Below are 43545 nucleotides of genomic sequence, written 5' to 3'. Positions count from 1 at the left end.
TATACTACTAACTATTTAGACTCTTCGGTCCGAGCACACTGGCAATTCAAAAATCGAATCAAAAACGCTTATTTTCCTAACCCTTTATGGCCGCCATAGCACGCTACAAACTCTGCTTTTAAAATGCTTGAAGAGGCGTGGATAAAGAGCGGAGTTGTCGGCGACGAATTCAATGGGTTGTGTGTGCCTTACCATTTTTACCAGATATGGTCAGGAATCCTGTCATGGTCAACATTTCAACCGAGCCAGCGTCTCCAAATTTCCATTGACCAGATTACCATGATGAAAAACAGCCTTCCCCCGCCGAAAAAAAGTGATGGTCATGATGGTCAGCTGGTCAGAGCACGAAAAGAGGGAATTTTCTCATGGTCAGGGTATGGTAACCATGGTCACTTCGAAAATCGAACACAGAAGTCATGGGAGGGGTGTGCCACTTGTGCCTGAGGTTTCCTTTTTTTATTTTAATCCTGCAGTGCCCGTGGCGGTTGTTATCGTCTGCGACAAAAAAATACACGACGGAAAAATAGTCTGGCACACAGTCATATCACTATCTTACGCAGCTGATGTCGACATCGAAGGACAGTTCTTCCAGGAGTTCACCGGCGGTTTTCTGGATGAGGGAGACTGGACGACGAACCGGCCTAGTATGTTTGCGGCAGAATTTGTAACCGCTTTGAAGGCACACGGTATCGAATACGACGACAGTGTAAAATCATGGTGTAGCGCCTTAAATTCGAAATTGGCCGAAGCGGTATCGAAAGGTAAGAAGGGTGGAATCCCGCCGTCACGACTGATGCTGCGTACGACCTCAGTCGAGAGCTTCAGCCCAGAAAGGCTTGATATTCACATGTCTCTTGATTCGCCCTTTAGAATTGCCGGAAAGGCATTCAGAACACCTAATAGTCTGAACCTGTTTTTAAGGCAGCGTCTCGGCGATTATGAAACGGTGACTGAGACCACGTACGATATGTTGCTGAATTTCTGGAAGCAGATCGCAATTGAACGGCCGATTCAAGAAGATCCCCTTGCAGCCCTGTTGGTTGAAGCTCTGGTCCAGCGCCTCCTGCGCTTTAGCATATTAAGAAATTTTTCTTCTGATGCTTACGACGCAATCACCAATACAAATCAGGCGGCGGTTCTCCACGGAGATGCACTCTTCATCACATCATCTCTATTCGCTGAGGTTTTGGAGGACTTGAGTCTCAAACGTGACGCCGCCATGGTGACGCTGGCACCGTATCTTGCATCCGCTAAGTATGAGTCCAGACATCTGAGGAAAGAGGGTCGGAAGGATATTTCAAAAACCTTTCTCAAGATATCGTGGCCCGCGATAGTTCGCACGTTCCCACAGCTCGAGGGAGCAGTCAGAAGTCCCGGAACCGATGAAGACCATGCGGCAAAAAGCGTTCTAAGCGATTTGATCCCTGGGAAGATCGTCGGCTCAATCGATGAAACCGGTATGTGCTCCGTGAACGAGATGCCCGCTTTCCTCTGTTCAGACAACGGGGTTTCTCATTTTCATGTTGCTGCAATCCCAAAGCCGGATGATTGTCATGGGGCTTTCTTTCAGATTGAAACAACAACTTTCCTTCTCGTGAGAGCAGGTACTGTGGATTCATCACTGCCTTTCAATGAAATCGTTCAAAGGGATATCGTCGGTGGGATCTTCCTCGAACAGCCTGCGATAAGAGATGCTGAAAATGAAAAACGGTCATGATGATTTTCATGCGCAAGCGTACGAACTCAGGCTGCTAATGTCGGCTTCATCCAGTCAGCGTATGCTCATAATTCACAAATTCCCGGAACATCATGATCGGCTCGCAACATCCGAATGGCACGAACCCTATAGTTGTCCGGCCTTTCCCCTAGAATGGCATCCGCCGCTTTCGGGAGCGTTCTGGGTTCATCCCAAGACCGTGGCCGGCAGGACAGTCCTGTCAAACGAGCTTGTCCTCGAATCCGATAGTGATGACTACGAATTTATGGCACATGCGACACAGAAAGTATTGTGCTGGTTAAGGGACAACGGTGCTTGTCCTTGGCTTTCATGGTCGGGGAATAAGAGCTACCATGTTCACGTGCTTTTCACGGCGCCGATTGATGTCCCCGAGGAGATGGCGGCAGAATTCGAGTCAAATCCTGAGTTCGATGTGGCCGAATGTGTCCGCGACTATCTCAGAATTCTGGTTGAGAATGACACCGGCCTTCAGAATGCTTTTGATCCGGCATTGACGCACTGGTCGTCGTCGTCCCGCGGCAGGATGATCCGGATGCCAGGCTCGATACACCCCAAGTCCGGCGGATTTTGCACCATTGTCGATTCTGTGTCAAATACAAAGCCGATCGATCTTCCCGTGAGGAATCTCACGCAGAAGCCGCCGAGGTGGGACATCAGCATGTTTTCAGAGGGGCTTTTCAAGTATCTTGGAGCCAGACTGGAGGAAGAGCAGTGTAACAGCGAAACTGTCAAGATTGATCCCGCCGCACTGACGGGTTCGGTGGCATGCCTTCCTCCGAAACTAAGAATGGTTGTGAACTACCTCATTGCAGTGAAACCCCTGCCGCCTCACAGTGATGCTGCCCACAGGCTGAGGGTCTATGTTACTTACAGGTGTAAGTGTGCAGGAGATACATCGGGTCGAGCGATTGTATAATCCTGTTTATGATCGGCGGACAGTGGATCGGTCTCTCAGGTGGTTGATGAGCAGCAGTACCATGCATGTTCGCTATTCTAAGCTGAACGAGCTGCTCGCGTCGCTTGAAATTCCGATAGAACTCAAAACCAATTCTATTGTCGGTGAAGGGAAGGGTGATAGTTGATGGTTCCATGGAACGTAAAAAAAGTCGGACCCACGGACAGAATAATGCTCGAAAACTTACACGAACGAAACTTCATATTAGGCCCCCCGGGCTCTGGCAAAACAACCGCCATCGTCTCATTCGCCAATCAGGCGCGACACTTCGGTCAGAAATTCGAGGTTATCACTTATTCCCGCTCACTTGCGCAGGAGCTGAAGGCCAAGGTCGGGTGCGTCAGGGACGACGACGGGAAAGAGGTTTCTCCCGTACGCACGTTACATTCCTACGCGCATCACGCCCTGGGGCTGCTGATAACTGATTATCTGGGCGAGCCTGAATTGAAGAATTTCTGCAAGAAATTCAACATCGGATACGATGAGGGACATCGATTTGGGCATCTTTTCGACTGGGAGATGCTCAACACAAACGACGAGTTCGGACGCTTTTTCGGCGGTTACGATCGGTGGGTCGGCGGACTGAAGTCTGATTCCATATGCGCCCTCATGAACGATTATTCCAGGGACTACAACGAGATCGCAAAATGCTATGAGGAATTCAAGCATGGTCTCGGACTCCTCGACTATTCGGACATGATCGAACAGCTTGCGGAAGCGTCATGCAGCGAGGGGCCGGACATGCTGCTGGTCGACGAAACGCAGGATTTTTCGCCGGCGATGTGGCGTGCGGTGGAAAACATAGCGGAAGGCGTACAGGCGGTCGTGTATTTCACCGATCCCTGCCAGTCGATATACGGTTACAGGGGAGCGGATCCGGGTCTTGTGCTGTCCCGCATGAAGGAAGGCACAATCTTCCAGCTCGGCGCAACGCATCGATTCGGCAACCGGATTTACGGCCTCGCGTCCAAAATACTCACGGATTCGCATATCGATGATTTCGTTCCGTTCAGTCCGAATCAAAACAACGATCATGTGTACCACACCATGGTGCCGGCCCGTTTCCTGAGGGAAGAAGGAACAAAGGCGGTTCTCTGTCGGACACAATACTTTGCGTGGCGTTTGAGCAAGGCACTTTCGGAGTTGGGTTACATACCACTGTCGATAAACGAACAGCATGAAAATCTATCTCCATGGACACGACCTTTCGTTCGTTTCGTCAACGCATTGCACCATTTTCCGAGCGTGAGCAAAGACGATGCGTCAGCGATTAATTTTTTTCTACCGAAAAATATGTTGGTCGAACAGTGGTGGGAGGTGCTCGAAAGAAAAGGCGTATCTGTTGAAACGTTCCCGGCTCTCAATTATCCAAAGGAAGAGGTTTTCTCGGCGGCCCGTCTGCCGTGCAAATTCAAGCCGATTGCATGGGGGTGGGTCGGAACCGGCATAAATGAGGCGGACCTCTTGTTTATCGATACAGTCCACAGTGCGAAGGGTTTCGAATTTGAGCACGTCGCAGTCGCCGTCGACATCCCAAAAATGATCTACGACAACTGGACTGAAAACTTCGAAGCACGGATCCTGTACACCGGTCTCACACGGGGGCGTTCATCTTCCTGGATACTCGACCTCGGTTCGAAGTACACGCTGCCCATAGGGCGATCGGCAATCGAAGATCTGTGTGAGTGGATTTAATGAATAAACACAATGACATTAACATGGATAGTTGGTTTTCCATTGCCGAAAGATGGGACGCCAGGGGAGCACATGTGCATCAGAAATTTACATGCGGCAGATGCAATGAGAGACTCACCATCATCGAGCCTAATATTTTTTATATAGAGGGAAGCTGCAGCGACTGCGGTTTTGTCACTGGCGTAAAACTGGCAGGCATCGACATCGAATACTCCTCGGACGGCACCTGCCGTTACGGTCGGCCGGTGCTTCCACTGCGAGTCTGCAGGCCGAAGGAGCAACTCAGATGATGCATCATCTCAAAGTCCACTTCACGTCGTGGCGTCTCGACTGGCGCAGCCTGCTACAGCGGTGGTTTGAAAAGAAACATCTGAAGGGTTATCGAATACGCAGGAAGTCTATCTACACATGCGGTGCATCGCCTTTACCGTAAAGGTCTGTTTGGGGGTCTTGCCCTCGCATGGATCCGACTTGACAAGAGCGACATTGAGGATTACGAGCCCTACTGGCTTGGCGGCGGAAGTCGCAGGAAGGAAGGCGCACCATACAATACCATCGACCTAGAACCGCGTCTTAAGATGTTGTATTTAACACGGAAGGGCTGGTCCGTTGTTCTGAGACAAAACCGAGCCTCGCTCCTTCGGAAGACGATTAAAGAATGAAGGCACCTGCAGCGGCGTATCTCAAGAAGAAGCAGCAGGAGCTGGAAACTGTCCGGAGTCGCCCCGGCAGGCCGCCCGTATTTAAATCTTCCCAAATTGAGGAAAAAATTCCTCAATTTCGTCAGACTAAAAGTCGGACAGGGAAAAGAGGCGCTCCCAGTGATGGTAGGGCGCCATGCAACCCCCTCACAGCCACACCGATATGTGGTCATGGCACAACACTTTCAGGCGCATCGATTTCGAACAGCATTGACATATCCCGCTCACCATAACTTACCAACATCGATAAACAGCGCGTTAGCGGCCGGCAGCCCCGGCTCTTTCCTTGTATGTTGTGCCTATGAGATTGAATCTCACATTGGGGTACCTCTTCTTGATGCTGTCAAAACGCTTCCTGTATTCCGGTTTTTCTGATACAAATTCGTACAGCAACTCATGAACAAGGACAATCCATCCCTGACCGGTGATTTCGCACTCTATCGCACTTTGCAGGTATATGGCCTTGATTTCCAATTTCTCGAATGCCCTTCTCAACGCTCCTTCCGGTGCAGAACTGGCGCGGAAAGGTGTCTTTCGCATCTCCGGCACAAACATGAATTCCATCAGTGCGTAAGATTCTGATTCTCCATGTTCCTCAGAGGGAAATATGCCCAAATCCGGCTTCCACAATTTCACTCTATCCTTTTCACGTTTTCCTTCATTGATCATCCTGTAAAGCTTTTTGACTTTATTCTTGTTGAATATGGTACTTTCGTTGATAGGCACCTCAGTGTGAATTTCAACCCCGTCCTTTCTCAGGGTCTTTGAAAATTCAGTCGCCATCCAGTACTTCATATCTGATTCACACCAGAATGTATCTGGATACCATTCGTTAGGGTTGTCTTCTTGTGCCTCTTCCCTGATACTGTCAAGTCTTTCCTGACGGAATTTCTCCTCAAAATTCTTAATGCTGTTGGTAATAGCTTCTTCTACTTCGGTCATGACGACTACAACTCAAATGGCAGTTAAGACGGCATCGAAATATTTTTAACCACACTGATTTACGCAAAACAAGGAGGATCGAACAGGGGAAAGAGGCGCTCCCAGTGATGGCAGGACGTCGTACCTTCACACATCTTCAAGCAGCAGCGCCTGGGTGAACGTAACCGTCCCGCTCTGCCCCGGCAGAGGGAAGAACATGAGCACTAGGGACACGGAACTGACGGAAACCGCCGTGCCGAACGACATGTCGATTCTGCTGCTCATGGACGGCTTTTCGATCGACAGCTGCTTGCCGAGGACCGAGACGTTGTGCATGTATTGCAGAGGCACAACGATGGCCGCCACCTGGGACGTGGATGACCATGAACCCACAATCGCCGTGCCGTTGCTTATGTTGAACTCTATGCCGCCGTACACCATGCCGTAGGTAATGTGCACAATCTCGCTGACCGTGCTGACCGTGCCGTTGGGCGCATAGGCGAATGTGGCGTTCTCGGGCATGATTGTGGCGATGACTGCCCCCGGCTGCGTGCCCTGCGGAGCAACATCATGGGCTACTTCCATCTGCATGATGCCTATTGCGAAGATGATTATTACGGCAGCGACAACGACTGCAATTGTCATCTTCAGCGCCTTCATGTGTGCCCTGCCCGAAACGGCAGGAATCACGGCGCCGACAAATGCGGCGACAATGCCGGCCACTACCAGCGTCATTGAAGGCGACACAATTCCGTAGTAGAGGCATGCCGCAGCTATCGGTATGCTGATGAGCAGGCTCTTCCTCAGTTCGTTCATGCGGATTTCACTCCCTTCTGTCCTGATGCTGCATTGCGTTCTGCCGTATGCTCAGCCTCCCGCTGGAACAGGTACTGCATGGTATTCGACGGAATCGCCGGCAGGCACATGAAGAACAATCGGGGACACGACGGTGAACGTTTCTGTGACGTTAACCTCAGGCGTGATCATGACTTCCCATGTTGCGCCGCCGGGAGGGACTGAAAAGTTAAGCGCCCCGGATAGCGCATACCCTGTCTGCCAGACTGTTTTCACCAAGCTTGTGCTGTTGGGATAGAAGTATATGAGCGAGAGGGAGCATCCGCCCGTCGAGTTCCATGCGCCTTTCACAGTGACAGGGGCGGCACCCTTTACCCTCAGCGAAAAGAGCATGATCGAGCCTGAACTGTTGACCGAGCCGCCGGAATAGAGTGGCATCTTCCATCCGGCCGGTAACACCGTCAGAGTACGGGCATGACTGTCTGGCGCTGCCATGGTCAGATAGGCCGTCACGCCTGCAGTTGCCGCGATTAGCAGTACCGCAACCATGATTGCAATGTACTTTGCGGTCATTCACCTCTGCCTCGTTTCATCGGCCAGGTGCCTTCCCTGGCCGCCGTCTTCTTCACCTCCGCCTCATCCATCCACCTGTAGTTGCTTCCCTTCCTCACCCTGACCTTGCGGTGCATGGTCATCACATGCTCCTCCAGCTGTGTAGACCCTGACGCCTTTCTTGCCTGCGGTTCCTTGAAGAGGGCATCGCAGAACGGGCACTGGATATATTCGACCACACAATAAGATATGATAAAGGAAGGATATATGATATTCGGCATGGACGGCAACATAAGGCCGGGTCAGACACTTGGGTCAACATTGGCGGGAGTGTTATCTTTCGATCCGCGGCGGTATCGCAATGCACCTTCTCCTTCCTCCGCGTCAGATCCTGCTTGAGAAGGATAAGACGCATGTCCGCCGACAATTCGGACACTAACAGTCGGAGATGAAATTAATCAAAAGGTTTCATTGTCCGAAAGATGCATTCTCGTGCTTAACTGCACACTAAATGGTTCCTTTCGATGATCCGATCCTGATTGTTCAATTGCCAAGGTCGATGTAATCGATAATCGCATCATGTGATTGTATGCCAAGCCGATCCAAAAACGAGATAATCGATTTCCTTACATAATCCGCTGTTTTGCTCACAAATTCCGCCGAATCACGTGAGTTCCCGCGGTGCACTAATGAACTGCGCTCGCCATAAATTCTCTTCGCCTCCTTAAAAATGCGCTTTCTGTTTTCAAAGTCACTGCTTAGAAGTTTGGCCATTCTTGTAGAAATCTTATGCGTGTTCTCGCCACTCTCGTCTGACTTTTGAAACAAAATTTCGATCGCCACACACAAGTCAAGAAAGGCGTCTTCAGGCTTCTCTCTATCATAGGATTCATTGAATCTGCGAATTGCTCTTTCAATGAATTCATGCTTCTTAATAAGGGGTTCATAGTCTTGATAAAACCCCGTGAATCCGGCAATTTCAACAGGATTGAGTTGAGTGAGACCGAACACCCGCCTTATGCTGGTAAGACCGAACATGAACTGATCGGAAAAACAGGGAAGAGGTGTATTATGATGAATCCAGTATGTCCGAATCCCAAAGTGGGAAGGCTCATAAAGTCTCAGTAATGCCGCGAATATTTCGATTTTTTCAGAAATGGCGCGTAGAAAAGTTTCGATTTTGAGGATCTCGGTTTCATCAATTTGTGTGGGCATGGGTTTTAAGATTTTTTCAGTCTCGGCCGGAAATTCCAAAACATACCTGATTGCATACCTCTCGAATGCTGGTATCTGCACAGTGTCGTTTTGATATATTTTATCGAATTCCGTGTCTGTTATTCTTCTGATACGAACTCCATTGTGTAACACGATAGGTGAGTTATCCGCCCTGAATTGACTTATGGGAGCGATCACGCTCAATTGAACTGAATCCGTATAGAAAAAATTCTCCCAATCTGCATAGGTATTTGAAAAAATCTTCTCATTAAACACAGGTCTGCTTTCCCCATTGAGTTGCCGAAGGAGGATATCCGAAATAAAATCCCATGAAGAAACTGACCGCATCCCTGAGAAGTCCCCAACAACAGCCTGAGTATCGAGATGCCTTGATAGAACAACATCATTTGCAATAATATTTTTCAATTCTCCAAATTCAGGCAGGTTCTGTATTCTGCCCATGCTCGCAAAAAGTAACGCATGAAAATCGAAAACAGCGGTTTCAATCGGCTCTACAGTGTAACTTGCTGGCGGGTCGCCAACTGGACGGTACACGACAGAATTGGTCTTGTATTGCTCCGATACGAAATTTTCAACCAGGACTGCAAGCGCCTCCGAATTCAGTTTCCTTGTTATTTCAAAGAGCCTGATGTTTTTAACCATGATAACCGTACCATCCGCAGGATTGAAAACAGAACATTAAAACACTCATAACTACGTCTCTCCTTCTCTATCCAAAATCGGACGATCCGTAAAATCTTCAAGTATTGAACCTTCTCCCTTCTGCATCCTGAAGGATAAGTCAAATTTCGCCAAGAATTCGGACTGCTCTTCGTTAAGCCCTATGATGTTGAATAGTGCAGAGTCGATTTTCCTGATGATGTCGTATGAATCGATCGTGTTAATTGTCTTTATTTTTATAACATAGCTTTCCTTCGTCCCTTTTTTCCTGACGTTGATTACTTCGGCCGAATGGCGTTCGAAACTGTCCGTCAGTTCATCGACTAGTCTGGTGAGCTCCGTTCCATCCTGCTTGCTCAATTTATCCAGATTCAGAGGGAACTGTTTTATGTGAGAATCGAGAAGGTCCCTGCCGTCCGACCATATCGTGAACCACCAGTAAAATATTGATGAGCACAGCAGTGCGATCACTGCATCCGCCTTGTTTTCGGGGAATGCCAATTTTTTGTAATGATCCGAAATGGACACGTCCTCCAGATTCAGGGGCGTTATCACACCGTCGTTCTCCCTGTATTCGGAATAGTATTCCACCTTCGGCACTGCGCCGTCCCTGTGCGCATGTATCCAGTACTGTGGTGCGTTGTGGTACCATATGGGCACGCCGTCCGTTGCGCAGAAATCGCCGAGTCTTTTCCCCTCGCTGGATTCCATGAGCCGTTTCAATATCTCCAGTTCCAAGGGACTGCCGAGTTTCGGAATAAGCGCTCCGGGCTCATCCGCCTGCCACGGAACGGTCCGAATCCTGTTGAAAAGCTTATATCTGTCGGCGGTTCGCCATCTGTTGTATCCTGAAACCTCGAGTCTTTTCAACCGGCCGCCCTTCTCTGCAACGAGGATGGTGGATCTGCAGTGCTCCAGACCTGAGAAGATTTTCCCAGGCCTGTCGTCGAAGTTGTAATACCATGCCGACGATGAATTTTCGTGAACGAACCTCCTGATACTGCCCATCCTGTCCGTCGAAACAAGGGATACCGGGACTATCAATGACATCCTGCCTTCCGGTCTGGCGAGATCGAGCGCCCGCTCGATGAAATAGGCGTAAGTGTTTCCGCAGTCCTTCGATGCGTAGAGCAGAGGCACGGACGGCTTGCCGCCGTTCTTCGGGCCTCTTTTCATGCATCGGATTATCGCGATCTCGATCGCGCTGTAGTTCCTGTCCTCTATGTAAGGCGGATTGCCGAGAACGACGTCAAAACCGCTCCGATCAATTGCCTTGTTGAAGTCGACAAACCAGTGAAACGGATTCAAGCGCCCAAACTCTTTCGATATCTCCCTGAATTTCTCTTTGCCCGTGTTGCCCTCCCTGGACAGCATCGACAGATAATACGTGTTGAGCACTTCGTACAGTCTGTCCCTGATTTGCCGCATGATTCGTCTGAGTTCTATCGCGTTCTTTCCGTGTTCCCCGGCGTAGATGTCTATGAGGCTCCTGTACCCGCCAATCACGGATGCCATCTGCCCGCCAGAATGCTGTTCCTGATGCTTGCCGCCTTTAGCGGATGTACCGAAGACAAACCCATGAAAAGTTCGCCGACCGCATCTTTGTTCCACAGGGTCAGGGTCAGCCTCTCCGTGGAAGGCATCCTGAGGCCTATGAGGCTGTTTCCCGCGATGATATTGAAATCTATGTTCGGCAGCGCTTCAACATGCCGTTCGCCTTTTACTTCGTCTATGAGGGACAGCCACAGGCGCAGCCTGGCTATCTCAACAGCATTCGGATCTATGTCCACGCCGAAGATGTTCTGCGAGATGATGTCTCTCTTTATCCTGTATCTGTCGGCCCTGCCGCCGGCGGCTTTTATCAGATATTCCTTTATGCGGACAAACTCCGAAAGGATTGCCGTCAGGAAGTGGCCGGAACCGCAAGCAGGATCCAGCACAGTGATCCTTTCCACTTCGTCTATCATTTTCCTCAACAGGTTCCTGTCCGTCGGCAGATTCGCGGGATCCAGGATATCGCTCAATGTAGCGCACCGGGAGAGAACGGACTCGTCGAAGCCCGCCTCTCTCAACGTCCGGGTCAGCCGCTCATGAACAACCGGCACCAGCGTACTGGACACGATGAACTCGACAACATCATTCGGTGTGTAATATGCACCCTTCATTTTCTGACCCATGTTTCCCGTGCCCGAAATGAAGTTTATAGTCTTCTCGAAAATATAGCCCAGGATGTCGGGATTTATGCCTTCGCCGGTCTTGAGCTGGAAGCGGTACCTTTCAAGCAGATCCCTGACGACAAGTTCTATGCCGTCGTTGCCGACATCGTATTCAGATTCGAAGCGTATCACCTCCCTGAACAGTCCGCCGTTGAGATACGGCAGACTGGCAAAGACAGGGTTGCCCGCAACGTGCTCCGGCCTTTCATTCACGGGAGTGTTGAAAACATTGTAGAACAGCGGCTTAAGCAAAGATGCGTAGAAGGTGGACGGCAGCCTTGATGATCTGTACTGGTCGAAAATGCTGTTCAGCAGATTCCTGTCCACTATCCCTTTTTCCTCCAGGAATTTTATGAAAATCAATCTGTTCATCAGAATGACGGCGAACAGGTTTTTCTCATTCTCGCCGTTTGCATGCGCCGGAGCGTTTATCTGATCTAGAAGACAGCCGCCTTCGATTTTTCCCCCATTTACGTCTCTTCCGAATACGGCTCTGACGTAATGATCGTAGAACGACTCTGAAATCTCCTCCTTCTTCTGCTCGACCCTTAATTCATTTGCAGAAAGGAAGTCGAGAATATTTTCCGCATGCAGGCGAAGAAAACCTTGCCGTTCCCCTGCCAGTTCCTTGTCATCGAGGAGAGACGCGGCGTTCATCGCCTTCAGAAATGACTTCCTGAGGTCAAAGCGCCGGACTTCCCGCACATCCAGCAGGGATTTGTCGAATTTCACGAGGATCCATTCGATGCCGTTCGTTGCCATTCCGTAGTCCGTCTTTGAGGCGCGTGAAAAAAGCCATTCCCTGATTTGTGAAATGCCCTCTCCCTCCCTTCGGAGGTCTGCGTTCATTGGTTCCACCTCAACGTAGAGTCTAGGATCGTCGGCACTCACCGGGCTGACAAAATAATCAGGTGCCCTGATGCCGTGCGGCGTGGGCATCGTTGTTTCCCTGATAGACGAAAAGCGCAGGAACTCGAGAAGGGGATCGACCACAAATTGCCGGACGAGTGATTCAGGCTTCTGTCCCTCTATGAGATCGTCAGCCCTGTACTTTCTTGAATTGGCTATGATATCCTGAAAACGATCCACGCTTTTGAAGTGCGTTTTCAGGTTTCTCACAATCTCATTCAGCTTCCTTTCGAATGCAACCTCGAGTTCAGCATCGTTCTCTCTTCCATGCAGATTCGATTGCATTGTATCTCCTTTCACTGTTCCGCTATTGTACTTCTTAACGCCCCTTCTGCATTTCTCATTCCATTCGCCCCGTTGCCAATGGACGGCGGATTCTTTATGCGCCCATGAATAATCCGTTCAGCCGTCATCGCCGCCGCAATGGTAAGACGATATGATAAGACTTGCTTCGCAGGAAGGACATTGCCCTTCCCCCGGTCACCGCTAAATATCCTTTAACGGATGACACGTCCATGCAGCGCTCAATCTGCAGGTTCTGTTCTCACGCCATCACCGACCTGTACGGCGACTGGTTCCACTATTCTGATGCGGCCGGCAGCAGGACGGCATGCGCGGTGTGCGGCTGTGTCAGGGCGATGCCGACGAGGAAGTCGGGTAGAAAGGCGCAGTGGACCGATGAGCAGCCCGTCCCCCAGGCAAAGAAGCAGTTCACGGCTGTGCGGCAGAACGGCGCACCGCATGAGTTCAGGCCGGAGATAAACTATATCGCGAGGGCATACACGAAGTACGTCCGCAGGGTGCTGGCCGGCAGCATGCCGTCCGATGAGCGTTTCAGGATGCTCGACGCCGCAGACTGGCCGAGGAGGATGAAGGTCAGGGCAAAGAGGAAAGACGCCCGGCGGATATTCGTCTCGAGGCGCCGCCGGACGCAATGACTTGCCTCGGCATGTGAAGGGACGGCCGCTATATCACTCTTGACACGATGCTGAAGGCAGACGGGCTTTGCTCCTAAAATGCCAGAGTGGCAGAATTCAGGATCAGATTTCTGATTTCAGGAGCGAAGCCGGGCAAACGGGCTTTGCTCCTAGAATCCATTCTGCTCCCAAATTCCTCTATTTTTGGTATTACAGATGCAAAGGTGCTTGAATCGGTTCGTCAAAGTGCTTGTCCAAGCTGAAGACACACAGACCCGTTCAAGGGAACTTATCAGGCACCAGAATGCCATTTGCTATGTAATCTCCTTGAACGCCAGTATCGTTGTGGAAAACTGATGGTGGCGATGCCGAGATATCATACACAGTGAAATTCCCGTTGAGAACCGTAATGTTGTAGACTTGTATCCATGTGCTGTTAAGCGGATCGAAAATTTCCATTGTATTGTTGAGTTCTCCAAGGGGCAACAGCTCCTCTGTTCCGTTTTGCAGTTGAACGTACAATGGCTGGTCCTTGACCCCGGAGATGCCTATTATGCCATCAATCTCCCAGACATGGGAGACATTAGACACGGTTATGCCGTTGACAATGCCTTGAATCAGAGACTCATTGCTGAAATCATACGACAGTATCTGTTTTCCTATTGTCAAATCCTGCACGGGTATCGTCTTGCCGTTGAACAGTGTTATGCTCGTACCAAACAGAACGCAGCCTGGTGGAGGGGTAGCGTGATATTCAAGAGTCTTGTTCCACCACGCATCGCTGCTCAGCGACACCGTCACGCTGCCTGTTCCGGTGTAATAGTCATAATGGCTTGCGCTCATGTCATACGTGCCCGCAAAGTTAGTGAGTATCTGGTAGTATCCGTTGCTGTTTGTGGTGGCAGAATCCGACTTGCCTGAAATCGTCGCAGTAACGCTGGCACCTGACAGCCTGCCGTTGCTGCCGTATACGTATCCTTTGATGTATGTTGCAGGAATCGTAAGGTCCAGTGCCAGTGTGTAGCCTCCAACATCCCCGTTTCCATTTGCAGTTACCTCATAGTAGGTGCTGTTTGCACTGCCGAACGGCGTTACGTAGTTTCCCCAGACCCAGTATGATGCACCGGGAACACCGAAGAATCTGTACTGCCCATACTGGTTCGTCTGTTCCTCGTATGCAATCCCGGTTGTTGTCTCAATGTAAATATTTGCGTTCGCAGCAGGAACACCGGTGGACGTGTAGGCTGTTCCATACAATTCGTTTGCAGGCAGGGCGGAGAAATTGAAATAACGCGCAAGACCCTGCCAGTTTCCGCCGCCGGGTGTATATGTGGAATCGTATGCCTTGACTTCGAAAGTGTGAGAAGAATCATAAGGAGCAGAAATTTCTATCATGAATTCCGCTCCAGTGGAATAGATGTTTTGCCATGCCACGGCCTGCCCATTGGAGTTGAAACTGTAATTGCCCCCTCCCGTGGCGTCTTGCTCATACATTGTTGCATTTCCGCTCAGTATACTGGCGGAGGCCGAACTCATGCCAACTCCTTCCAGGTCGGCTGCAAGTGAAACAGTGTTCTCCACATATCCGACAATAGGCAGATAACCGAGTATATCGAGCGCTATTCTGAACAGTGTCTGATTGAGTACCCCCTGATCTAGTTTGTTGGATGAAATATTTGCCCCTGTGTTATTGTTTGTTATAAGGTAGGTTGTTACCTCGTTTGTCGTTGCATTCCCGATGATGAGACTTATCTCCGGCGCTGCCGTCATTATTTCGGCCCAGACACTTGTCTTTGCTCCTATACCAGCGTCCACCGTCACGGGGAGGTCAACTATAAAATGACCATAATTCGGATCGTAGTAGTATGTCACTTTCAAATCACCTGGAGAAAGTGTAATTGCGTTCTTGATGCCAGAGTCTGCGCTATTCGCTCCTTCGCTCATGTTGGATGTGTAATTCGGCATATACCCCACGGATCTGGATTGGGTTAGATGAGGTTGAATTGATTGCTGTAGACATATACACTTCGAAGTTACCCTCATAACCAATCCACCCAACATGGAGTTCGCCGATCGCTGGACGGGATGATGCGGGACTTGCATTTGCTCTTCCTGTTGCAATTATTGATGCTCCTGCTGCGATGAGCAATACTATGAGGACGATGCTCACAATCCTCTTTCCAGCACTCACTGCATTTGAAACACGCTCGGTGCGAATCGGCCAAACCCTGCATTTATCTCCTTTTTCCATAGCGCACTCATCCCCCATATTCAAAGACAACAAACGCGTTGGCGCTCACAGGCCTGCTCAGTCCCTGCAGCGTCACCACGATCTGGAAGACATGGGAGAAGGGCGGGGATAGCGGAACGAATGCAGCTATATTCGCACTGTACGAGGTGCCGAAGTTGTAGAAACTGTTCTTTGCCTGACCGTCGAGTGAAAATATGGAGTACTGGTTCCTAAGTGTGGCGTGGGACGATGCACTCCCCGTTCCGGCAATCTGGTTTCCAGGAACCGGAAAGGATGCATTGAATGTGCGATTCATCCAGTATGAGTACGCGCCAAGCGGAATGAGCTGTATCATGCTATTGGTAGGGTTGCCGTAGTCATTCAGGGATATCGTGAGACCGCTGAGATGGAGATTCGATGCGAAGTGCCCCTGTATCCACAGCACAACTCCTATCAGGAAGGCATTAATGCCAGCATCGTAGTATCCACCGACCCAAAAGGTGACGTTCAGGTATGAGGCGTAATAGCCGCTCTCGTTAACGTAGGTTGTTGTGTTAGCGTATGATGGTGGTGTGCCGACAGTGGAAGTAGCCACGCTTGAATTCAAGATATGTACATTCAAAGACTTAGAAGAACTGACTTTAACCGTTATGGGCGGATACATGCTTCCATATGCGGCAACAGAAACAAATGACAGGACTACTGCTACAGCCACGAAACCATATACTGTTTGCCGCCTTTTCATTGGAATCAACAGTCAGATCCCTTGATATATTACCATTAAGCCTAATGAAGCAGAATGAGTTGAGGTGTATAATATTGTTTTGACTTCGGTGTCTCTGACTCCAAAAGCCATTCTGCTCCTAAAATATCGAAAATCGGAAAATTTAGGAGCAAAGCCGGGCAAACGCAAAAGCTTTTAGGCAATGATAAGGATCGAGTGGGGAGAAGTGTTTCATACGGGATATCTTCAAAGAGCGGCGGCATCGGGCCAGATCGAACCGACCAACATAAACATCAGCCGTGGCGATTGGCAGTATATCGCACAGATTGAATATGATGCAATGCAGGAAGCAATGAAGAACGAAGCCGAGGCGGCCAGTGCGCGCTTCGATGCGGAACTGCAGCGCCAGAAGATGTTCGACAGCGCCGCGAGGACTTTTGAAGGCTTCCAGAATGCCGGCATATTAACGAATTTGACCGGCGCAATCGCGAACCGCCTGCGCATACGCCAGTCAGGACGGATGCCGATAGAGGGGACAGCCCCTTCGGCCGCTGCGCCCATGGCGATGGCGGCGGAAGTGCCGCATGTGTTTCAGGGAATCAACCAGAAGGGTTACTTTCTTGAGGCGCCCGAAGGCATAAAGTTCGCGTAAACCCTGCCATCATGGCATTGCACATTCGACGTCCTACCGTTTTCTCTGCCCGGTTTGCGAATTCTGGCTCACCACCCACTCTATACCCCGGACGGCCGCCGCGTTTACGGTGGTGTCGTTGTCTACAGTCCAGTATTTCAGCTTTTTAGACGGCATAGTGAATATATCCGGCATAACAACGCAGCCAGTCTATGTGCAGTTGCAGAACGGAACAGAGCAGTGGGTGTATCTCGGTCAGCTCAACAGCACCATGAAGATATTCGATCCGCTGAACGGCACATGGATACCCGTATACAGCGTAGTCATACGCATAGGCAACTGGACAGTGTATGAACCGGACAATGCGCCTTTCTCCCAGACTGGCCAGATACTGAGGGGAACATACATCGCAAACGGCATACTGCTTGACATGATGAAGACGACATAGGAGACCTGGGAGGCTCAATAGAAAATATGAAAAACATGACAATCAGGGCCCGACACCTTCCCATTGACCCCGGGACCGCAAAATATAAGGTATTCGCAGAACGATCAGAAGGTGTGTCACCATGAACAGAACCGCGGGCAATAGACTGAAACTCGCATCGACAATTACAGCGATTGCTGTAGTTCTGATCACTATCAATTTCACCGTATTCCCGCAGTCATCACATCCGGAAAAGTTAACAGTCCATAACGAGACAGAGAATGCAATATTCAGGTGGTATCAGAACAATAGCAGTGCGGAGGGCATTAGCGGTGCTAAAGCACCTCTGCCGGTTGTTGTATCTCATTTTTCCATCGCCGGTCACACTTTGAATTCCGCATTAATATTGACCAGTTCGTTCGGAGCCACAAACTGGGGATCGAGCACTGGCGATTACACAAACAGTTTCATGTGGTATACTATCTGGGGGTATGTCAATGGATCAATATTGCAGAACGTACGGCCAACTTCAGTAACTCTGCGAATCAACTACAGCAGAAATGCAACGAACTCTTCGACCGACCCCATCTACGCCGCACAGGATATAATATATTCATATCCTTTTCTAACGCCAACAACGTACGTCAACGTTACACCGATCAATGGAACTAATTATCTCAGCAGTAAAGTAATAAATGGTGGCCCGAACTGGTATTCAATCACGGGTGGTTTGACAAACCAAACCTCCCGCAAGAATTACTCATTCACCTTTCCATTTGTCATCCAACTCTGGCCCGCTGCAATCAGCCGTACAACCTACAGCGTCATGGAGATAACCGCATCGCTCAATGGTCTTGACAGCAGTGTTACCTGCCACTTGATCCTCACAGTGATGACAGTGTGGACCTGACTCTGTGTCTCTTTCCCCGGTCCGGGCATATACTTAGGGAGACTAGCCTCAGACAGCCGAAGCCGTCCCCAGCGCGGCAACGAGGAATTTCACGTCGTCGATGCTCCTGCTCATGCTGGCGATGCGCACCGCGTCCCTTATGTCCCTGCTCTTCGCCGAGACGCCCGCGGCAATCGCCTCCGCCAGCTCGCCGTCCACGCCCATCATGCGCGTCAGGTGCAGGAACGCCACCTTCCTGAACTCCTCTGCGCTGTATTCCCTGAGTTCTATCTTCAGGAACCTGCTGAGCAGCTCCCTCCTCATCCTGCGCGTGTCGTTCGCTGCGCCGAAGACCGTCAGCGATATGTCCTCAGAGCGGCGGATGCCGAAGTGCATGACGCTCACGGTCTGATGCTCCATCAGCTCGAGGAGTATGGTGTCGTCCTCCGGCGACATCTTGTCTATCTCGTCTATGATGAGGTACTGCGGATGCTCGTCCATCACGAACCTGCGCAGCCCTGCCTTGCTGACGGCGTCGCCGAATGTCAGTTTTGCACCGGGCAGCTTCACCAGTCCTTCGAGGAAGAGCGACTTTGCCGTCGATGGCGGGCCCGTCAGCAGCACATGGACCGCCGGCCGTGCGCCCAGAGCCATGAATATCTGCCTTTTGGCGCCTGCATAGCCTGTGATGCCGTCGAACATGCCTTCGTCCGCACCGGGCGGAAGGACTGAACAGCCGTTCCCATTGCCGATCCTCGCAAGCGCCGATTCTATCATGTCCAGGTTGTAGCAGTCCCTCGCGCTGACTGCGGCGCCATGATCCCTGAGGCGGTATCCCCTGTTCCCTTCCTTTGCGAGTATGCCGTCTATGACCAGCCTGTTGAGCTCTGCTGTCGTCGCCCTGACGTCGTACCACCTGAACGGCGCACCGTGCCTCCGCTCCCATGCGATCGCCTCTGAAATGACGGGTATCGAGCGCCTGTGCGCGTACATGTAGCGCAGAACATCCTGCGCTGCGGCCGTCAGCGATGACTGCAGCGCGTTCACCGTCTTCCGTGCGTTCTCCGTCTCTCCCTGCCCATCATGTTCACTTCCGTTCTTTCCGCTTTCCTTTCCGATTTCGTTCAATGTACCACCAAAAAATGGGTGAATCACTTCACCCTGACCCAGAAGACACCCGAATGCCCTGTGAGCTGCATGTGCAGCTTTTGAAGCTCGTCCGCCTCTTCCTCGTTCGCGCACTCGAATTCATTCCCGCACTCCATGCATTTCCATTTCTGCATGTTCACCAAAAAGAGAGGGTCATGCACCCATGCCGTGTTCCGTCAGCGAAAGGCAGATGAGCGCAGCGATCTCTTCGTCCGTCAGGCGCAGTTCTTCCAGCCTTGCGGGGAAGAGGCCGAAGCAGAGGCCTATGCGCTCGTCGTCGTCCATGCTTTCATATAACGCCTTCAGTTTGCTCATATGCACCAAAAAAAGAGGATGGCGGTGCGGCCACCGTCATTTCAGCGAACCGTTCCTCTCGACGCCCGCCCTCAGCGCCTTCGTCATCAGCGCAAAGCAGTTGTCCGCCGCCGACGCATAATGCTCGAAGTTGGCCGGTGATGGATCCCTCACATATGCACGGGTGTAGCTCCGCATGAACCTGCGCCATTCTGAGAGATCCTTCATTGCTTTGATGTAATTCGTCGTGTCCGTTGCATCACCCAAAAAGGAAGAGGTTTGGGGCTGCTGTGGTGTGGATTACGCTTTCTTGTCGAGCAGGTCCAGATCGCTGTCCTGCGTCCTTATGCAGGTCAGGCTCACGCCTTTGCCCAGGACAGTTGTAAACATCGCGCCGAATGCGGGAGTCGATTTCGGCCACAGCTCGACCGACCGTATTTCCTGGTGTTCCTCAAGGAACCTCGTCGCTATGCCGGCCAGTTCGCGGAACATCGGCTCAACCGTCCCGTTGATGCACTTTATGTCCACGTCCAGCGGTTCTTCGTATTCCCATTCGCACACGTCTCCCCTGTATCTGTAATCGCGCCTCACGAGATTGTCCCCAAGGAAGACATACTCCCCCGTTTCTTCGTCGAATTCTACAGGCATTGTATCACCCAAAAAGATGGAAGAGGTTTACTTCCTGTGCCGGAATGCGTATTCCCGTATCTCACCGCCGTCTTTCAGTTCCCTGTACTCATCCGCAGAAATGAGCACGTAGTCGTCCCATATTTCGTTGTTGAGACAGGAGACCATCCAGAGGTGGAAATTATACGAGGGATCCCTGTCGAAGCCGAATTTCCATGCGCCGGTCTGCACCTCGACGAAATCCGTGGGATGGGGCAGCGCACCGAGTGCCTTGATCCCCCATACGTAGTACTCGAAGATGATCGGCATGGAGCTTTTGAGCAGTTCCGCCTCGTCAGATTCGAGCGGCTCGTATTCGTATATCGTGTCCCCGCTGTCGTCGCCGGCGGCAATCCGTTTCACAAAGAGCCTGTTGTCTATTCCAACATCGTGTTGTTCTGATATTGTATCACCCAAAAAAAGGGAAGAGGTTTATTGCTCCTCATCTCCCCCGGCGAAGTCCTCGTCGTCGAAGGTGTCGGAGGGTTCATGCACGTCGAGGTTCCACCAGCGGACCTGCACATGCGCTTCGGGGTCGGCCTTCAGCGCCGCCTTCACGATGCGTTCGCTGATTGCCTCTGTGTCGGCGCCGTATGGCATGTTCATGTGCCCGTCATAGCCGACGAATTTTGTGTCTTCCGTCTCGCAGGTCACTTCTATGTCCTTTTCCGGGTCCATGTCCCTGATGTCGAGGACATATTGCGGCAGGCAGTCCGGATCGAGACTGCGCAGCGCCTTCAGCACGGTTTCGGACCGCATGGTCTCAACCTCAACCTGCAGTTGGTATGTTACAGACATTGTATCACCAAAAAAAAGGGCCGTAGCCCTCAACGCGTTCAGCCCTCGACCCTCGGCGCGACCATGAACAGCATGCCGTAGTAACCTATATTCAGCGTGGTCCTCAACGGATAGTTCTTACCCACTTCGACGGTAACAGGATCCCTGCCGAATGTCGCAAATGTGTGGCTCAGGTAGTCCGCCGGGATGAGGCTGTCCGCCTCGCCGTTCCAGCGTATGTCCACGTCCGGGGAGGTGAATGTCGCCTTCTGCACCTCCGTGTCGTTCCCCGCCATGACGGTGAACTCTTCGGGCGTGATCCTCAGCCTGACATGGTCCGATATCTTCTCCATCGCCCTGACTGCCCTGTAGAGCCTGTCGCCCGCTATTGAAACGGACGAGGGCAGCTCGATATGCGGCATCCTGGGAGCGGACATGTCAGAAGCGTCCGCCGGCTCGAACGTCTTTTCAAGGTTGCCCGAGCTGACGACGAACTTACCCCTTCCGCTGTCGTATCCGAACGCAACGCCGTCCTTCACGCCGAGCAGCGAGAGGAAGCCGTCGAGGCGTTCCAGGTCGATGGCGTATGCGGGTTCGGTGAGGCGCTTCCCTTCCGCAGCCTCCCAGCCGTTAAGGCTGAGGCTGTCCGGCGTGAACGTGCATTCGATCATCGCCACATGCGCCGGGTCGATGCAGGGTATCACTATCCTGCCTTCCCCGTCGAAGCACACCATCGCCTCGTCCGCAATGCTGAAGAGCGTTTTGACAACCCTCTTCAGCACCTGCGCCTCCTCGCGGACGGTGAAGTCCGGTCTTATCCGCGTATCCCCCGTCTTCACCGCTTCCGCTCCGTCGCACGACTCGCCGGCAGCATTCTGCACCTGCGCACTGCCCGCCGGATCGGTCCCGTCCTCTGGCACACTGTTCATTTCTGCTGTTGTGTCTCTGTCCATTGTATCACCAAAAAACGGGTGCCTACCGCACCCTGATGCCGATGTCACGGAGACTGACCCTGCCGCTCTGCAGCTTCGCGATCAGCAGCAGATCTGTCTGTGCCTTTCACTTTATGTTTTACACAGAGATCATATGCTCTACCACAGCGAATCAGCGAAGTGGTTTAACGTAGAAGAGAAAAATGTGAAGAACCTCTCTTGTTTGTAATATGCGTCTTCATGAAAGCAGAAATCCAACTTCTTCTTAAACAATCGATGTTGCATTCAGATAGTCTTCAGGTGCATAGAAGAAGTAGCTGTTGCCGTTTGGCAGAGTGAGCATGACACCGCTGGATGATTCATAAAAAGGCATAGTGTAATTGGAACCTAGTGAGACTAAAGGGTAATTGCTGAACCACCAGCTAGCCGTTATTGCGGTGCTGCCGGAAACGGAGCTTATGGTCGAGAACTGCCCAAGTATCGTGGCTGCAAGCGACGTTGCCTTGACTATAGTGTTGCCTGCAGCGGCAATAATTGCAGCCTCGCCTCCATCAAAATCCAGCGGGTTGGCGGCTGCAATGGCGGCTATTACGGCAAGTCCTAGGGAAAGTGCCGAAGAGAAGATTGCCAGTGCCTGCTCTGCCTGCTTGTATGCATCTGCCGCATTCAGCCAGCCGTAGGTCATTGCCCATATCGTTGAGGACTGGTATTCGGTGCCACTGCCGCTCGCATTGAGCTGCACGCTTCCGTTGGAATCATGCAGCAGGTAGTGTTGTACGACCCATGCGACCGCAATGGAAACAGGGGAGCCTGTGACTTTCAGCCCCGCCGTTGAGTTGACATGAATAATTTCGCCGATTGTGAAGTTGCCGTCATAGACCTTCGAAACAAGTGTCTGGGAAAGGAGATGGGGCGGATACCTGTATGGAGGGCAGATGAATTGTTCCCAGTAATACCTGTAATTGCAGGTGTACCTGTTGTAGTGCTGGAATTCATACTCGACACCCTGGATGCCTGCAAATCCCGTTGTCAGATTCTGTGCTTGGCTGTGGTTGTCTCCCAGTTTTTCCGAAATGCCTTCAGGGGTGGCAACTGTTCCACCTCCTGAGTTGCCAACAGTTACGTTTGCCAGGTGAGAGAAGGAAGGCTGCGTGCTCATTGTCGTTGTTATCGATCCAGAAGGATTGGAGTAGACCTGGTTTGAGGTAAGTTTGATGGTGTCATTCTGGATATTGACATTTGCCCCAAGAACTATCTGTGAATTGCCCTGGTCTGCATTCCTGCCTATGTGCACGCCCAGCAACGGAAGTATTCCGTTCGCATAGGTCGTCTTTTCCAGCGTGTTGCTCGTCGTGCTCGGATAGGTGTAGTAGTAGAGCCAATAGCAGCTATCAGGTGAGACAACGACAGGAACGAGGGATCCTGCATGCAAATATGACAGGTCTCCGTTTGCAGAAGCATTGGCAGATATGACCTGTATGGGTACAGAGGGAAAGACAAGCGTCAGGTTGAAACCGATGTTCGTCAGTGATATCTGAGAATAGTTCGAAAGATTGACACTGCTGCCGCCAAACCAGCTCTCCAGTCCCGTTGATGCGAGAAGCGTGCTGTTTGAGAGCACTGTGCTGTTTGCGCTGACAACGGACAGGCTGAAAGGATTGAAAGGAATGTTGTTGTAGTACTGGTAGAACAGCAAGCTTCCGTTCAGCACGACTGTCTTGACCGCCTCGACTGTGAGTGAAGGGTAGTTCGTTCCCGTGTCCAGTGAGAGAAGGGACATCCATTCCTTTGCAATTGAATTGAACTGTGTCGACAGGAAGAACTTGCCTGTCGATGCGTTTCCAGGCAGCATCGTTGCATTCAGCAGCTCATCGTTGACACTGTTGTTCCACTGATTGTCCTGGGCAATGCTGTAGAAGCTAAGTCCTGCCTTTGCAAATGCAGAAGGCACAGCGGAGAATATCTGCACGTTGATGGTTGTGTTGTTGGCAATGCTGCCCGTCTGGCTGCCTGAATTCACAACCACTCGTGGACCGAAATAGCCAAACGGCTTGGGTTTGGGCCGTGAAACACTTCTCCGGCTGTACACATGAAGGGCATATCCTGCTCCTGCAGCTATGATGACAACCGAGGCGATAACGGCAAAAAGCTTCATGAGTCTTGTATGCGCCATCTCAATGCATCAGCACTCTACCCTATCGGCATCGTGAATGTTAAGTCTTTCCTGTCAAAAAAAAACGTGACAACAACTGTTGCTTTCCAGCAATCGAACACTTGTTCCCTGTGTTCCCTGCAGAGGTCTATTATGCCCTGCACGATAGGGGCATAGGGTCTGAAGTCGTCCTCCTGCCACCTCGGCGTCCGTATCTCTTCCTGCAGGTTCCTCCCGTATTCGTTCCGGACGAGGAACAGGTTGATAAAGTCCCGCAGGTCGCCGTAGGCATGGCGCCAGCCGTCGATGTCGTAGTGCGCTATCGTTCCGCAGTGCAGGCTGATGAACCGGTATGTTTCCTCATTCATCAGTCCGATGTCCCTGTGTTCGAGTATCTGTTCCACGTTGCGCAGGATCCTTTCCTTGTTGTATTGCGTCCTTTCACCAAAAAAATGGGGCATGCGCCCCTCAGTCCATTCCGGACCTAGTGCCGCCGCCGGTGTACTCGCGCACGCGGGACACCTGGTAGGTGCCCGCCGGTATCTCCATCACGCCGTGCTCCTCATGCTTCAGGAGTGCCGTCGCATCCAGGACGATTACCTGTTCGTCCTTGCGGTGCGGATTCTCGAACAGATGCCCCTGTATCTCATGCACCTTTCCGGTCTCTCCGCCTATGCGCAGCGTGGCCATCCCCTTGTCCTCATAGCCCCACCGTGGCACTTCGTCTATCTTGCCGTCTATCTCACGCAGCAGCACGTCGCCCTGCCTGTATACTTTTGCCGTTATATCACCCAAAAAATCGAGGCCGTCAGGCCTCAGCCACGAGCTCGTCGCCCGGTTGCATGTCGAACAGCCATCTCTCGCATTTCTGTATGGACGCCAGCGCATACCCGAACGGCGGAAGCGAATGGCACCAGAGCTGCCCCGTCTGGTCCCTGCCCATCAGGTAGACGCCGGCGGTGCGATCGTCATTCTCCAGCGCGATCACCTTGAATATCTTCACGTCCTTCGTGATGAACGCTTCCCTGACAGCGATGCTGCGTGTGTTGGCAGGAAGGCGTATCTGCGGTCTCTGGATATGGCCGTTGGCGGGATATGCATCCCTCATGATGCTGTACGGCGGCTCGTTCCAGCGCCAGTCCGTCAATGAGAAGGATATGTCCGCCCCGAGTTCGTGTTCGACCTCCTGTATGTCCATGACGGACTTCCTGGCGTTGCGCCAGTATGCGTCCCTGAGCCGTTCGCGCTTTTCCATCCATTTCCTGAACGGTTCAGGCGATGCGTTCAGCGCATTGCCCTCGTAGTCGAACTCCATGCCGTCGTCGAACAGATATTCGTGCCCGTTGCAGTTTATGACATACTTGCCGCTTTCATGCCACAGGTTGACCCTGAAGCCGGCGGCCCGGAATATGCCCTCACGCAGCCTGTCTTTCGTCGTGACCGAGCGCCAGCCGTCGAGGTCTATGACAAAGCTCCGCGGCTTGAAAAGCACTATCTTTGTGTTCCAGAACCGCATAGCGATGCCTTCTGTCTCCTTGTACAGATAGGTCGCACGCTTGACCTTCCTGCGGCCGTTCCTGCCACGCATGAAGTATTCCAGCACTCTCTGGTAGGCCGGATGGCTGTCAGCTGTCCCAGATGTTGTTTGCAGCAATATATCACCCAAAAAATGGGCCTACTGGCCCGGAAAGTATTTCTCAAGCGTCTCCGTCAGCGCGTCCTCAAGCTCGTAGTACTCCGTGCCGTAGATGACGTCCTCGTTAGGCGCGCCTGTCCTGTCTGCACTCGGTATCTTTATGCCGTAGCCCTCGAGCATGTCCGAGAACTCGTCTATCGCTGCGGCTGCCGCCTGCCTGAGCTTGCACGTGTCTATCGAAGTGTGGTCGCATTCTGTCAATTGTTCACCCAAAAAAAACCGCTTATATGCGGGGCAGGATAAAAAACACAATGAAATAGAAAAGCAGCATTCCTGCCGTCGTCAAGATCACGAACAGCGCCGCCAGATAGAGCAGCTCCCATACCGCATCCCAGATGTCCGCCGTCATATCACCCAAAAAGGTTTAGAGCAGCCTGCCGAAGTTGCCCTCGATCGCCCTGCCCACGGGTATGGACAGGGAGAGCTTCCTGTCGTCCCTCTCTATGACGACGTTCGGCCCGTCCCTGCCCACTATGTGCCAGTGGAGCGATGCAAGGTACGCCCCATGCCTCTGCTCTATGATCTCAAGCTTTGAAATCCTGACGTGCATGTTCACCCAAAAATAGGGTCATCGCAGACCCTCAAGGAAATCGTTTTTGCCGCTTTTCTTTCCTGCCTGCGTTCTGTGCGGACCGTCAGGCAGACCGTCAGGCATCATGAGCATGGCTACTATCCCCATCAGCCTGTTCAGCGTGTCCTGTTCGCCCTTCAGCCAGCCCGACCAGAACGCTATTTCGAGCAGCGTGTTTGCGGTGTCGCCTGTTTTTGCGGCATCGTCCGACGGCCCATCAGCCGCCGTTATGTTGCGCACCAGTTTCTTTGCCCACCAAACATCGCTCATTTCTGCGGAATTGAGTATGCCGATGGCCTCTTCCACTTCAGCGTTCACTTCGTGTGCCCACGATGCCGTCTCTACGGCAAATTTTGCCAGTTTGCTGTCCGTTATATCACCCAAAAAATGCGGTCACTGCGACCGCCTGTGCATATGCCGTATGCCGCATATGTCCGATCAAGTCCGGTGGTAACAACATGTTACCGCCGAAACTGAAAGAGTGCATATGCTGTGCGCCGCATATGTCCGATCAAGTCTGTGTGCATGCAGGTGCCGGGAGTTTCCTCCAGACCTTTCGGCCCGGCGTATGGCTGATAATAACCCCGGTTTCGACCTGCCGGTTGCCCGGCAGATACGCTGGGTACGCCAGCTCAGTCTGGCTGCCGAAGCAGCATTGCCATACATCTAATCTGAGCGTCAATGTCGCGCTTGGCATGCGAGTAACGGACGGCTACATCGTGTCCGGCATCAGGACACTGTCCCGGTGATGTCCTGCTTCACCGCCTTTTCAGCTCCGCAGGTCTCTGCCGTGCTGCCGCACGGCTTCTCCGCCGTTCACCTCTTACCTCACGGAGAACACTCGCATACCCCATTTCTGACTTGCACCCATGCACGGTGGCGCGTGGTGATTTTGGGCCGCCGCGGAGCCCGCCGTCCGCAGCGACTCGTGAACCGTATTCCACGGTTCCCTGTTGTTGCAGTCATGACTGTAATGTCTGATCGTCCATGCAGCCAACCGCATACGCATAACGCCGTATGCTTAACGACTGTGCGGACTGTGTGGTTGTTGACGATTCATAGCCCCGGCTAATCCATCTATGCTATGAACCGTTGGAAGATTGGCGCTACCCGTCCCCGCCGCTCGGAGGCTCTCCCAAATGGGGACATTACAAAAAATAAGGTGTTTGGGCGCTTTTGACGCCCTTAAGCTGTTTGCGCCTTCGACTGGGCAGCCTGCTTCTCTATGTGCCTGAGTATGCCGTCCATGACCGCCTTGTTGATGAGAAGGTCTTTCTCCTTCGCAAAGCGGATGTTCTCCGACTCGAGCAGGAACTTCCTGACTTCCTCTTCAGACCTGAAGAAGTTCGGCGTGGCGGTCTTGAACCTCGTGGCACCCATGTAGATGCCCACGTAGCTCTTGCCCGCCCTCACCGTGAAGCCCTTGCTTGCAAGCATGTCGGCGAGGTTCTCGGACAGACCGCTGTACCCGTCGTAAAGCTGATCCTTGAGCTCCGGTGCTTTGCTCCACTGCTCAGCTCTCAGCTCCACGCCGTGAACAACGCTTACTGTCGCAAGAGCCTTGCTCTGCTCTACCGGCTGGCTGCGTTCAGTCGCTGGCTCACTTTGTGCAGCGTCCTGCACTACGGTTTGTTTTGCCAATTTACCACTTCCTACTGGCTAGACGAGCCGGTATTGCATCCGGCTTGCCTAAACTGTTCAAGTCCGGTCAAACCCGAATAGACCCTTTTGAAAAATTTTTCGCAGGATCATATTTGAGCCTGAGTAACTCAAACACAATTGATCTTCTGTAAAATGAGAGGATTTTTATATATTTTCAATTTAATGTCAATTAAAACAAATTTGAAGCGAAACAGCGTACAAAAATGTGCATTCACGAAGGAAAATTCAATGAGAAATATAATTGAAATTCTATGGAAATCGAATTGATAAACAAAAAAATTTAGAAAAAAATTTCGAATCCGGCTGCACATGCGCAGGATCCTGTGAGCATGCCGTTCCCGTTCCGATTGAATGCAGTGCATGGCGCTCAGGGAACGTCAGCGGCCGCCGGCATCCAGTTCCTGCTGCATGCGCGTCAGTTCCTCCACGGTCGGCGCCCTTATTTCCGCCGCCCTGTCCTCGGTTTTAGTTATGGCGTCCTTGAGCGCGTCAAGGCCCGCCCGGACGACGCCGCTTTTCAGTATCTCGTCCTTGAGCCTGCCTGTGTGCCGGGCCTTGTCCGCCACGGCGTCGAGGCCGGCGTTTATCGCCCGATCTTTCATGTATATCGACTGCAGCCTGTCCGCATTCCTGATGCCTTCAATGCCCGGCCCGGGAACCTCGGCCGTGGGAATGTATCCCATCTGCCTTGCCTGGCTGTCAAACCTGTGCCGTTCCGATGCGACGAACTCCGGGGAACTGAGCTTGTCGAACTCGCCGCGGTAACGTGCCAATTCCTTCCTCGTTTCCATGAGTTCGCCCTTGACTGTGTTGATTTCGTTCTGGCGCAATGTGTCAAGCAGTTCCTTATTCTGCTTCTCCAGGGCGTCGAGGCGCCGCTGAAGGACGGTTTCAGGGGCGGCGGCATATTCGGTTTCCTGCCGAATACGTGCCTCAAGACGCCTTATCTGTTCCTCGAGAGGGCCTACTATGGCATCTATCTTCCTCTTTTCCTCATCTTCCTGGCGCATGCGGCGCAATTCGGCGAGTTCTTCCTTCATTGCCTGCATTTCCGGAGTGAGTGTCTGGCCGTTTTCATCTGGCTTTATCATGAAAGGCGCATAGAGAGGGAGGTCTTTCTGCGGAATGCGGAGCCTCTGCGGAATGCCGTTTGCGCTGATTACTATGTCGGTCATTTCCACCTGCTCGGCGGGCGGTGCGGGAGGCGCTTCCTCCGGCGGATTGAGCCCACGCTCTTTCTCCTCAAGGGTTTTTTCGAGCAGTTTGAGTTCGACCTCTGCCTTCCTGCGCGCTATCCGCTCGGCAGACTCTTCCGCCGTCAGTGGTTCGGTGTCAACGCCCAGTTCCTTCTTCAGGCGGCGGATCTTCTCATCCCTCTCGGCAGCGGACAGTGCCTTGCGTGAGAGGACGGCCGTGCTTCCGTTTTCCTCTTTCCATGCGGCCAGGATTGATGTGCGTGCATGTTCACCCGTTCCTGTTTCAGTCAATATCTGTTTCAGGGTCTCGTAGTCGTCCGCACGGTAATGGCTGAAACGCCGTATGATGCCTCTCGCATAGATGTCGCGCAACCCGAACTCTATCATGATGTGGTAGAGCGTCTCGAGCGCCGTCGGCACGGCGTACGTGCCCGCAAGGGGCGTCTGCATTGCCGGCTCGCCCGGTACCGACTTCGCTCCGACAAGACCCATGGGCGGGGGAAGGTTCTCGAGCGGCGGATATGCGTATGACATGGGGTCTATGAGCACATCCGTGCCGCCGTGCGATTCCACGGCTGATGGCACCGTTGCATTTGCAACGGAATTTGCGACGGGTTTTACAACGGGAACTGCTACGGGGGATGCGCCATGACGCTCTGCAGCGTTTCTGCCTCCGGTTGTTTCGCTCAAACCATCGATCACGCACTTGACCGCCAGGACGGGCAGACGATGCTTTTTGCCTATCCAGCTCACTGACTTGCCCTGGCGGTACAGTCTTGAGAGTTCTCTGGCCTGTTTCGAAGCACGGTCATATTCCTGCTGCGTCGGCTGCTTCGGTGTAAATTTCGACATATATGTATTCAGGTATGGAACCGACATGAATAATTCTTTACCCTTTCTCAAAGGCCGGCAGAATGGAAGCAGAGGGATATTGGGAGGCCGTGGGACTGACGCAGCAGGCCGTGGCACAGCATTTACAAGAAATACCGAAAACGGTAAAACTTGTAAAATCTGCATTTCACGAGGGAAAGGACATTGAAACGATTGCCGACGACATGAAGCTCGACCTTCTCGTGACATATGCGCTCCTGCTGCAGGACGAAGAAGACTTTCACAGGTTTCCATGCCTGGGTTGATTGCTGTAGACAGGCGGTTCGAAGTCCGACAGGTGTTTTGCCTCGGTTTGACCGGATTCGGAAAGTTTTCCTATTTCGGTCAAACTGCTCAAAATCTGCCTTTTCCGTTCAGAATGAGAAAGGATGTGCCCGAGCCAGATAAAAAGGATCGGTCACATGATGCAACCGATCTCCCGGCCAGACTCAAGGACATTACCATAGACAAGAAGAGAGCAAGGCGGGTAGTTCCTGAAGGTGATGGAGAAACGAAAAGGTAGCTTTGCCCATCGGTTGCATCATGCAACCGATGTCCCACCCAGGCTCAAGGACCTCGGCATAGACAAGTATGAATCGCACCGCTGGCAGATGATCGCTTCCCCCCCCTGAGAACAAATTCGAGGAATGCCTCGCTGACGCGGTGGGGAGGACGCAACCGGCAATGCCGCAGAGAACAAACAATTGCAGGATGCCATGAAAGCGTTGATAAGGGGGTTCAGGGATTACAGCATACGACCTGCAGATGAGGGAAGTGCCGTCGGAACGAGTGCCGAGCATTACTCGAAATGCAGGATAAATTCTGTTCGAAAACCGTAAAATACATATGGGTTCAAACCAATTATCGTTCAAATCTGGGCGGACCCATTATATAATAATTTTTGTATTTAGATCCTGTTAACTGCCAATTTTTCCCACCTGCTTTGCAGATTGCCTCATTGCCAGGCTCAAGGCGCCTTCGGTGAATAGATTCAAGAGATGTTTGACAAGAGTTATCCGGTGCTTACACAGGATTCGTGACATTACTAAGGTGCCCTCTTTGGGCAAACGATCACTCGCATGAATCGCGCTCTTCATTCTAATTACATTGGAACAGTCACGAAGGTTAGTAGAGAGAAGGATAGACTCATAGACTGTTTCTCGTAAGTCTAGCCAAGATCCGGTGCATTAATTATTTACAGGGTTCGGGATTAAAGCTGATTTAGGGATTCATGGGGTAGCGGGTAGCAACGTTTCTCACATCAGCCATATACTTTTTTTCTGTGCCCTATTCTGAGAACCAGCACAATGAGTTTCTCATTGTCCAGTTCCACTATCACTCTGTAATCTCCCACCCTTAGTCTGAAGCCTTCATCCCCTACCAGTTTCTTCAAATATGTTTCCGGTCTGACCCTGATCCTTTCAAGCGATGCAATTATACGCTCTCTCGTTGCCGCTTCGAGTTTCTTCAACTGCCGGAATGCAAGGTCTGAAAAGAGTATCTGGTAGGTCAAATTCCCAATTCCTTCTTGACCTCTTCTAGTGTATGTACCCTGCCCTCCTTGATTTCCCTGCGGGCCTGGGCCAAATCCCTTTTAGTCTCTTCATCCAGTTCAAGAGAGTCTTCCATTAGATCCCAGATGACATCTTCATATGTTTCCTTGTCGTGCAGCTTGCGCTTTGCCAGTTCCTTTTGCAGTTTTTCGCTTACCTGTATGGTCGTGGGCACTTAAATCACTATAATGTGCTATAATGGGCTATAGTATATATGTCTTATCCTCCGTAGAGTCATGAAGCTGCAAATTCTGCTTGTTGGATCTAATGGCTCCACGATGTACTCGGAGAGTGCAATTCAAAATTGAGGGTTTGTGGGTATTCGAAGAAATATTGCAGTAGGTCTGCGGACCCATTAAATTTTAGATGTTTATATTAAAATTTACAAAGCATTCTAAACAGCAATACAACTTGCAAACGGGCCATCGAGCCGAAAGCCGGAAGAAATGCATTCAGAGCCTATTCGGACTTCGATGATGTCAGTCCCCATAATAATCGGTGTGGAGTGGTTCCCGGTTGGAATAAAACGTTCCCTCGACGTTGGTTGAGATGGAGCAAGTGCTGTGAAGGTTACACATCTTTCGTCCAAAGCTGCACGTTGTCGCGGGAGGACTGAACGGAGGAATTATATTCAAATCGTTTGATCCGCCACATCGCTCTCAAGGAGCCAGGACCAGCAAGGTTTGACATCTATTTTAACGCCATCTTGGATTATTTCCTCCTCCTGATCAAGCGTCAAGATAATCGCCTTATCCATTTTCAAATCTCTTGCTGCCTCCACAAGTCCTTTCACTTCACGCTTCTCATTCTTTTCATTTAGCTCATAGCAAACCTGTATTGCCTCCCCAGTTGCAGGCTTGATGAAATCAACCTCACATCCGTCTCTTCCTTTGTAATAGAAGAACTCATGACCAAGCCTCATCAGCTGGACAGCAACGATGTTCTCGAGGAGTGCTCCATCACTTTCGCCGAAGGCTGGAGAGTTTCTTATGATGATTCCGTTGTCGATGCAGTAAACCTTCTTTGGATTCTTGTCAAATTTCTTCAATTTTCGTTCAAATTTCCTGACCTCAAACACCAGATATGTTTCTTCCGCATAAGAGATGTATTTCTCCACCGTATTGGCACTTTTCATACCGAGGTTCAACATGATTGAACGGTGAGTTACGGGGTTCCCCGCATTCGAAATAAGAAACCTGAGGAGTACCCTCAGTTCTTGAGACTTCCTCAAGGCGTACCTTCCAACTATATCTTTCTGGACAATGTCAGCTATCAGTTGGGAAAGAATGGATTTGTTCGACCCAAGCACTACCTCCGGCATACCCCCAGTGTGGAGATATGCCATAAACTCCCTTTGCAAAATTGCTCGACTGGATGTAGAATGTTTTCCGATTCGCCTGTATCTGACATTTCTTGCTTTCAGGAATTCAACGAAGGAAAAAGGGTAGAGCTCCACGTCAATGTGTCTTCCGGTAAGGCGTGTTCCCAGTTCCTTGCTGAGCAGATTCGCGTTTGATCCTGTTATGAAAACTCTGTAACCTTGTCTAAGTATCCTGTTTACAAAAAGTTCCCAGCCGTTTACGTTCTGGATTTCGTCCATGAACAGGTTTCTCCTGTCTCCATAGAGTTCTATGAATGTTTCCAGCAGGGTCTGGAAGTCGGTGCTTTCGAATCCAGCTAAACGCTCGTCATCAAAGTTGAGGTAGAAATACGAATCGCTGAAGTTAGTTTCCATCAGCTGCTTCATCATTGTGCTCTTTCCACATCTTCTCACACCCTTGATTACGAATGCAGACTTCCCTTCGTAGCTGGCCAGAGCATGAAATTGGCTCCTTTCCACTATGCGATCCACTAGCTTCGGTTCCAGCATCTGATCTGTTATGATGGTCCTCAGGATCGATTTTTGGAACATGAGTCTGTATGGGTATGATGATGTATAAATATTGTGCATTATGATGTATAAAAATGGAGCTTTTGTGCAATACAAGACACTATTCTTGGTAGTTAATCGAATTGTTGCTACGTCAGGCAAGTGAATAGTGGTTCTTGGAAAGAATTCTGTGGGTCTGGGCAGACCCATCATTTATTAACACAATTACATATAGACACATAATTGCTTACTCAACAGACCGGTTGACTCTGATGTGACAATCATACAAATTCCATTCCAGTCAATAATGGAAAACAGTCTTTGGTTGTGGATGTGGCTGATGCCCGAACGTTCGTGGCTAACTGAGTGCATGGGGATTGGATATCGTAGAGGGACAGGAATCTGTAACCACATGTTAGCCGTGTTCAGAAAGTTTCGAGCCGAGTTGACGACCGAGTTGATCTACACGATGACGTAAGAATTCTTGGGAGTTTAATGATCGCACCTCAAAGATCACAATCGATTGATGGCGTATGAACAGACTTGCAGAAAAAGTAATTAATGAGAGCGAAGAATGGCCGGTGCTGTATTCGACTCCCGGGGGTATATGGGTTGTTGAAACAGTAAACAAAATGTAGCTTAAACCGATATATGAAAGATATAGTTTTTTATATCTTAAATTGATTCTAGACTCTATGCAATTGCCTATCATCAAAATGCTCAAGAAGAGGAGCCAGATTGAAGTTGCCAGGTTGCAAGATGAAATTGCCCAGATAGTTTACAGTCTCGACAACAGAGCAGTTTTGCACGGAGGTACGGCAATCTGGAGGTGCTATTCAGGGAATAGGTTTTCTGAAGATCTTGATTTCTATTCAACTTCGCTTTTTTCACTAAAAACTGATTTTGAGAAGACGAGCAGATCCCATGGACTCAATGTTACTAAATTCAAGAGCACGGGCAACCTTCTGTTCTCTTCAATCAGTGATGGACGTACGAGCCTGAATCTGGAAGTCAATCTCAGGAAGAAGGTGGAATCAATCGTGCGCCCTTATCACAACGCCGATGGAACTTCACTTCAAATCAGGACACTGTCTGCGGAGAACATGATCCTGGAAAAGATTCATGCATACAGTGACCGTAGATTCATAAGAGACCTCTATGACATCTACCATCTTCTTCAATTTGTGGAGGACAAGGGTTCCGTCAAGATGGATATCTCTTTGTTTCTCACCCATCTTGATTCGCCGGTAGACGAGGGTGTTTTGAAGACCATAATCTACTCGGGGGTCTCTCCCTCTTTTGAAAGAATGAAGGTTGAGATGGCCAGGTGGGCAAAATGACCAAAGTAGGCAATGTGATTGAGGCGTTTTCTGGAGTTCCCTCTTTCAATTCGATTGAACTTGATTTGTTTCTTTCAAGCTTAGATACTTCGACGAATTATCGAAAGCTGCTGGTTCACAATCTGATCGGCACTGGCAGGCTGAAGAGGATCTCGAAAGGCAATTACACCTTCCTGGATGACGTAGAAGTCGTCTGTTTTGCATACAAACCCTCATACTATGGCTTACAGGAAGCACTTTCACTCATGGATCTCTGGGAACAGGAAACGAATCCGGTAGTTATCACACCACTGCGTGTGGTGCCCGGTATTAGGACCTTTGCTGGCAGGAACTACCTTGTAAGGAGAATTGACAGAAGGATGTTCTTTGGTATGGACCTTGTAAGATATCCTGACTTCTGGGTGCCCGTTTCTGACACAGAGAAGACACTCATCGACTTTGTCTATTTTCGTGAATTCCTCTCAGAAGAAACGCTGACGATGATTAGAAGAAAAATCAATCGGAAAAAGCTTGACAAATACCTCTCTATGAGTCCCACATATGTAATGAGGGGAGTGAAAAGACTGTTGGCACACTCCTCTTGAGGATAATTTTCCGGAGCGCATATAGCTGGAATGGGCGGAGATCTTTTGAATCACTCCCGTGAAAACCCTCTGAGCCCTGTGATTTATTCTTCCTGTTTGTCTTCGACCTGATCCTGGCCAATTCCTACATCCTCCTTCGATCTGTTCAATATCTCCGTCTTTGTGCAAAGCAACTCGGTGATATCCACTAACTCCTGCTCTGAGAAGGCTGCGGCATTCATCACATGTTGGTCCATCGGTACTGTCTTGCGTGCAGTGAGATCCTTGTCCTCTTCCACATATGGTTCGCCAATTATGAGCATTGCCCCGGACAACACATGCCAGTTTTCCGGCCGCTGCAACCTGAGCCTTTGCGGCACCTATCGATTTCTCCTTCCTCCAGTAAGACCTTGCAGCGGCTGTCTCTTTTGCAGATTTGAGCATCCCCTGCACTGCAGTGCATAGCAGCGACTTGAGTATGATGTCTCCGTTCCTGACGTGATTGCGCCTGCTTACCCTGTCGCCCGAGTTGTCAATCCTTGGCACAAGGGCTGCACGGGAGCATAGATGGTGTTTTGTGGTAAATCTCGTTATGCCCCTATTTCCTCGACTATTCCAAGGGCGGTGTAATAGTGTATGCCAGGGATGGTCATGAGCAGCCCGGCATCATCCCTGTCCTTTGCTATGAGAGCCAGCTGCGACTGAAGCTGCTCCTCCATGACCACGAGAGACCTGACCTGCAGAAGGTAGAGAAACATGTTGTGCTTCTCGTGACTGGGTAAAGGCAGGGCATTGAGCCTTCTCAGTCCCTTGACACCAAACCGGTCCGAAATGCCTGTCATCTCTGTGTCCAGGAGGTTTCTGGGTAAAAGAGATTTTCACGTCTACTCATAGGTCACCCTCAACAGTGAGCGGGCGCGTCAAACATGGCGTACGTTGACCCATAGGAGAGGTTTCGGCATTCACAACATATGTCTAATCTGAAGTTGCCGTGTTCAAAAGGCTTACCGCTCGCGTGATAGTAGGACATAAGTTCCTTGCGGGCTACTTCTTGAGAACGATGACATAGGCTCTCTTTCCTGTGTATTTCTTGGACGCATCCAGCTTCGCGGAATTGCCGAATTTTGTAATCTTCCGCTCATAGAACACTTCAACCTCATCCTTCGGTAGTATTGTGCCTTCATCGAGCTTTATTTCGCGGGACATAGTATGTTCCTCAGAGGATGACTAATGGGCATTTAACAATATTATCGTGTTGCATGCATATGAGCATTGATGGCCGTCCATACATAGAGACTGTGTGAAAACTAGATACTACCTGCAGCGCAACAATTAAATCATAATATGTATTATATCTGTATTATGTCAAGACATGTTGAATTTGTGGCCAGGAGTACGCTCCGTGTTGAAGGCATACTGGGATTCATGAAGAGGAAGGTTGTACGCTACGGCACGGGCGCCGCCGTGATATGCCCGAAGGAGTATCTCGGGAAGACAGTGTTCCTTGTCATTGCGGAAGAGCAGTGGAAGAATATTCCAGCGAAGGAAGGACGGAAAAGGAAGGGAGGCGCGTGAAATGAGCGATTACGTGGGCGGGATGGACAGGAAGCAGACCGTGCTCTTCCCCGAGACTATAGACGAGTATGTCGGCGGGGAGAACCCTGTCCGCTTCATTGATGCATTCGTGGACATGCTCGACCTGCAGGAGATGGGTTTCACTCATGCGGAGCCCGGTGAGACGTGCAGGCCGCCTTACAATCCCGCCGATTTGCTCAAGCTGTACATCTACGGCTATCTCAACCAGAGACGCTCCAGCAGGAAGCTGGAGGCTGAATGCTCAAGGAACGTGGAGGTCATGTGGCTCATGAAGAAGCTCAGGCCCGACTTCAAGACGATAGCTGACTTCAGGAAGGACAACGCGGAGTGCATAAAGAGGGTATTCAGGGCGTTCGTCAAGCTCTGTGATGACATTGGCCTGTTCGGCAAGGAGCTCATTTCCATAGACGGCTCGAAGTTCAGGGCAGTCAACTCGAAGGAGAGGAATGTCAACAGGGAGAAGCTGCAGGACAGGATAGAGCGTGTGGACGCCTCCATAAGCAGGTACATGAAGGAGATGGATGAGCGTGACAGCCAGGAAAGCACAGATGAAGACTCGCTGAACAGACAGTCTCTGAAGGAGAAGATAGAGAAGGCGAAGCAGAGAAAGGCGGACTATGAGAGGATGCTCAGGGAAATGGAGGAGACAGGAAAGACAGAGATATCGCTCACAGACACTGAAAGCAGGCTGATGAGGACCAGGCATGGTCTGGATGTCTGTTACAATGTACAGACTGCTGTCGATTCGAAGCATAAGCTCATAGCTGAATATGATGCAACAAACAACCCGACCGATTACGGCATGCTCGCTTCTGTTGCAACAGGCGCCGGCGAAGCACTGGATGCATCAGGTCTGGAGGTTGTGGCCGACAAGGGATATTTCGACGTGTTGCAGCTGAAGGAATGTGTCGACAACGGCATCAGGCCGTCGGTTCCCAGGCATGGTGCTCCGGGAGGGATCGCTGCAAGGAGGGGCATACCCGGGCCGGGCTTCCGTGAGGACAGATTCGTCTATGACCGCTGCACAAACACATACACCTGTCCGGCAGGCGAAAAACTCACGTACATGTGCGATGGCCATTGGAAGAACAAGCGTTTTCTCATATACGGACATGCACCCTGCGAGTCCTGCCTATACCATATGACTGCCTGCACAACAAGCAGTAGAGGCAGGCGCATCTACAGATGGGAGCACCAGGAGATAGTCGAGGAAATGGATTCAAGGATGATGACTGCGGAAGGCAGAGAGAAGCTCTGGAAGAGAAAGGAGCTGTCTGAGCATCCTTTTGGAACGATGAAGAGGGCGTTCAATCAGGGTTATCTGCTGCTGAAGGGACTGAGGAAGGTCAAAGGTGAACTTGGCCTGACCATGATTGCTTATGACATGAGGAGAGCACTGAACACAGTCGGAACGGCAAAGCTCATAGCTGCCCTGCAGGGCTCAACCGCTCTCCTGCACTCCTTCAGACAGACAGAAATCTGAACGTTACCCCTGTTACCCCTTTCCATATAGGCACGGCAACAGAACATAATTCCTCACAAACATGTGTAGCTGTCCTGTGTAAAATCCAATTACTTCCGGAATTTGATTTTCACACAGTCTCCATGATCGTAAAGATCAGACTTAAGCACGTCAGAGGCAACCTGACCGGCGACGGCACCGGCTACTCACTGCCAATCACACGACACTACCGAACTATGCGCAAGAACTGCAACTGCATAAAGACAACTCTCGACCACAGACTCTTCGAATATGCATTCGCAATACTCGACCTGGGCACAAAACTCTACAACTCTACGTAGCATACGGTGTGGGCGTGAAATCGGAGAAACATGCACACCGCGACACACACAAGATGCTCGGGATCACGCTGACGGATGCCGGGAGCATCCGCCTCGACCAGTATTACTGCACACAGTACACACTGGACGACTTCTCTGAAGGAACAAAGGTGTTCGTAATACCCAGAAGCAACACAACAATCAGGGGATCGCCGGCATGGAAGGAACTCATCGGCAGGCTCATGGATGCGCCGATGGAGTTCCTTTCCGAATACCACAGGAGGGAGAACTGAGAATCCGAGTTCTCCGCAGACAAGAGAACCACAGGTTGGAGGATACAGCGCGAGGAGAGGACAGGATCAGGACGGCTGCGATGTGCAAGGGAACATGGCATAATCTGCTCAAAATGACTCCAGGACAGTGGTGTTATGCCCCAATCTCATCGCCATGACAAGCCTATAGGCGTCTCTTCCTTGTGTCCCTGCCTGCAGTCCGGCATCCTGCCGGACATCTCCGTATTCAGGCTACTCCTTTCCGGTCATCGCAGCATGATGCAGTCCGCATTCCTTTATGCCTGCTTCCCAGTACCATCTTCCTGCCCTCGGATCTTCACCAGCCTTTACGGCACGGGTGCAGGGTTCACAGCCGATGCTCGTGTAACCCCTGTCAAAGAGCCTGTTGTACGGAATGCCTTTTTCTCTGATGTATTTCCACACCATTTCGTAGGTCCAGTCTGCCAGCGGCGCGATTTTTGCAATGCCTCCCCTTTCATGATCTTCCTGCACCTTCGCAGAATTTGATCTGGTGAACAGCTGATCCCTCCTGATTCCGGTAACCCATGCTTTCTTTCCGGAGAGCAGTCTGTTCAGAGGTGCAACTTTTCTAACATGGCAGCACATCCTCCTCTTCTCCACTGATTCAAAGAACAGGTTTGGCCCATGTTCGGAAACCATGCTTCCGAGCTCGTCCTGATCAGGGTATATGTGCTGTATACCTATGCCGTAACGTTTACGCACCTCTTCGATGAGGTTGTAGGTTTCCTGATTAAGTCTTCCAGTATCCAGAGTGACAATCAGGATGCGAGACTGAAGGCAAGCCAGCATGTCAAATATCACCATATCCTCTGCACCAAAGCTGCATGCAAACACTGCATCCGGTCCGTATTCCCTGTCGGCCCACTTAAGCAGAGCAAGCGCATCCATATTCTCTTCTTTTCCGGCGAATTTTGTCTTTTCCATGTCCAATTTGGAACAAAAACGGCCATATATAACAGATACAGAATGCGTAAAAATAGCTTGTAATATGAATAATTATGTTCATTTATTCGAATACAAAGGTTCTTAAATTCATATATTATAGCATAAACTGGTGAATTATTGTCGTATTTTTTGGCTGAAATCACCGAAATCCCATGCTTGGATGGTGCTAGGTCAGCAGGAAAAACAATGGTGCTTGACAGATATCTTCAGGGAACTGTAGACTCTGTCCGCATGCTTCACGGCTTTGTCGATTGTGTGAAAATCGGATGGGGACTCTCTTATATCCTTGATGAAGAAACGCTCCGCTCCAGAATAGAGTCTTTCAAAAAGGCGGGAGTAACTGTTTCCAGCGGCGGCACGATGCTCGAAATAGCGGTGTCGAAGGGCAAATACATGAAGGCCCTTGACGGCATCGCACGCGTTGGCTTTGACACGATTGAGCTCAGCGAAGGGGTTGTGGAGATACCGCGCCACATAAAGAGGGAGATCGCGGAATTTGTCAGATCATCGGGGTTGAGGCTGCATACCGAAGTTGGAAGAAAAAATCCGAAAAGTCAGCTCAGCCTGGAGGAGACTATTGACCGCATTTCACAAATGATGGATTTGGGCGGTGATCTCGTCATCATAGAGGGAAGAGAAACCGGAAGGAGCGTGGAAATCTATGATGACAGCGGTGAGATAAAATGGGACTGGGTGGAGAGGATCAGAGATTCATGTCCTGAAGACAAACTTATGTTTGAAGCCCCACAGGAAAGACAGCAGACTGAACTCATCCTGAAGCTTGGTCCGAAGGTAAATCTCGGCAATGTCTCAGCGGAAAGCATTGGGGCTCTTGCCACACAGAGACTGGGTCTTAGGGGAGACACGCTTGGCGCCCTCGTGGAAAATCCTGTGCAGGGCGCCAGTCCGGCTGCACTCTTCATCTATCACGTTCTGCAAACACACGGCTCAATGGATCAGACCAGAATGATGTCTATAACGGGTCTTCAGCGAAGAACAGTCCAGAAGGCCATTGCCTATCTGATTGGCAATGGCTTCGTCAGAAAAACGCCTGATCACAGGGATATGAGACGCCACATCTATTCTGCAGAAAGAGGATGAATCCGGATAAATCCGATTTTCATGCATCGCCTGCTGATCTGAAGCTCTCAGCGCTTGCATCTTTATTATGTCGGGCAACGGATCATTACTGTGATGATGACAAGCTGCGTTTCATGTGGAAGTCAGTCCAGTTCGAGGTCTGTTTACTGGCCCTGCAGGATCGCCTTCCATACAACCGATTCGCTCAGTCTGTAGCTGAGCGGAAACGTCAGTGCTCCTCCCAAAGCCGTTCCTGCAAAAGCAGGTAGTCCGAATGAAAACAGAAGCAGAAGCTGGCAGAATATCACGATCGCATTTGTAAGTGAACTGGCAAGCTGGAAAAGACCAAGTCTGTATAAAAGTGCCGACAGGTTTCCGGATTGTATCCGGCTCCTGTTGTGGAATGTCCAGTATTCATCCGCAAAAAAAGCGACGGATGTTCCGACAATCCATGCGGCAGCGTCAACGGCCAGAATGTGAGTGACGCCATAAACAGCCAGGCCCGCGACAAGTATGAATTCGAAAGCAAGAAAGCCGGTTGTGCCTGATATCGAAAATTTAACCAGCCTGAGCAGATGCCGGGAACTTATGATGCGTACCGTCTTTCCTCCTAGGATATTCAACAATGAAGTTATTTCCAACGCCTTTCTTTCTCGTTTCACCGGCCAGGGTTAAGGATGTCATCACCTGTTTGTTAAGGGTATCCGGCCTTTGTTGCGGTGTTTTTCTATGGTTTGCCCCTAAATTAACTTAACGACTGCAGGACACTTGAACGGCATAAACAGCCTCAGCCAGCCGCTTGATCGTGCAGCTTGCCCGACAGAACATCGGCTGCCACTCCGATGGGTTCCCAGGCGGGCGCAAAGGGAGGTGAATACGAATAATCCACAGTCACCAGCTGATCCACCGTCATGCCTGCTGCTATTGCGGTTGCAAGGACGTCCAGCCTCTTTGCTACCCCCTCCTTCCCGATGATGTTGCCACCCAGAAATCTGTGCGACTTCCTGTCCGCCATCAGCCGTATTGTCAGCGGGCCTGCGCCCGGATAATATGCAGATCGTGTTGTGGATGTTATCGTCGATGAAACAGGTTCGAATCCGTGCGACACCGCCTCATTCTCATCAATTCCTGTGCGCCCCACTTCAAGCGAAAAGACCTTTACCACTTCAGTACCTGCAACACCTGACCACCTTACCCTTCCCCCCGCCGCATTCTCCCCGGCAACCCTGCCCGACTTGTTGGAGCCCGTAGCCAGAGGCATGTAAATGCTTTCACCTGTAATCATATTGAAAGTTGTTGCAACGTCCCCTGCGGCAAAAATTCCCGGAGCACTGGTTTCCATATATTCATTGACCCTGATTGCGCCGGAAGCGCCGAGCGCAATGCCCGCCGAGGAAGCCAGCGCACTGTTGGGCGTAACACCGGTCGCAGCAACAATCATGTCTGTGTCAAATTCGCTCCCGTCCTTCGTCCGGATACGGACGGCAGTTCCGCGTTCCTCGACCTTTTCAATTTCGGTTTTGAAATCGATGCGAATCCCGTTGCCGACAACCTCGTCGACGATCTGCTTTGACAGTTCGGCATCGTATCCCCTCAGTATTCTGTCAGACCTCTGAAGAATCCTTACATCTTTACCAAGCATCCTGAAGGATTCGGAGAGTTCAAGGCCGATATAGCCTGCGCCGACAATCGTGATGTGCGAAGCACGGTTTGCGAGTTCTTCGAATGCATCAAGGTCGTTTAACGTGCGGAGAGTCCTTACAGCATTCAGTCCCGCAAGATCAGGCGGTACCTTCGGGCTGGCGCCCGTAGCAATAATAAGTCTGTCAAAATGGTCCTGCTCCGGGACACCGTTGCTGAGAAACCTGATCACCTTCTTTTCCGTGTCTATTTCCGTGACCCTGCTGTGCAGCCTGATTTGGATCCTCCGCTCCTTTTCAAATTTTTCCACCGGATAGTGCAGCAGGCTGGCGAATTCACTGACAACGCCTGCCACATGGAATGGCATGCCGCACGCGGAATATGAGACATACCCTCCGGCCTCATAAACAACAACCTCCGCATCCGGCAGCCGTTTCCTTACCCTGGATGCAGCGCTCATTCCGGCTGCATCCCCGCCAATTATTATTACCCGTCTTACAGACATAATTGGGGATGCCGCTGCGGCATATTGATTTGTCGGTCGATCAGCCGCCCGATTCAGAGCGATTGTCCATGGCTGACAGGTAAAAAATCATTTGATAAAATAGGGTTTGAAGAGATTTGCTTTTGGTAACCCGAGGAGATTGTGCGCATTCATCCTATCTGCTGGTATCCCGATATGCTGCTCTGGTAGTAAGCG

General features: G+C 51.0%; 52 protein-coding genes (1 of these 52 cut by a window edge). 16 read left to right on the top strand and 36 right to left on the bottom strand.

Translation table 11 applies throughout. The features are described 5' to 3' along the window. Nucleotides 1-322 precede the first annotated feature (322 nt). From KIS29_05275 to KIS29_05260, 4 genes are all read left to right on the top strand, one after another. A complete protein-coding gene (locus KIS29_05275) occupies nucleotides 323-1717 on the top strand; it encodes a hypothetical protein (GenBank protein MBX8639733.1) in 1395 nt (464 codons plus the stop codon). Then, entirely contained in the window at nucleotides 1701-2654 is a 954-nt protein-coding gene (locus tag KIS29_05270; protein MBX8639732.1) for a hypothetical protein, read from the top strand. The genes KIS29_05275 and KIS29_05270 overlap by 17 nt, the downstream gene beginning before the upstream one ends. 165 nt (nucleotides 2655-2819) lie before the next feature. Then, nucleotides 2820-4388, top strand: coding sequence for a UvrD-helicase domain-containing protein (locus tag KIS29_05265; GenBank protein MBX8639731.1), 1569 nt, complete (start codon nucleotides 2820-2822; stop codon nucleotides 4386-4388). Then, complete coding sequence (locus tag KIS29_05260) at nucleotides 4388-4678, top strand: hypothetical protein (protein ID MBX8639730.1); 291 nt, start codon at nucleotides 4388-4390, stop codon at nucleotides 4676-4678. Before KIS29_05265 ends, KIS29_05260 begins: the two co-directional genes overlap by 1 nt. 669 nt (nucleotides 4679-5347) lie before the next feature. Here KIS29_05260 and KIS29_05255 read toward each other — a convergent pair. The 7 genes from KIS29_05255 to KIS29_05225 all read right to left on the bottom strand — a co-directional run bounded on the left by KIS29_05255 (nucleotide 5348) and on the right by KIS29_05225 (nucleotide 12663). Then, nucleotides 5348-6031 (bottom strand): hypothetical protein, encoded by a 684-nt coding sequence (locus KIS29_05255; GenBank protein ID MBX8639729.1) that lies wholly within the window; start codon nucleotides 6029-6031, stop codon nucleotides 5348-5350. A 126-nt stretch (nucleotides 6032-6157) separates the two neighbouring features. Beyond that, on the bottom strand, nucleotides 6158-6826 hold the full coding sequence (locus tag KIS29_05250) for a hypothetical protein (protein ID MBX8639728.1): 669 nt from the start codon (nucleotides 6824-6826) through the stop codon (nucleotides 6158-6160). 51 nt (nucleotides 6827-6877) lie between these two features. Continuing rightward, nucleotides 6878-7378 carry a hypothetical protein gene (locus tag KIS29_05245; protein MBX8639727.1) on the bottom strand — a complete coding sequence of 167 codons (501 nt, stop codon included), beginning with the start codon at nucleotides 7376-7378 and terminating at the stop codon, nucleotides 6878-6880. After that, nucleotides 7375-7596 carry a hypothetical protein gene (locus tag KIS29_05240; protein ID MBX8639726.1) on the bottom strand — a complete coding sequence of 74 codons (222 nt, stop codon included), beginning with the start codon at nucleotides 7594-7596 and terminating at the stop codon, nucleotides 7375-7377. The genes KIS29_05245 and KIS29_05240 overlap by 4 nt, the downstream gene beginning before the upstream one ends. A 304-nt stretch (nucleotides 7597-7900) precedes the next feature. Then, nucleotides 7901-9034 (bottom strand): hypothetical protein, encoded by a 1134-nt coding sequence (locus KIS29_05235; GenBank protein MBX8639725.1) that lies wholly within the window; start codon nucleotides 9032-9034, stop codon nucleotides 7901-7903. A 252-nt stretch (nucleotides 9035-9286) separates the two neighbouring features. Further along, nucleotides 9287-10768: an Eco57I restriction-modification methylase domain-containing protein gene (locus KIS29_05230; GenBank protein ID MBX8639724.1), complete on the bottom strand. Its 1482-nt coding sequence runs from the start codon at nucleotides 10766-10768 to the stop codon at nucleotides 9287-9289. Beyond that, complete coding sequence (locus tag KIS29_05225; protein ID MBX8639723.1) at nucleotides 10756-12663, bottom strand: N-6 DNA methylase; 1908 nt, start codon at nucleotides 12661-12663, stop codon at nucleotides 10756-10758. Before KIS29_05225 ends, KIS29_05230 begins: the two co-directional genes overlap by 13 nt. 230 nt (nucleotides 12664-12893) lie before the next feature. Here KIS29_05225 and KIS29_05220 point away from each other — a divergent pair, with 230 nt between their 5' ends. Next, nucleotides 12894-13316 carry a hypothetical protein gene (locus KIS29_05220; protein ID MBX8639722.1) on the top strand — a complete coding sequence of 141 codons (423 nt, stop codon included), beginning with the start codon at nucleotides 12894-12896 and terminating at the stop codon, nucleotides 13314-13316. Nucleotides 13317-13574: 258 nt separating this feature from the next. Here KIS29_05220 and KIS29_05215 read toward each other — a convergent pair whose 3' ends face one another. Genes KIS29_05215 through KIS29_05205 form a run of 3 tightly spaced genes read right to left on the bottom strand, consistent with a single transcriptional unit; the run spans nucleotide 13575 to nucleotide 16270 of the window. After that, nucleotides 13575-15260 (bottom strand): carboxypeptidase regulatory-like domain-containing protein, encoded by a 1686-nt coding sequence (locus KIS29_05215; protein ID MBX8639721.1) that lies wholly within the window; start codon nucleotides 15258-15260, stop codon nucleotides 13575-13577. Next, complete coding sequence (locus KIS29_05210) at nucleotides 15220-15546, bottom strand: hypothetical protein (protein ID MBX8639720.1); 327 nt, start codon at nucleotides 15544-15546, stop codon at nucleotides 15220-15222. Before KIS29_05210 ends, KIS29_05215 begins: the two co-directional genes overlap by 41 nt. Before the next feature lie 7 nt (nucleotides 15547-15553). Continuing rightward, on the bottom strand, nucleotides 15554-16270 hold the full coding sequence (locus KIS29_05205) for a hypothetical protein (protein MBX8639719.1): 717 nt from the start codon (nucleotides 16268-16270) through the stop codon (nucleotides 15554-15556). A 181-nt stretch (nucleotides 16271-16451) separates the two neighbouring features. Between KIS29_05205 and KIS29_05200 the strand changes: the two genes are divergently transcribed. The 3 genes from KIS29_05200 to KIS29_05190 all read left to right on the top strand — a co-directional run bounded on the left by KIS29_05200 (nucleotide 16452) and on the right by KIS29_05190 (nucleotide 18217). Then, entirely contained in the window at nucleotides 16452-16901 is a 450-nt protein-coding gene (locus KIS29_05200) for a hypothetical protein (protein MBX8639718.1), read from the top strand. A 118-nt stretch (nucleotides 16902-17019) separates the two neighbouring features. Further along, nucleotides 17020-17328, top strand: a complete 309-nt coding sequence (locus KIS29_05195; GenBank protein ID MBX8639717.1) for a hypothetical protein — start codon at nucleotides 17020-17022, stop codon at nucleotides 17326-17328. Between the two features lie 121 nt (nucleotides 17329-17449). After that, nucleotides 17450-18217, top strand: coding sequence for a hypothetical protein (locus KIS29_05190; GenBank protein ID MBX8639716.1), 768 nt, complete (start codon nucleotides 17450-17452; stop codon nucleotides 18215-18217). Between the two features lie 48 nt (nucleotides 18218-18265). Here KIS29_05190 and KIS29_05185 read toward each other — a convergent pair whose 3' ends face one another. The 16 genes from KIS29_05185 to KIS29_05110 all read right to left on the bottom strand — a co-directional run bounded on the left by KIS29_05185 (nucleotide 18266) and on the right by KIS29_05110 (nucleotide 30143). Further along, the gene (locus tag KIS29_05185) at nucleotides 18266-19324 is read right to left on the bottom strand and encodes a hypothetical protein (protein MBX8639715.1); all 1059 of its coding nucleotides are present in this window, start codon (nucleotides 19322-19324) and stop codon (nucleotides 18266-18268) included. 174 nt (nucleotides 19325-19498) lie between these two features. Beyond that, complete coding sequence (locus KIS29_05180) at nucleotides 19499-19660, bottom strand: hypothetical protein (GenBank protein ID MBX8639714.1); 162 nt, start codon at nucleotides 19658-19660, stop codon at nucleotides 19499-19501. Between the two features lie 36 nt (nucleotides 19661-19696). Then, on the bottom strand, nucleotides 19697-19906 hold the full coding sequence (locus tag KIS29_05175; protein ID MBX8639713.1) for a hypothetical protein: 210 nt from the start codon (nucleotides 19904-19906) through the stop codon (nucleotides 19697-19699). Nucleotides 19907-19939: 33 nt separating this feature from the next. Continuing rightward, on the bottom strand, nucleotides 19940-20287 hold the full coding sequence (locus tag KIS29_05170) for a hypothetical protein (protein ID MBX8639712.1): 348 nt from the start codon (nucleotides 20285-20287) through the stop codon (nucleotides 19940-19942). Nucleotides 20288-20314: 27 nt separating this feature from the next. Next, entirely contained in the window at nucleotides 20315-20722 is a 408-nt protein-coding gene (locus KIS29_05165; protein ID MBX8639711.1) for a hypothetical protein, read from the bottom strand. Between the two features lie 15 nt (nucleotides 20723-20737). Next, a complete protein-coding gene (locus KIS29_05160; protein MBX8639710.1) occupies nucleotides 20738-21103 on the bottom strand; it encodes a hypothetical protein in 366 nt (121 codons plus the stop codon). 38 nt (nucleotides 21104-21141) lie between these two features. After that, nucleotides 21142-22035 carry a hypothetical protein gene (locus KIS29_05155; protein MBX8639709.1) on the bottom strand — a complete coding sequence of 298 codons (894 nt, stop codon included), beginning with the start codon at nucleotides 22033-22035 and terminating at the stop codon, nucleotides 21142-21144. A 244-nt stretch (nucleotides 22036-22279) separates the two neighbouring features. Next, nucleotides 22280-24187: a hypothetical protein gene (locus KIS29_05150; protein MBX8639708.1), complete on the bottom strand. Its 1908-nt coding sequence runs from the start codon at nucleotides 24185-24187 to the stop codon at nucleotides 22280-22282. A 17-nt stretch (nucleotides 24188-24204) separates the two neighbouring features. After that, complete coding sequence (locus KIS29_05145; protein ID MBX8639707.1) at nucleotides 24205-24627, bottom strand: hypothetical protein; 423 nt, start codon at nucleotides 24625-24627, stop codon at nucleotides 24205-24207. 7 nt (nucleotides 24628-24634) lie between these two features. After that, the gene (locus KIS29_05140; protein ID MBX8639706.1) at nucleotides 24635-24961 is read right to left on the bottom strand and encodes a hypothetical protein; all 327 of its coding nucleotides are present in this window, start codon (nucleotides 24959-24961) and stop codon (nucleotides 24635-24637) included. 13 nt (nucleotides 24962-24974) lie between these two features. Then, on the bottom strand, nucleotides 24975-25832 hold the full coding sequence (locus KIS29_05135; GenBank protein MBX8639705.1) for a hypothetical protein: 858 nt from the start codon (nucleotides 25830-25832) through the stop codon (nucleotides 24975-24977). Between the two features lie 9 nt (nucleotides 25833-25841). After that, nucleotides 25842-26063 (bottom strand): hypothetical protein, encoded by a 222-nt coding sequence (locus KIS29_05130; protein ID MBX8639704.1) that lies wholly within the window; start codon nucleotides 26061-26063, stop codon nucleotides 25842-25844. A gap of 163 nt (nucleotides 26064-26226) precedes the next feature. Beyond that, on the bottom strand, nucleotides 26227-26412 hold the full coding sequence (locus tag KIS29_05125; protein ID MBX8639703.1) for a hypothetical protein: 186 nt from the start codon (nucleotides 26410-26412) through the stop codon (nucleotides 26227-26229). Nucleotides 26413-26430: 18 nt separating this feature from the next. After that, the gene (locus KIS29_05120; protein MBX8639702.1) at nucleotides 26431-26817 is read right to left on the bottom strand and encodes a hypothetical protein; all 387 of its coding nucleotides are present in this window, start codon (nucleotides 26815-26817) and stop codon (nucleotides 26431-26433) included. Between the two features lie 801 nt (nucleotides 26818-27618). Next, complete coding sequence (locus KIS29_05115) at nucleotides 27619-28074, bottom strand: hypothetical protein (protein ID MBX8639701.1); 456 nt, start codon at nucleotides 28072-28074, stop codon at nucleotides 27619-27621. A 398-nt stretch (nucleotides 28075-28472) separates the two neighbouring features. Then, a complete protein-coding gene (locus tag KIS29_05110) occupies nucleotides 28473-30143 on the bottom strand; it encodes a hypothetical protein (protein ID MBX8639700.1) in 1671 nt (556 codons plus the stop codon). Nucleotides 30144-30205: 62 nt separating this feature from the next. Between KIS29_05110 and KIS29_05105 the strand changes: the two genes are divergently transcribed. Continuing rightward, on the top strand, nucleotides 30206-30427 hold the full coding sequence (locus tag KIS29_05105) for a hypothetical protein (GenBank protein ID MBX8639699.1): 222 nt from the start codon (nucleotides 30206-30208) through the stop codon (nucleotides 30425-30427). Between the two features lie 47 nt (nucleotides 30428-30474). Beyond that, nucleotides 30475-30684 carry a hypothetical protein gene (locus tag KIS29_05100; protein MBX8639698.1) on the top strand — a complete coding sequence of 70 codons (210 nt, stop codon included), beginning with the start codon at nucleotides 30475-30477 and terminating at the stop codon, nucleotides 30682-30684. A 738-nt stretch (nucleotides 30685-31422) separates the two neighbouring features. On the opposite strand, the gene KIS29_05095 is transcribed toward KIS29_05100, so the two are convergent. From KIS29_05095 to KIS29_05085, 3 genes are all read right to left on the bottom strand, one after another. Next, nucleotides 31423-31674, bottom strand: a complete 252-nt coding sequence (locus tag KIS29_05095; GenBank protein MBX8639697.1) for a type II toxin-antitoxin system RelE/ParE family toxin — start codon at nucleotides 31672-31674, stop codon at nucleotides 31423-31425. Next, nucleotides 31671-31889 (bottom strand): hypothetical protein, encoded by a 219-nt coding sequence (locus KIS29_05090; GenBank protein ID MBX8639696.1) that lies wholly within the window; start codon nucleotides 31887-31889, stop codon nucleotides 31671-31673. The genes KIS29_05095 and KIS29_05090 overlap by 4 nt, the downstream gene beginning before the upstream one ends. Nucleotides 31890-32345: 456 nt before the next feature. Next, nucleotides 32346-33797, bottom strand: a complete 1452-nt coding sequence (locus tag KIS29_05085) for an ATP-binding protein (protein MBX8639695.1) — start codon at nucleotides 33795-33797, stop codon at nucleotides 32346-32348. A gap of 488 nt (nucleotides 33798-34285) precedes the next feature. Between KIS29_05085 and KIS29_05080 the strand changes: the two genes are divergently transcribed. Further along, complete coding sequence (locus KIS29_05080; protein ID MBX8639694.1) at nucleotides 34286-34924, top strand: nucleotidyl transferase AbiEii/AbiGii toxin family protein; 639 nt, start codon at nucleotides 34286-34288, stop codon at nucleotides 34922-34924. Nucleotides 34925-35385: 461 nt separating this feature from the next. Here KIS29_05080 and KIS29_05075 read toward each other — a convergent pair whose 3' ends face one another. From KIS29_05075 to KIS29_05065, 3 genes are all read right to left on the bottom strand, one after another. Then, the gene (locus tag KIS29_05075) at nucleotides 35386-36081 is read right to left on the bottom strand and encodes a transposase (protein MBX8639693.1); all 696 of its coding nucleotides are present in this window, start codon (nucleotides 36079-36081) and stop codon (nucleotides 35386-35388) included. Continuing rightward, a complete protein-coding gene (locus KIS29_05070; protein MBX8639692.1) occupies nucleotides 36078-36329 on the bottom strand; it encodes a hypothetical protein in 252 nt (83 codons plus the stop codon). Before KIS29_05070 ends, KIS29_05075 begins: the two co-directional genes overlap by 4 nt. A gap of 202 nt (nucleotides 36330-36531) precedes the next feature. Further along, nucleotides 36532-36693 carry a DUF2080 family transposase-associated protein gene (locus KIS29_05065; protein MBX8639691.1) on the bottom strand — a complete coding sequence of 54 codons (162 nt, stop codon included), beginning with the start codon at nucleotides 36691-36693 and terminating at the stop codon, nucleotides 36532-36534. A gap of 156 nt (nucleotides 36694-36849) precedes the next feature. Here KIS29_05065 and KIS29_05060 point away from each other — a divergent pair, with 156 nt between their 5' ends. The 4 genes from KIS29_05060 to KIS29_05045 all read left to right on the top strand — a co-directional run bounded on the left by KIS29_05060 (nucleotide 36850) and on the right by KIS29_05045 (nucleotide 39158). Further along, nucleotides 36850-37062, top strand: a complete 213-nt coding sequence (locus tag KIS29_05060; GenBank protein MBX8639690.1) for a DUF2080 family transposase-associated protein — start codon at nucleotides 36850-36852, stop codon at nucleotides 37060-37062. Nucleotide 37063: 1 nt separating this feature from the next. After that, nucleotides 37064-38566: an IS1182 family transposase gene (locus KIS29_05055; protein ID MBX8639689.1), complete on the top strand. Its 1503-nt coding sequence runs from the start codon at nucleotides 37064-37066 to the stop codon at nucleotides 38564-38566. Between the two features lie 122 nt (nucleotides 38567-38688). Next, nucleotides 38689-38886, top strand: a complete 198-nt coding sequence (locus KIS29_05050; GenBank protein ID MBX8639688.1) for a hypothetical protein — start codon at nucleotides 38689-38691, stop codon at nucleotides 38884-38886. 14 nt (nucleotides 38887-38900) lie between these two features. Next, nucleotides 38901-39158, top strand: coding sequence for a hypothetical protein (locus KIS29_05045; GenBank protein MBX8639687.1), 258 nt, complete (start codon nucleotides 38901-38903; stop codon nucleotides 39156-39158). 231 nt (nucleotides 39159-39389) lie between these two features. On the opposite strand, the gene KIS29_05040 is transcribed toward KIS29_05045, so the two are convergent. Continuing rightward, a complete protein-coding gene (locus tag KIS29_05040) occupies nucleotides 39390-40103 on the bottom strand; it encodes a phosphoadenylyl-sulfate reductase (GenBank protein ID MBX8639686.1) in 714 nt (237 codons plus the stop codon). A gap of 207 nt (nucleotides 40104-40310) precedes the next feature. Here KIS29_05040 and KIS29_05035 point away from each other — a divergent pair, with 207 nt between their 5' ends. Next, nucleotides 40311-41225: a phosphosulfolactate synthase gene (locus KIS29_05035; GenBank protein ID MBX8639685.1), complete on the top strand. Its 915-nt coding sequence runs from the start codon at nucleotides 40311-40313 to the stop codon at nucleotides 41223-41225. 143 nt (nucleotides 41226-41368) lie between these two features. Here the strand turns inward: KIS29_05035 and KIS29_05030 are convergent, their stop codons facing one another. The 3 genes from KIS29_05030 to KIS29_05020 all read right to left on the bottom strand — a co-directional run. Continuing rightward, nucleotides 41369-41827, bottom strand: a complete 459-nt coding sequence (locus tag KIS29_05030) for a GtrA family protein (protein ID MBX8639684.1) — start codon at nucleotides 41825-41827, stop codon at nucleotides 41369-41371. A gap of 164 nt (nucleotides 41828-41991) precedes the next feature. Further along, entirely contained in the window at nucleotides 41992-43350 is a 1359-nt protein-coding gene (locus tag KIS29_05025; GenBank protein ID MBX8639683.1) for an FAD-dependent oxidoreductase, read from the bottom strand. A gap of 149 nt (nucleotides 43351-43499) precedes the next feature. Continuing rightward, nucleotides 43500-43545, bottom strand: the 3' portion of a protein-coding gene (locus KIS29_05020; protein ID MBX8639682.1) for a hypothetical protein. 1346 nt of this gene lie beyond the right edge of the window; 46 of the gene's 1392 nt are visible here — the last part of the coding sequence; the start codon falls outside the window, past its right edge — the gene reads right to left on this strand; the stop codon is at nucleotides 43500-43502.

The sequence above is a fragment of the Candidatus Sysuiplasma jiujiangense genome, assembly GCA_019721075.1.
In the GTDB taxonomy this organism is placed as follows: domain Archaea; phylum Thermoplasmatota; class Thermoplasmata; order Sysuiplasmatales; family Sysuiplasmataceae; genus Sysuiplasma; species Sysuiplasma jiujiangense.
Note: the sequence above shows the minus strand (reverse complement) of the source record. Positions and strands in the feature narration are given on the sequence as shown.

Excerpts from the sequence above, each read along its gene's own strand:
- KIS29_05275 (MBX8639733.1), top strand. The coding sequence starts at position 323 with ATGATGGTCAGCTGGTCAGAGCACGAAAAGAGGGAATTTTCTCATGGT.
- KIS29_05270 (MBX8639732.1), top strand. The coding sequence starts at position 1,701 with ATGAAAAACGGTCATGATGATTTTCATGCGCAAGCGTACGAACTCAGG.
- KIS29_05265 (MBX8639731.1), top strand. The coding sequence starts at position 2,820 with ATGGTTCCATGGAACGTAAAAAAAGTCGGACCCACGGACAGAATAATG.
- KIS29_05260 (MBX8639730.1), top strand. The coding sequence starts at position 4,388 with ATGAATAAACACAATGACATTAACATGGATAGTTGGTTTTCCATTGCC.
- KIS29_05255 (MBX8639729.1), bottom strand. The coding sequence starts at position 6,031 with ATGACCGAAGTAGAAGAAGCTATTACCAACAGCATTAAGAATTTTGAG.
- KIS29_05250 (MBX8639728.1), bottom strand. The coding sequence starts at position 6,826 with ATGAACGAACTGAGGAAGAGCCTGCTCATCAGCATACCGATAGCTGCG.
- KIS29_05245 (MBX8639727.1), bottom strand. The coding sequence starts at position 7,378 with ATGACCGCAAAGTACATTGCAATCATGGTTGCGGTACTGCTAATCGCG.
- KIS29_05235 (MBX8639725.1), bottom strand. The coding sequence starts at position 9,034 with ATGGGCAGAATACAGAACCTGCCTGAATTTGGAGAATTGAAAAATATT.
- KIS29_05230 (MBX8639724.1), bottom strand. The coding sequence starts at position 10,768 with ATGGCATCCGTGATTGGCGGGTACAGGAGCCTCATAGACATCTACGCC.
- KIS29_05225 (MBX8639723.1), bottom strand. The coding sequence starts at position 12,663 with ATGCAATCGAATCTGCATGGAAGAGAGAACGATGCTGAACTCGAGGTT.
- KIS29_05220 (MBX8639722.1), top strand. The coding sequence starts at position 12,894 with ATGCAGCGCTCAATCTGCAGGTTCTGTTCTCACGCCATCACCGACCTG.
- KIS29_05215 (MBX8639721.1), bottom strand. The coding sequence starts at position 15,260 with ATGCCGAATTACACATCCAACATGAGCGAAGGAGCGAATAGCGCAGAC.
- KIS29_05210 (MBX8639720.1), bottom strand. The coding sequence starts at position 15,546 with ATGGAAAAAGGAGATAAATGCAGGGTTTGGCCGATTCGCACCGAGCGT.
- KIS29_05205 (MBX8639719.1), bottom strand. The coding sequence starts at position 16,270 with ATGAAAAGGCGGCAAACAGTATATGGTTTCGTGGCTGTAGCAGTAGTC.
- KIS29_05200 (MBX8639718.1), top strand. The coding sequence starts at position 16,452 with ATGATAAGGATCGAGTGGGGAGAAGTGTTTCATACGGGATATCTTCAA.
- KIS29_05190 (MBX8639716.1), top strand. The coding sequence starts at position 17,450 with ATGAACAGAACCGCGGGCAATAGACTGAAACTCGCATCGACAATTACA.
- KIS29_05180 (MBX8639714.1), bottom strand. The coding sequence starts at position 19,660 with ATGAGCAAACTGAAGGCGTTATATGAAAGCATGGACGACGACGAGCGC.
- KIS29_05170 (MBX8639712.1), bottom strand. The coding sequence starts at position 20,287 with ATGCCTGTAGAATTCGACGAAGAAACGGGGGAGTATGTCTTCCTTGGG.
- KIS29_05160 (MBX8639710.1), bottom strand. The coding sequence starts at position 21,103 with ATGTCTGTAACATACCAACTGCAGGTTGAGGTTGAGACCATGCGGTCC.
- KIS29_05155 (MBX8639709.1), bottom strand. The coding sequence starts at position 22,035 with ATGGACAGAGACACAACAGCAGAAATGAACAGTGTGCCAGAGGACGGG.
- KIS29_05150 (MBX8639708.1), bottom strand. The coding sequence starts at position 24,187 with ATGGCGCATACAAGACTCATGAAGCTTTTTGCCGTTATCGCCTCGGTT.
- KIS29_05145 (MBX8639707.1), bottom strand. The coding sequence starts at position 24,627 with ATGCCCCATTTTTTTGGTGAAAGGACGCAATACAACAAGGAAAGGATC.
- KIS29_05125 (MBX8639703.1), bottom strand. The coding sequence starts at position 26,412 with ATGCACGTCAGGATTTCAAAGCTTGAGATCATAGAGCAGAGGCATGGG.
- KIS29_05110 (MBX8639700.1), bottom strand. The coding sequence starts at position 30,143 with ATGTCGAAATTTACACCGAAGCAGCCGACGCAGCAGGAATATGACCGT.
- KIS29_05105 (MBX8639699.1), top strand. The coding sequence starts at position 30,206 with ATGGAAGCAGAGGGATATTGGGAGGCCGTGGGACTGACGCAGCAGGCC.
- KIS29_05085 (MBX8639695.1), bottom strand. The coding sequence starts at position 33,797 with ATGATGGGTCTGCCCAGACCCACAGAATTCTTTCCAAGAACCACTATT.
- KIS29_05070 (MBX8639692.1), bottom strand. The coding sequence starts at position 36,329 with ATGACAGGCATTTCGGACCGGTTTGGTGTCAAGGGACTGAGAAGGCTC.
- KIS29_05065 (MBX8639691.1), bottom strand. The coding sequence starts at position 36,693 with ATGTCCCGCGAAATAAAGCTCGATGAAGGCACAATACTACCGAAGGAT.
- KIS29_05060 (MBX8639690.1), top strand. The coding sequence starts at position 36,850 with ATGTCAAGACATGTTGAATTTGTGGCCAGGAGTACGCTCCGTGTTGAA.
- KIS29_05055 (MBX8639689.1), top strand. The coding sequence starts at position 37,064 with ATGAGCGATTACGTGGGCGGGATGGACAGGAAGCAGACCGTGCTCTTC.
- KIS29_05050 (MBX8639688.1), top strand. The coding sequence starts at position 38,689 with ATGATCGTAAAGATCAGACTTAAGCACGTCAGAGGCAACCTGACCGGC.
- KIS29_05040 (MBX8639686.1), bottom strand. The coding sequence starts at position 40,103 with ATGGAAAAGACAAAATTCGCCGGAAAAGAAGAGAATATGGATGCGCTT.
- KIS29_05035 (MBX8639685.1), top strand. The coding sequence starts at position 40,311 with ATGGTGCTTGACAGATATCTTCAGGGAACTGTAGACTCTGTCCGCATG.
- KIS29_05025 (MBX8639683.1), bottom strand. The coding sequence starts at position 43,350 with ATGTCTGTAAGACGGGTAATAATAATTGGCGGGGATGCAGCCGGAATG.